The sequence below is a fragment of the Pseudomonas sp. LjRoot277 genome (genome assembly GCF_964253845.1).
In the GTDB taxonomy this organism is placed as follows: Bacteria; Pseudomonadota; Gammaproteobacteria; order Pseudomonadales; family Pseudomonadaceae; genus Aquipseudomonas.
Genome location: NZ_CAXURI020000001.1, coordinates 1,171,728 through 1,229,398, shown reverse-complemented (window position 1 = coordinate 1,229,398; position 57,671 = coordinate 1,171,728). Strand labels below are relative to the sequence as shown.

The following is a 57,671-nucleotide window of genomic DNA, read 5'->3' as shown; positions in this document are numbered from 1 at the left end:
CATCTTCGCGACACGGTTGACCTATAGTTTCGTCAATCCTGGCCAGTCGTACTTCGCCATCAAGTACAGCGCCGAAAATGAGTACCTGAATAGTTTCGCCCTGACCTCAGCCCAACAAAACGCCGTGACCAGCGCACTGGGCGCGTGGAGCGCCGTGGCCAATATCAAGTTCACCCAGGTCGGTGACAATGACAGCAGCGCGGGCGACTTGCGTTTCGGCGGCTATTGGGACATGGATGCCGGAGCCGCTGCCTGGGCGTACTCCCCAGACACAACGCCGCTGGGCGGAGATGTCTGGATCTCGCCGACGACGAATAACCCGACGCCCGTAAAAGGCACCTACGACTTCATGACGTTTGTACATGAAATCGGTCATGCCCTGGGTCTCAAGCATCCTTTCGAGGCAAGCAACTCCAACACCCAGGTGATCGCTCCCGAGTTCGACGATTCGCATTACACGATCATGAGTTACCACAACGCGTATTCCTACCAGCCGACGACGCCGATGCTGCTGGATATTCTCGCCATGCAACAGCTCTACGGAGCCAACAATCTCTGGCAAACCGGCAACAACATCTATAGCTGGGCACCTGACAAATCAATATTCGAGACAATCTGGGATGCTGGCGGCAACGATACAATTAATGCCAGCAACCAGCTGGACTCGGTCCTGCTGGACCTCAACGAGGGCGCGTTCAGCAATATCGGCAAGGCATTCATCGATGGAGCCAATCAGACGCTCATCAATAACGGACTGGCGATTGCCTATGGCGCAAAAATCGAGAACGCAACAGGCTCGGCCTTTGACGATGTGCTGATCGGCAACGCGCTGAACAACGTGCTGAACGGCATGGGCGGCGCTGACACAATGGCTGCTGGCGCAGGCAACGATGTCTATGTGGTGGACAACGTCGGCGATGACGTCATCGAACTCGGTACGTCGCTGAGCGAGATCGACACCGTCGTGTCGTCCATCGACTACACCCTGGGCGACAAAGTCGAGTACCTGACCCTCACCGGTACGGCCAACCTAAACGGCACCGGCAATGCCCTGAACAACCGCCTCGTCGGCAACACCGGCAACAACGTCCTCGACGGCGGCCTTGGCGCCGACGTGATGATCGGTGGCACCGGAAACGACACCTACATCGTCGAGAACTTCAGCGACGTCGTCACCGAGACCAGCACCCTGATCACCGAGATCGATACCGTGATGTCCTCACGCAGCTATATCCTCGGCGCCAACCTGGAAAACCTGACGCTCACCGGTACCGACAGCCTCAGCGGCACCGGTAATGCGCTGCGCAACGTACTGACCGGTAACGACGCCGGCAACACCCTCAACGGGGGGGCGGGTGTCGACACCCTGATCGGAGGGGGTGGCAATGACACTTATATCCTTGATCAGGCCGGGGAACTGGCCCTGCTGCAAGAAGACGCCGACAAGGGCACCGACCTGATCAACATCACCTACGCCGCCACTGCGCTGACCGGCGTGGTCGATCTGAGGCTGACCAATCTGGCCAACGTGGAGAACGTCACCCTTACCGGGGCCGGCACCTTCAGCGTGATCGGCAACGATCTGGACAACAGCGTGATCGGCAACGCCGTCGCCAACACCCTGCAAGGCGGCGCCGGCAATGACGTGCTGAACGGCGGCGGCGGCGCCGACACCCTGAACGGGGGCTTGGGCGACGACGTTTACATCGTCGACAACGTCGGCGACAACGTTGTCGAAGCGGCCGATGAAGGCCACGACCTGATCAAGACCTCGGTCAGCTATACCCTGTCGGACAACGTCGAAGATGCGCTGTTGCTGGGTGTGGCGGCACTGAATCTGACTGGCAATAGCCTGGGCAACACCTTGACCGGTAACGCTGCCGCCAACGTGCTGAACGGCATGGCCGGCGCTGACACAATGGCTGCTGGCGCAGGCAACGATGTCTATGTGGTGGACAACGTCGGCGATGACGTCATCGAACTCGGTACGTCGCTGAGCGAGATCGACACCGTCATGTCGTCCATCGACTACACCCTGGGCAACAACGTCGAGTACCTGACCCTCACCGGCACCGCCAACCTCAACGGTACCGGCAACGCCCTGAACAACCGCCTCATCGGCAACGCCGGCAACAACGTCCTCGACGGCGGTCTCGGCGCCGACACCCTGATCGGCGGCACCGGCAACGACACCTACCTCGTCGATAACATCAAAGACATCGTCAGCGAAACCAGCACGGTGGCCGGCGAAATTGACACCGTGGTGTCCTCGATCAACTACGCCCTGAGTGCCAACGTCGAAAAACTGACCCTCGCCGGCACTGCCAACCTCAACGGGACCGGCAATACCCTGAACAACGTGCTGACCGGCAACGACGGCAACAACCTGCTGGACGGCGGCATCGGCGCAGATACCTTGAGCGGTGGCTTGGGTGACGACGTTTACATCGTCGACAACATCGGCGACAACGTTATCGAAGCGGTGGACGAAGGCCGCGACCTGATCAAGACCTCGGTCAGCTACACCCTGTCGGACAACGTCGAAGATGCGCTGTTGCTGGGTGTGGCGGCACTGAACCTGACCGGCAATAGCCTAGGCAACACCTTGACCGGTAACGCTGCCGCCAACGTACTGAACGGCATGGCCGGCGCGGACACCCTGAACGGTGGTGCCGGTAACGACACTTATATCGTCGACAATATCGGCGATAGCGTCATCGAAAGCGGCACATCGCTGAGCGAGATCGACACCGTCTTGTCGTCCATCGATTACACCCTGGGCAACAATGTCGAGTACCTGACTCTCACCGGCACCGCTAATCTCAACGGCACCGGTAATGCCCTGAACAACCGCCTCGTCGGCAATGCCGGCGACAACATCCTCAACGGTGGCGTCGGCGCCGACACCCTGATCGGTGGCAGCGGTAACGACACCTACATCGTCGACAACGTGAAAGACGTCGTCACCGAGACCAGCACCGTGGCCAGCGAAATCGACACCGTGGTGTCCTCGCTCAATTACACCCTCGGTGCGAATCTGGAAAACCTGACCCTCACCGGCGCAGCCCACCTCAGTGCCACCGGTAACGCCCTGAACAACGTGCTGACCGGTAACGACGGCAACAACCTGCTCAACGGTGGTGCCGGGGTCGACACGCTGATCGGTGGTGCCGGCAATGACACTTATATCCTTGATCAGGCCGGGGAACTGGCCCTGTTGCAAGAAGACGCCGACAAGGGCACCGACCTGCTCAACATCACCTACGCCGCCACAGTGCTGACCAACGTGGTCGATCTGAGCCAGGCCAATCTGGCCAACGTGGAAAACGTCACCCTCATCGGGGCCGGCACCTTCAGCGTGATCGGCAACGATCTGGACAACAGCCTGATCGGCAACGCCGTCGCCAACACCCTGCAAGGCGGCGCCGGCAATGACGTGCTGAACGGCGGCGCCGGGGCCGACACCCTGATCGGTGGAGAGGGCAATGACGCCTATATCCTTGATCAATTTGCTGAGTTGGCCCTGGTGCAAGAAGACACCGACAAGGGCACTGACCTGCTCAACATCACCTACGCCGCCACTGCGCTGACCGGCGTGGTCGATCTGAGGCTGACCAATCTGGCCAACGTGGAAAACGTCACCCTCACCGGGGCCGGTGCCTTCAGCGTGATCGGCAACGATCTGGACAACAGCCTGATCGGCAATGCCTTCGCCAACACCCTGCAAGGCGGGGCCGGCAACGACGTGCTGGACGGCGGCGTCGGCGCAGACACCCTCACCGGTAACACCGGCGACGACACCTACACCGTCGACAACATCGGCGACAAAGTCATCGAACAAGCCGGCGAAGGCCACGACCGGGTCAATACGTCCATCAGCTACACCCTTGGCGCCAACGTCGAGGATGCTCGACTGACTGGTATCGCAGCGCTCAATCTCACCGGCAACGAGCTGGACAATGTGCTTACCGGCAATGCCGGCGCTAACGTACTCAATGGTGGCACCGGGGCGGACACACTGGACGGCGGCGCCGGCAACGACACCTATGTCGTCGACAATATCGGCGATACGGTGACCGAAAGCGGCACATCGCTGACCGAGATCGACACCGTCATGGCCTCGATCAACTACACCCTGGGCAACAACGTCGAGTACCTGACCCTCACGGGTACGGCCGGTATTAACGGCACCGGTAACGCCCTCAACAACCGCCTCGTCGGCAACGCTGGCAACAACATCCTCGACGGCGGCCTCGGCGCCGACGTAATGATCGGCGGCACCGGCAACGACACCTACATCGTCGATAACATCAAAGACGTCGTCACCGAGACCAGCATTCTGGCCAGCGAAATTGACACCGTGGTCGCCTCGTTCAATTACACCCTCGGTGCGAATCTGGAAAACCTGACCCTCACCGGCAGCGGCAATCTGATTGGCACCGGCAATGCCCTGCGCAACGTGCTGATCGGCAACGATGGCAACAACCTGCTGGATGGCGGCGTCGGCGCAGACACCCTGAGCGGTGGTCTCGGCGATGATATTTATATCGTCGATAACGTTGCCGACACCATCATCGAACGGGCCGATGAAGGCCTCGATTTGATCAAGACGTCGGTCAGCTACACCTTGTCGAGCCATGTCGAAGACGCGCAGTTGTTGGGTGTGGCGGCATTGAACCTGACCGGTAACGAGCTGAACAACACCCTGACCGGTAACGCAGCGGCCAACACCCTGAATGGCGGCACGGGCGCGGACGTCATGATTGGCGGTGCAGGCAATGATGTTTACATCGTCGATAACGTCAATGACCTGGTCACAGAAACCAGCGCCCTGGCCACCGAGATCGACACCGTGATGTCGTCCATCGACTACATCCTGCGCACCAACCTTGAGTACCTGAGCCTGACCGGGACGGCTGGCATCAACGGCACCGGTAACGCCCTGAACAACCGCCTCGTCGGTAACGCCGGCGACAACATTCTCGACGGTGGTATCGGGGCGGACACCCTGATCGGTGGCAGCGGTAACGACACTTACATCGTCGACAACGTGAAAGACGTCGTCACCGAGACCAGCACCCTGTCCAGCGAAATCGACACCGTGGTGTCCTCGCTCAGCTACACCTTGGGTGCGAATCTGGAAAACCTGACCCTCACCGGCAGCGGCAATCTCATTGGCACCGGTAATGCCCTGAACAACACGCTGACCGGTAACGACGGCAATAACCTGCTCAACGGTGGTGCCGGGGACGATTTACTGGACGGCGGTGCTGGTAATGACACGCTGATCGGCGGGCTGGGGACCGACACCCTGACGGGTGGTGCGGGCGCCGATCTGTTCGTGTTCAACGCTCTGAACGAACTGGGTAAAGGCGGTTTGCGCGACATCATCACCGACTTCAGCACCCTGGACGGCGATAAAATCGACTTCTCGAAATTCGATGCCAATCTCTTGAATGCCGGGATAAACAAGTTCAGCTTCATTGACTCGAACGACTTCACGGCGGCAGGACAATTGCGCTTCGTCGACCATGTGCTCTATGGCAACGTCAATGGCGACTTGGGCGCGGACTTCGAAATCCAGTTGGTGGGCGTCAACAGCTTCAGCACCCACGATTTGGTCGCGTGACAACGACAACACAATGAAAAACGCCCCGACTGGTTCGGGGCGTTTTGCTGTGGTGAGCGCAGTCGGGTTTCAGCTACCCCAACACCCCCAACTCCTTCGCCCGCGCCACCGCCTGCGTGCGCCGTTCAACCCCAAGCTTGCTGTTGATATGGCTGGCATGGGTTTTCACCGTGTGCAACGAGATAAACAGCTGATCACTGATTTCCTGATTCGAGCAGCCTTGGGCGATCAGGCGCAGGACTGCCATTTCCCGAGTACTCAGTTGTTCCGCCACGGCAGTTGACTCCACTGCAGGACGGGCTGCCACTGTCGGAAGTTTTTCTGCAAGGCTCTGAGACACGGGCGTCGGCGCACCGAGTTGAAGTTGGTTACGCAGCCAGTCCGAATGTTCAGCCAACAACCTGTCAAACGGTTGCAGCACTCCACCGGCCGCCGCTTCCAGCGCCTGACTCAGTGCCTTGCTGGCCTCGGGTTCGCGTCCGCACCCCAGCAATAACGTCACTTTTTGAGTCAGTGCCATCACGCTGAGCAGCTGCCTGCCGGTTTGCTGCCCATGCTCAAGCAACGCGTTCAATCGTCCTTCGGCCAGCATCGGCTGCCCCTGAATGACCTCCAGCAAGGCTTGCTGCAACTCGATATGCAGCGGCAGTTGCGGATGGAACTCCGGAGGGGCTGCCGCGTGTTCGCCGTTGTAGGTCTGGCCCAAGCGAGCGAGCCAGGCTTCGGCCAGATCGGTACGCCCCTGAGCCAGCCAAAGTTCACATTTGACCAGGGTGATCATCGCCAGGTAGTAGATCGGTGGCACGTCCCAGATGTGCATCAGGCGCTCGGCTTCGGCGAGTTCGGCGAAGGCTTTGGCGAATTCGCCGCTGATGCCCTCAAGCCTGGCGATCACGCAGTGGCCGATCAATACGCTGATATCGCGACAGGCGCGTGCTTCATTCAAGCCGGTTTGCAAGCGTGCCCGCGCGGCTTGGGGCTGCAAGCGCAGGGCTAACAAAAAGCCTTCGTACAAAGTCAGTCGGGCGCGCACGGCATACAGCCGTTGCGGGGATAACCGTTGCAGGCGTTGCAGCCCCTGGCGCACCTCATCCAGCGCACGAAGAATTTCCCCTCGCGCTTGCAGCACGCGAGCGCGGTCGTAATGGGCCAGCGCTTCGAACAGCGGGTTGCCAACCCGTTGCGCCAACTCCAGAGATTCACGGTTCAACCCGCGGGCACGCCACAAGTCGCCGTCGGCAATGGCCAGGTTGGACAGGGTCGAGAGGCACATCAGGCGTTGCCCGTAGCGTTTGGCGGGCAGGCTCTGCTGCGCTTCAGTGCAATAGAGCAGCGTCAGCTCGCGATTGCCGCGCCCGCGAGCGATGATCCCGCTCAGGGCCAGCCATTGCGCCAGCATGGATTTCTGCGCAGTGGCCGATGGGGCCGGCAGGAAGCGACTCAAATGACTGGCCAGCTCCTCGGCGGCATCCAGCTGACAGGCCAGCCCCAACGCCCAGCTGTACAGCACGATCAGCCGTGGCGTGCTGATCAGCAGGCTGTCGGGCAAGTCCATTTTCCAGCGCAGCAACATGCCGACGTTCTGTTCGGCCAGCAGTTGTTCTTCGGACAGGTTCTGCACCAGGTTCGCCGCGACGTCCAGGTGCCCGGCACGCAATGCCTGCTCAACCGCCTCGTCGAGCAGCCCCTGGGCATTGAACCAGCGACAGGCGCGCAGGTGCAGGCTGGCCGCCGGTACCATCGCTTGCGCGGTGGGCCGGGTGCGCAACAGGTCGGAAAACAAATGGTGGTAGCGATACCAGTGACCGTTTTCATCCAGTGGTACCAGGAACACCTGATGGGCCAGCAGAAAACGCAGGATCTCGGCACTGTCATGGGCTTCGCGAACGGCGTCGCACAGTTCGCTGCAAAAGCGTTCCTGAGGTGCTGTGTCGTAAAGGAATGACTGCACCTCGGCGGGCAGACAATCGATGACTTCTTCGAGCAGATAATCGCGGATCAGCCCTTCCCCGCCATGCAAGGCCTGCGGCAAAGCACCCTGGGAGCCCGCTTCAGACGCCGCCAGCAGCCAGAAACGCAGCCCGGCAACCCAACCTTCGCTGCGCTGGATGAGGCTCTCCAGCGCTTCGCCACGCAAGGAGCTGCTGTGCCGATCAAGCAGGGTCAGGGCTTCGTCGTGAGTCAGGCGCAAGTCCTGTTCATTCAACTCGAGCAGTTGCCGCGACAGCCGCAGGCGCGCCAGATGCCAGTCCGGCCGCTGCCGACTGGTGACCATGACCAGCAAGCCGTCAGGCAGGTGATTGAGGAAAAATTGCAGGCAGCGATCGAGAACCGGACCCTGCGCCAGATGGTAGTCATCCAGCACCAACAGCAGGGGCGTACTCGCGGACAGGTGCACGGCCAACTCATCGAGCAAACCGTCCAGCCATTCTTCAAAGGCAAACGGCTGGTGCCGCTGGCGCATTTTCAGCAGGCCCAGGGACTTGCTGCCCAATTGCGGAAAAAAGTCCTGCAGGCCTTCGAGCAACCGCTCGAGAAAACGTCCGGGATCGCTGTCTCTCGGACTCAACCCCAGCCACAGACTTTGCCAGTGAGCCGGCAAGCCCTGACAGAACTCCACCGCCAACGAACTCTTGCCAAACCCCGCCGGTGCGCTGACCAGCAACAGCCTGCCACCGAGGCCCGCACTCAGACGCTCGCACAGACGAGGCCGCAGCACATGGCCGTCGGGCAACGGAGGCCGAAAAAAACGCCCGTCCAGTGCCGCGACGGCAACGCTTGCAGGGCCCGGGGGTGGGGACAGATCAGTCATGGCCGGCTCTTGTTTGAATGGCGGTTGGCGGCGTTGCAGATGTCCGCAGCCTAGCGGTAAACGAAGAGGGAATGAAGGTTATTGCTACAAATGGCTACAAAAAGAATACAAGCAAAGGTGTCCGCCTGATCTGAGCTCACCTTGTAGCAGCTGTCGAGCTTGCGAGGCTGCGTCCGGCTGCGAAGCAGTCGTAAAACCTGAATGCAAGGTTGTCCTGAAACACCACAGCGTTTGACTTCACGACTGCTGCGCAGCCGGACGCAGCCTCGCAGGCTCGACAGCTGCTACAACGGATTGTTATGGCCAAAAAAAAAACGCCCCGAACCAGTCGGGGCGTTTCTCGAGGATGCGGCCTCTGTTCAGGGCAGCTTAGCGAACACCATCCTGGCGCAGAGCGGCCGGAGTGAAGTCGCTGGTGGTGGCGGTGAAGCCGAAGTCATACGCCGATTTCTCTTCGTTCTTCATGCCCAGCGCCAGGTAGCGGCCCGATTGCAGGTCGTACAAGGTTTCCAGGGTGTACCACGGCACTTGAACGTTGTAGTAGTTCTGGGCGTGAGCTTCCGCCACACGCCACAGTTGATTACGACCGTCGTAGTGGTCGATCACGGCCGCTTGCCAGGTATCTTCGTCGATGTAGAAGTCACGCTTGGCGTAGATGTGACGCTGACCTTCCTTCAAGGTAGCCACCACATGCCAGACCCGGCGCAGCTCGTAACGCGCCAGGTCCTGGTTGATGTGACCGGCCTTGATGATGTCGTCGTACTTGAGTTGCGGCGAGTCGAGTTTGTAGGCGTCGGAGGCGATGTACATCTCTTTCTTGCCTTCGAGCTTCCAGTCGTAACGATCCGGTGCACCGTTGTACATGTCCAGGTTGTCGGAGGTACGCAGGCCATCGGCCGCGGTACCCGGCCCGTCATAGGACACTTGTGGTGCGCGACGCACACGACGCTGACCGGCGTTGTAGACCCACGCCGAACGCGGCTCTTTCACCTGGTCGAGGGTTTCGTGCACCAGCAGCACACCACCGGCCAGACGTGCCGGCGCGGTCACTTTCTGCTTGAAGTAGAACAGGATGTTGCCCGGATTCGCCGGATCGTAATCCTTCATCTTGTCGCGGAACACGAACTGGTCCTGGAAGTACACCAGGCTGTACGAGCCGTTCGGCTGCGGCGTGGCCTGGGTCACCAGACGGGTCACGCTGCCACCGCGATAGCGGGTGATATGGTTCCAGATGACTTCGACGCCGGTCTTCGGAATCGGGAATGGGATTGCGGTTTCGAAGTTCTCCAGACCGTTGCCGCCGGACACCAGGTTAGTGGCGGTGGCATTTTTCTTGATGGAGGCAAACACGGCATCCGGCACGGTCGCGCCGCGATGGGACGGGTAGACCGACATCTTGAAGGTTTCCGGGTAGCGCTTGAACATCGCGTACTGGCCCGGTGCGAGTTTGTCCTTGTACTGGTCGACGTTCTGCGCCGTGATGGTGAACAGTGGTTTTTCACTGGCGAACGGGTCGGACAGGAAACCTTTGCTGTCGACGGTGCCGGCGTTTTTCGCCATCGGCTTCCAGGCCGGGATCGATCCGTCAGCGTTGCCCGCCATCTCGGCGCCCATCGGGGTCAGGCTCTTGCCCAGTTTGTCCGCTTCGGCCGCAGGGACCGCCGCCATGACGCCGGTCGCCAGCAGCGAAAGCCCCAGAACACCGACGTGGAACAGACTCTTTGTTATTTTCATAGGTGTGTTCGTCCTGATAATGCAGTGCTTAGAAGTTCACGCCGAAGCTGAGCGCAACGAAATCGCGGTCATCGACGGTGGTGTACTTGCCATCAAAGAAGTTGGTGTAAGCCAGGCTCGCGGTGTAGGTGTTCTGGTACTCGGCATCGACGCCCAGGCTCACCGCTTTGCGACCTTCCTCGAAGTTGCCGCCAGGGCCAGGCGAGTAGCCTTCCACGTCATGAGACCAGGCCACGTTCGGCTTGAGGTTCACACCGGCGAATACGTCGTTGTATTCCCAGATGGCACGACCGCGGTAACCCCAGGAGTTTGCAGTGGTGAACCCGTCGTTTTCGCAGTAGCGACTGACGTTGTTTTGCGGTCCGCCTGCCAGGGTAGAGGTGTTCAATGCCACGCACTGACCACTTGGCAATGGACCAGGGCCGTAGCTCGGGTCACGGCCGTAACGTGCTTTGTTAGAGCTTTCCAGACCACCAACGTGAGTAAAGCCGACCTCGCCCACCAGGGTCAGTCGCTCGGCGCCCATCACCTGGTCGAAGAAGTGAGTAAGGGTCGTCTGGAGCTGGGTCACTTCCTTGCGGCGATAGCCTTGTTGATCCTGCCCTGGCGTCCCCTGGAGCACGGAAACGTTACGGTTCAGAGGCGTCAGACCGGAAAACAGGATGTCGGTGGTGTTGAGCTGAACCGGAGCATTCGGCCGGTAGCTGACTTCACCACTCCACGCAGTACCCGTAGGTAACGTGGTGGAGAAGCTCAAGCCATACAGGCGAATATCTTCAGGGTACTCGACGTAGTAGCTGGAGTTACCCGCCACCACCAACGGCAGCAAGGTCGGGGCCAGGCCTGCCGCGACACCGGCCGGAACACCCGCAGCCCTCAGTGAACCCACCAGGCCCGCCGCGCTGTAAGCGCTCGCCGGAGCACCTTGGCCGCTGAAAATCGGCGCACGGCTGTGGTAGTTCATGAAGTAGGCGCCGAACTCGGTGTCCAGCGGATCGAACATGTATTTGAAGGACACGCCGAATTGACCGCTGTCACGGGCATCGCGATCCGGACCGCGACGAACGATTACACCTTCATCCGGGTTGCCCCAGGTCACGCCTTTGGCAGCCAGGGTGTTGATGCTGGCGTTACGCAACGAAGCCGGCAGCCCCGCAGCCGTCAATGCGCTGTTGAGTCCGTTACGGGTGCGCAGTACGGCCAGGTTGTTGTCGCAACCATCGGCAATCACGTCCGGTTGCGAGAAGAAGGTGCCGCAGTTGTCGACAACGGTCTGGTCCCATTCGAGCTGGTAGAAGGCTTCGGTCGAGAGGTTCTCGGTGAGGCTCTGGGACACGTAGAACATGTTGACCGGGATCAGGCCTTCCTTGATCTCGGCACCGGGACGACGGAACGCGGACACGTCGATCGGGTTGATCGAGTTGATGCCGCCGCCGATGAAGGTACTTTCGCCCCAACTCACTACTTGCTTGCCCAGACGCACGGAGCCCGGCTGATCGGCAACGGAATAGTTGTGGTAGACGAAGGCGTCGAGGATCTGGCCGCCGGAGGACTTGGCGCCTTCCTTGCGGTTGCTGTCGCTGATGTCCTTGAACGGACGACTTTCGTCCTTGAGTTCGAAGTCGTACCAGTATTTGCCTCGGACGAAAACACCGGTGTCGCCATATTTCAATTCAAGGTCATGGATGCCCTTGAAGATCTTGGAGAACGTTTCGCCGCTCTTGAAGTTCAGATGACCGTCGTCGGAAGTCTGGGACAGTCCGCGGCCGCCGTTGTTGACGCCGATGAGGTTCTTGTTGGCATTTTCAGTAGACCAACTGGCACCGATCGACAGGGACGAGTCGAACTGACCTTCGATTTCACCAACGTTGAAACTGACGCCGAATGCTGGCCCGGCGAGCGTAGAGGCAAGACTGACCGCCAGGGGCAGTTTTGCCCGGCGCCAGAACTGGTTTACTGATGTCATCGACGCTACTCCATGTGCATTATTGTTATGGCAGTGAGTACTTCTAAAAACGCTGTGGATGACTGGGAGCCAAGGTGTCCCTAAGTCATGCCAAAGTTGCATCGCCCCGGTGTGTGCGTTTGCTCCGTTCTTAAAAATCCTTGAGCGGACTATAGCCAGCAGGTAGTACTGCTTGATCCCTCTAAAGTGTGATTTGTAGCTGCCAGCCACTCTGGAACAGTCCTTTGCCAAGCCGACACCCGTCGGCCCGTCTAGGATGGCTGAAAATTCGGATTTGACAAGCCAAGCGCTTGCTTGGTGGGGCTGGCGTGCCCTTTTGGGCACGCCAGGTGACGCTTAAAGCGTCGAGAGGAAGGTGCTGTTGTTGGCTTGCCATTCGGTGATGTCGACGCGAATGCGCTTCTTGTCGAGTTTGCCGACACTGGTCTTGGGAATTTCAGTAACAAGGGCGATCTGGCTCGGGATGGCCCACTTGCTCAGGTGCCCCAATTCCACGAATGGCTTGAGGTGCTCCTTCAGTTCTTTGGCCCCGATCACATGGCCTTCGCGGACCACCAGCAGTGCGAACGGACGTTCGCCCCACTGCGGATCGGCGATGCCCACAACTGCTACTTCGCGTACCGCAGGGTGGCGGCTGATCAAGTCTTCAAGGTCCAGGGAGGAGATCCACTCGCCGCCGGTCTTGATCACATCCTTGATCCGGTCGCGAATGTCGATCACACCCATGCTGTCCAGGGTCGCTACGTCACCGGTGTGCAGCCAGCCCCCGGCCCAGAGCTCGGCGCCCTTTTGCGGTTCGTTGAAATAGCCCTCGGTGAGCCACGGCGCACGCAGCACCAGTTCGCCCTGGGTCTCGCCATCGGCGGGCAGGAAGTTGCCGTCGGTGTCGACGATCGCCGCCTCCACCAATGGCCCCGGCACACCGGCCTTGATCCGGTACGTGGTGCGTTCGTCTTCGGTGCCGGCCATCAGCTCATCGTTGAGGTGGGCACACGATACCAACGGCCCGGTTTCCGACATGCCGTAAGCGGCGGTCAGTTGAATGCCCTTGGCCTTGGCCGCGTCGTAAAGCGCACGGTTCAGCGCACTGCCGCCGATGACGATTTTCCAGCCACCGAAATCCGTGCCTTGCGCAGCTTTGGAGTTGAGGACCATTTGCAGGATGGTTGGCACGCAATGGGAAAAGGTGACCTTCTCCTTGCGCCACAGCTCCACCAGGTATTCAGGGTCATAGCGACCGGGATAGACCTGCTTGAGCCCGAGCATGGTCGCCACATACGGCAAGCCCCAGGCATGCACATGGAACATCGGGGTGATCGGCATGTAAACGTCGTTGGTGCCCAGCAACCGCACGCTGTCGATGGCGCCCATGATGGTCGACACACCCATGGTGTGCAGCACCAGTTGCCGATGGGTGAAGTACACACCTTTGGGATTACCGGTGGTGCCGGTGGTGTAGAACGTGGTCGCGACCGAGTTTTCGTCGAAGTCCTGGAAGTCGTACTGCGTGCTCGCCGCCGCCAGCAACTGCTCGTACTCGCCGATGAGGTTCGGCAGGTCGGCAGTTTTCTCCGGCAGGTCAGTCAGCAGCAGGGTTTTCTCCACCGTGGTCAAGTGCCCGGCAATGGCCTGGTACAACCCGACGAACTCGCTGTTGACCAGCACAAAGCGGTCCTCGGCGTGGTTCATGGTGTAGAGGATCTGTTCCGGCGACAGGCGCACGTTGATGGTGTGGATCACCGCGCCGATCATCGGGATGGCGAACATGCATTCCAGATAACGATGGCTGTCCCAGTCCATCACCGCCACGGTATCCCCGGCCTTGACGCCGGCCGCCGTCAGCACGTTGGCTAGCCTGGCGACCCGTTCGATCAGGGTCGGGTAGCTGTAGCGCAACTGGTCGCGGTAAATGATCTCGCGGGTTTTTTCATAACGAGCGCCGGACATCAGCAGCCGTTTAATCAGCAGCGGATACTGGTAAGCGCCTTCGGCTGGGGGGATAACGCGAGTCTGCAACATAAGAGTCCCTTTTCTGACTGCACGGTCGTGGCTGAAAGTAAGCACTTTAGTGCCCTTGGACGCCAGCCAAATCAGCCAAAGGAATGATTTGCAGAACCGGACAAATGCTGGCTTTGCGCCACTACCCGGCGTGTTTCGTCGGGAATTCGGGATCTGCGCTGTAAAACTTTGAAACGCATGCACGCAACACTTGTCTGTGACCCTACATACGATACGGACACGATGAGCCGATCGGTTGGCAGCCAAACAGTTGCCCAGGTCGCCCAACCCTCCACCTCATCTTCAAGAGAAGGATCTTGTCACTGGACCTGTCTGGTCACACGCCATCGGTATCGCATACAACTATGAGTATTGAACTGACCGCCCCCGAGAACTCCCCATCGACACAAGCGCCCCTGGTTTCCATCGTGGCGCCCTGCTTCAACATGCAAAGATTTCTGGAAGACGCCATCAAGAGCATCTTCGCCCAGGACTACCCGAACTTCGAAGTCATCATCGTGGATGACGGGTCCAGCGACGACAGCCGCGCCATACTCAAGCGATTACAACAAACCTATGACTTCCAGCTGTATTCGCAACCGAACCGGGGCGTGAGCGCGGCGCTCAACCACGGCTTGCGATACGCCAAAGGCGTCTATGTGTCGACGCCGGACCTGGATGACATCATGCTGCCGGAGTCAGTGCGTATTCGCGCCGAATACCTGGGCAAGCACCCGAATGTCGGCTGCGTGGGTGCGCTGATCAGCTACATGGACAGCGATGGCAACACCATCAAGCAGCAACAACGCGACAAGATCCACACCTACAACTTCGATCAGGTCCTCAGAGGTGCCGTCGTGATCGGCGCCCCTGTTGCGCTCTATCGCATGAAAGCGATGCGAAGTGCCGACTTCTACGCGCCGAAGCTGCGGGTTCAGGACTTTCAGATGACGTTGCGGATTGCCCGGCTGGGTTATGAGATCCATGAATTGCCGATCTGCATGACCCGCTATCGCCGCCATGCCAACAACCTGTCGAGAAAATACCGGATGTTGCTCCAGGCGGACCTTGCGGCCATCGAACCGTACGTGAACCATCCCGGCTATCAGAGCGCCCGCACCAAACTGGTAAACAAGGCCCTCAAATATGCCGTGGTCGAAGACAAGAAAGAAGCCTGGCAGCTGTTGCGCTCGATTCCCTGGCGGCACCTCAATAGAACCAGCTTCAAACGCTTCAAGCGGCTGGTACTACATCGCTAGCCGCCTCACAGGGCCTCAGTGCATCTCGGTAAACGCGAGTTTCACACCGATGGCGATCAGTACCGCGCCCATCGTCCGATCGAACCAGTGGCCCATCCGGGCAAAACCTGCGCGCACGCGCTGCTGGCTGAACAGCATCGCCACCAGGCAGAACCACACAGCGGTGGCCACCGCGAGGTAGATGCCGTAGCCCGCCTGTACCGCCAGCGGCGTGTGCGGATTGATCACCACGGTGAACAGAGAAAGGAAGAACAGCGTCGCTTTCGGGTTCAGGCCGTTGGTCACGAAACCCGAAGTGAAAGCGCCGCGAGCAGTGCGCTCGCCCGCTTCCTTGTGCAGATCGTCAGCCGCAGGTTGGGCCGGCTGTGCTCGCAAGGCCTTGAAGCCGATGTATAGCAGGTACGCGGCGGCCGCCCATTTCAGGGCATTAAACAACACGATCGACTGGGACACGATCAGGCCAATGCCGAGCAACGAATAGCCCACGTGCAGGAAAATCGCCGTGCCGACACCCAGCGCCGTCCAGGTGCCAGCGCGACGACCATGGGTCACGCTCTCACGCACTACCACCGCAAAGTCCGGGCCGGGGCTGGCCACGGCCAGCAAGTGAATCAGGGCAACGGTCAAAAACTCTGTCCAGTACATGGGGGATCCTCTGGGGCAGGCCGATTAATTTATATTTTCGGTATTAACTCAAACCTGTGGCGAGGGGGCTTGCCCCCGTTCGGCTGCGGAGCAGTCGTAAACCCGTCCACGCGGTACACCTGATGAAACGCAGTTGCCGGGATAGGGGCCGCTACGCGACCCAACGGGGGCAAGCCCCCTCGCCACAGGTGTTTCATCTGGTAGGCTCGGCAGATTACGCCTTCAGTTCATTGCACAAAAGGTACAGTTGATGACGAACACTCACCGCGCCGTTTTCCTCGACCACCCGTCCCTGGACCTGGGCGACCTCGACCTCAGCCCGCTGCAAGAGTGTTTCAGCAACTTACAGCTTTTCGCCCAGACCACGCCGGACCAGGTGATCGAACGCCTCAAGGGCGCCACCGTTGCCATCAGCAACAAAATCCTGATCGACGCCGCCGCCATCGCAGCCAGCCCCGAGCTGAAGCTGATCCTGATCACCGCCACCGGCACCAACAACGTTGACCTCGCCGCCGCCCGCGCCCACGGGATTGCCGTCTGCAACTGCCAGGGTTACGGTACGCCGTCGGTGGCGCAGCACACGATCATGTTGCTGCTCAATCTGGCAACGCGCCTGGCCGATTATCAAAAGGCTGTCGGCGAAGGTCGCTGGCAGCAGGCGAAACAGTTCTGCCTGCTGGATTACCCGATTGTCGAACTGGAAGGCAAAACCCTCGGCCTGCTCGGTCACGGCGAACTGGGCGGCGCGGTCGCACGACTCGCCGAAGCCTTTGGCATGCGTGTACTGCTCGGTCAGATTCCCGGGCGCCCTGCCCGGCCGGATCGTTTGCCACTGGATGAGCTGCTGCCGCAGATCGACGCGCTGACCCTGCACTGTCCGCTCAACGAACACACCCGCCACTTCATCGGAGCCCGTGAACTGGCCTCGATGAAACCCGGTGCGTTCGTGGTCAACACCGCACGCGGTGGCTTGATCGACGAACAGGCGCTGGCCGATGCCTTGCGCAACGGTCACTTGGGTGGTGCGGCCACCGACGTGCTGAGCGTCGAGCCACCGACCGCCGGCAATCCGCTGCTGGCCCACGACATTCCACGGTTGATTGTCACCCCGCACAACGCCTGGGGCAGTCGCGAGGCACGCCAGCGGATCGTGGGCCAGTTGACCGAAAACGCGCAGGGATACTTCAGCGGTAAAGCACTGCGGGTCGTCAGTTGATAGACTGCGGCACTTTTTTTACAGGAGCAGAGTATGGATCCGCGCAGTGAAGTACTGCTTCGTCAGGCCGAGTTGTTCCAGGGTTCGGTGCTGCTGGCCGGTTTGCCCGCCGATGACCTGCTGGGCCGTCTGCCCGACGCTCATGGCTGGTGCTGGCATGCCGGCGATCAAGCAGCGCTGGATGCCCGCTTCGCCGAGCGCAGCCATTTCGGTGTGAATGCACCGGAGCGCGCGTTCGACACCGCCGTGGTGTTTCTGCCCAAGTCCAAGGACCTGACCGACTACATCCTCAACGCCCTCGCCTCCAGACTGGCCGGTCGTGAACTGTATCTGGTGGGTGAAAAACGCAGCGGCATTGAAGGCGCAGCCAAGCAACTGAACCCCTTCGGCAAACCGCGCAAGCTCGACAGTGCGCGGCATTGCCAGCTGTGGCAGGTCACCGTGGCCACTGCGCCGCAAGCCAAGTCGCTGGAAAGCCTGGCCCAGACTTATGAGTTGCCGCTGGCCGAAGGTCCGCTAAAAGTCATCAGTCTGCCGGGCGTGTTCAGCCACGGTCGGCTGGATCGCGGCAGCGCGCTGTTGCTGGAGCATCTGGACAAATTGCCGAGTGGCCATTTGCTGGACTTCGGTTGCGGCGCCGGTGTGTTGGGAGCAGCGGTGAAACGTCGTTATCCACACAACCAGGTCACCTTGCTTGATGTGGATGCGTTTGCCGCTGCCAGTAGTCGCCTGACATTGGCTGCCAACGGTCTGGAAGCTGATGTGATTACCGGTGACGGCATCGACGCAGCACCGATGGGTTTGAGTGCGATTTTGAGCAACCCACCGTTCCATGTCGGCGTACACACCGATTACTTCGCCACCGAAAACTTGCTGCGAAAAGCAGCCAAACATCTGAAAAACGGCGGCGAACTGCGCTTGGTAGCCAACAGCTTCCTGAAGTATCAACCGCTGATCGAAGAGCACCTCGGCGTGTGTGCAATCAAGGCCGAGGGACAGGGTTTCAGAATCTATCGGGCCAAACGCGGCTGATAAATAAGTGCTTGCCTAACGGATTTTGCCTAGGCAGAATCCGCTCCGTCCTAGGGGAGTAGTCTCCCACGAGCGCCATGCTCGTCCGGCATACGTCAACATACTTGGTCAACAGACCATGGCGTATGCGACCCAAGCGTCCGCATCAGACGGATCGCAGGGTTTGACAAGACCTATGACACGAACACCTTACCCGGGGCGGGAAGGCTGTACGTGTCATAGCCGTGTCGACCCGCCCCTTAGGAAAACCCTGATGCTGGATTCACTTCTCGTTCCCACCGCAATCGTTGCCTTGGCCGAAATCGGCGACAAGACGCAACTGCTCGCGCTCATTCTCGCCGCTCGCTTTCGCAAACCCTGGCCGATCATCGCCGGTATCGTCGCTGCAACCCTGGCCAACCACGCTGCAGCCGGCGCGGTAGGCGCCTGGGTCGGTAGTTTCTTCTCGAATGCGACGCTGCACTGGATCCTCGCCGCGAGCTTCACCGCGACCGCATTGTGGACCCTGGTGCCAGACAAGATGGATGACGACGAAGCCAGCACCGCCCGCAAGTTCGGACCGTTCCTGACCACGCTGATTGCGTTTTTCCTTGCAGAGATGGGCGACAAGACTCAAGTCGCCACGGTGATGCTCGCTGCGCAGTACCCGGAGTTGTGGCTGGTGATCATCGGCACTACCGCCGGCATGTTGATTGCCAACGTGCCAGTGGTTTTGGCGGGTAACTTTGCCGCGGATAAATTGCCGTTGACGTTAATTCGTCGCCTGGCGGCATCGGCATTCTTCATCCTCGCCATTGTCGCGGTGTACAAGGCGATGCAGAGCAGCGGTTGGGTGTAACTCGGGACAATGATCGTTCCCACGCGGACGGTTCGACGCCTCGACGTGGGAACGATCATTGGCTCAGGATTTCCTGGCTTTCTCGTACAGCGGCATGACTTTCGGAATCGCCGCCTGCAACGAAGCAATACGACTCGACGACGCCGGGTGAGTGCTCATGAACTCCGGTGGCGAACCTTCCGAGGCCTTGGTCATCTTGTTCCACAGGGTGATCGCGGCGTTCGGGTTGTAACCGGCGCGAGCGGCCAGTTCCAGACCGATCAGGTCCGCCTCGTTTTCATTGGCGCGACTGTTGGGCAAGGTCATGCCGTAGTTGGCCACGGTATCCGCCAGCGCCAGACTGTCCTGACCCAGACCGAACAAGGCACCGGCGCCCTGCTTGGCCATTTCGATGCCGTAAGCCTTGGACATCGCTTCACGACCATGCTCGCGCAGGGCGTGGGCGATTTCGTGACCCATGATCGCGGCGATTTCGTCATCGGTCAGTTGCAGGCTGTCGATCAGCCCCGTGTAGAAAATGATCTTGCCGCCAGGCCCGCAGTTGGCGTTGAGTTCATCGCTCTTGATCAGGTTGACTTCCCACTTCCATTGGGCCGAATCCGGACGGAAAATCGGCGCCTGGGCAATCAGCCGGTCGGCAATGACCTGGACACGTTTGGCCTCGTTACTGGTCTTGTCCAGCACGCCTTTGGTGTTCGCCTCGCCGACAGTCTTTTGATAGGACTGGGCGTACATCTGGTTGACCTCGTCGGTCGACAACATACTGAACATGTACTGCTTGCGCTCAACGCCCACCGCGCCGCCGCTGGTGGTATTGACCGACTGACAACCGGCGAGCAGCAGACCTGCGCTCAGTGCACACACAACCAATGTCTTGTTCATCAAAAAAACCCCTGAAAACATGCCGCGTATCCTAGGCGTGGAATTGTATCGACGCCAGATACCACAGAGGTGTAGACGCTCATTTCAGATAAAGCTCTCATGGACGTAGGAAAAAATTCACATAACGGTGCCCACTGTGGTCGATAACGGCCCGCAGTGATTTGTTTGCGACATCAATCCCTCCAAAACAGCCAATTCGCCAACCTCCGCTCATGGCCATCGCCCCCCCTGCCGATACAGCACCGCAGACGTCCTCTTGCGTGCGGAGCACCCATGAAATTCAAGTCGATCCAGTTTTCCGTGGCGGCCCTCGCCGGCGCCATCGTTCTTAGTGTCGTGGCAGCCCTGGTGCTGTACGCACTGTTTTCCGGCGCACGGACACAAGACATGGTCCAGCAGCGGACCCAGGCACAATTCGAGCAAGTCATCGAACAACGCCTGACATCACTGGCGCAAACCCAGGTCAGCCAGATCCAGCGCGAGCTCGAAGCGCCACTGCTGATTGCCGGCGGACTGGTGCGAGTCAACGCATTGATCGGCACACCGGGTGCCGATGGCCAGCCACAGTTGAACCTGAGCCGTGAGCAATTGATCAGCCTGATCAAGGAAAACGTCGTCAAGAACCCGAAAATTCTCGGCACCTATATTGGCTGGGAAAAAAACGCCCTCGATCACAACGACGCGGCCTACGTCGACACCCAGGTTGCCGGCATCGACGCGAGCAACGGCCGCTTCCTGCCGTGGTGGTTCCGCAACGAAGACGGCAGCCTGGGCCTCGACAAACTGGTGGACGTCGACGACCAGAAAACCCTGTCCACCGGCGTTCGCGCCAGCGAATACTACCTGTGCTCGAAAGAAACCAAAAAATCCTGCGTGATCGATCCGGCGCCCTACAAGGTCGGCGACAAGATCGTCATGCTCGCCTCCTTTATAGAACCGATCATGCTCAACGGGGCCTTCCAGGGCATCGTCGGCGCCGACCTCTCGGTGAACTTCATCCAGGAGATGCTCCTCGGCGCGAATCAGAAGTTGTACCGCGGCGCTGGTGAAATGGCCTTGATCGGCGGTAATGGCCGGATCGTTGCCTACACCAAGGACCCGAGCAAATTCGGCGAGAAGGTCAGCGACATCCTCGACAGCCAGCAGATCGCCAACATGGCCAATCTCAAGCGCGGCGAAGTCACCTACACCGTCGACAAGGCCCAGGGCCGGATCGAGTTGTACCTGCCGTTCGGTATCGGCCAGACCGACGCTCGCTGGACCCTCATGCTGCAATTGCCGCTGAACGCAGTGATGGCCGACCTGCAAAAACTTCAGGGCGATCTGGACGCCCAGCGCAAGTCCGACACCTTCGGCATGGCCATGGTCGGCTTGTTGATTGCCGGTATCGGCTTGCTGGTGATCTGGCTGGTGGGCCACGGCATTGCCCGGCCGCTGAAGCAGATGGTCGCGATGCTCGACGACATCGCTCAGGGCGAAGGTGACCTGACTCGACGCCTGACCAGCGACCGCGCCGACGAATTGGGCTCGATCGCCAAAGGCTTCAACACCTTCCTGGCCAAGTTGCAGGTGATGATCACCCAGGTGGTGACTTCGGTGCAGAGCGTCAGTGATTCGTCGGAACACACCGCCGACATCGCCATCCGCACCAACATCGGCGTGCACAAGCAAATGGCCGAGATTGATCAAGTCGCCACGGCGGTGCATGAAATGACCGCCACCGCCCAGGACGTGGCGCGCAACGCGACCCAGGCTGCGCAAGCCGCCAGCCATGCCGATCAGGCAGCGGCGCAAGGCATGCAAATCGTCCGCGATACGTCGAACTCGATTGGCGTGCTGGCGATAGAAATCGGCAAGGCTGTCGGCGTGGTGCAGACCTTGGCCAAGGACAGCGAGAACATCAATGCGATCCTGACGGCGATTCGCGGGATTGCCGAACAGACCAACCTGCTGGCCTTGAACGCGGCCATCGAAGCGGCCCGCGCCGGCGAACAGGGGCGCGGTTTTGCGGTGGTCGCCGATGAAGTGCGCAACCTGGCGCAGAAGACTCAGAAAGCCACTGAAGAAATTCAGACCATGATTCAGCAACTGCAACAAGGCACGCGCGATGTGGTGCGTGTGATGGAGGACAGTCAAAACCGTACCGATGAAAGCGTGCAGCATGCGGCGAAAGCGGCCGAGGCACTGGAGACGATTACGCAGGCGGTGTCGGTGATCAACGACATGAACACCCAGATTGCCAGTGCGGCTGAGGAACAGAGTGCGGTGGCTGACGACATCAACCGTAACGTGATCAACATCGGGCAAGTGGCCAATGAAGTGGCGGGCGGAGCGGATGAGTCGAGTGCGGCGAGTGCGGATCTGACCAAGCTGGCTGAGCAGCAGCGGCGGTTGATCAATCAGTTCAAGGTCTGAAGAGACCCCTCACCCTAACCCTCCCGAAACGTCGGACCGCCCGTAGGGAGAGGGGACTGATCGAGGTGCTCTTAGAGCTACATCGACCTGAATTACCGAGTCGAACTCAGGTTCTGAAAGCAACCGAGATCGGCTCCCTTTCCCCTCTCCCCTGTGGGGAGAGGGCTGGGGTGAGGGGTGGCTTTTAAACAACACCAAGGTCTCAACCCGGAGTAATACACTCGGGCCCATTCAGCTTCGGATCATTCACCAGATTCGCCAACACCCGCTCGCGCAACGCCGCGGGTTCACTGGCGAGCAATGCCTGCAAGGCATGCAACGGTGTCTCGGGATTGAGCCACGCTTCCTGTCCCGCCGCATCGAGAATCAACGGCCGGCGCTGACTCGCCGCCGGCTGCGTGATCACCGCCGTGCTCAGCCACACCTGCTCCTGCACCGGATACGCTTCCCAGATTGCTGCGAAGAACAGCGTCGAGCCCTCCCCCGGCGTCAGCCAATACGGTCGCTTGCGGGTCGTGCCGCGCCATTCGTAAAAACCGTTGGCCGGCAGCAGGCAACGGCGTTCGCGCAGAGCCTGGCGAAACATCGGTTGTTCCGCGACGGTTTCGGCCCGGGCATGGGCTGGCGTACGGGACAAGTCGGTCAGCCACGGCGGCGTCAATCCCCAACGCGCGCGGGCCAACTCACGCTGGCCATCGACACCTGCACGCAGCATCAACACCGAATCATTGGGAGAAATATTCCACTGGGCCTGCTGATCGGCGGGGAAGCCAGGCAGGGCCGCGAAGGCGGGGTTCCAGCGAAACAGGGCATAACGTCCACACATGGGGCAACACGACTCTAGATAAAACGAACGTCAGCCTAACAGACCAGCGTGCCGGGAAAACTCTCCGGTTCATCACCGGGCATCGGCAGCGCGGCATTGTACGCGGTGATCAACTCGCGGGCGTAATCGGCCTCGTCGTTATCGACCGACAGGCCCAACAGGCCAAAGATCGGCAATTCGCCGCTGCCACCGAGCAAATCGCGCCCCACCAGATGCGCTTCGATGCCCTCACTGGCCAACATGCTTTGCAGCAACTCACCTTCCATGAGGTTTTCCGGCTCGTAGATTCGCTGCATGGGGTGCCCCTTTCATTCGTTTTCGCTGTGAACTTCGAGCAACCATTCCTGACCGTCAGTCTGCAGAACAAACGTGATGGGGCGACAACACACCGGACAGTCTTCGATATAGGTCTGATCGCCACCGGACAAGTCCAGAACGGCCTCAGCCTCTTCACCACAATACGGACATTCGTAGCGCTCGGTTTCCAGCATCGCGGTCTCCCAGGTGACTTGTGCGTATAATCGCCGGTCTATTTGCAGGGCTATTTTTGTCTGGCTAACTCTTCAGACCGTGCCCCGTTGGTTTTCGATCAAAACCTTTACTTACCCTAGCCGTTTCTAACAAGAGAGCATGATGGGCGAATTCGATGCCATCCGACCTTACGACGACAGCGAAGTCCCAGCGGTACTGGACAGGCTGCTCGGCGACAAGGCGTTTCTAGATATCCTCACCCACTTCCGCTTCCCGCGCTTTGCCGGTGCTTTCGGCTGGATGCTTAAACCTCTTATAGCTCATCGGCTGCGCCGTGAGTTCGCCGGCGTTCACTCGGTGGCCACGTTGCAGGACAAGGTCGAGATGTACGTCGACCACACCATCGAACGCGCAACCGACGGCGTCACGTACACCGGCGTCGAGCAGTTCAAGTCCGGCAGCGCCTACCTTTTCATCGCCAACCACCGCGACATCGTGATGGACCCGGCCTTCGTCAACTACGCCGTGTACCACGCGGGCCTGCCGACACCGCGCATCGCGATCGGCGACAACCTGCTGCAAAAGCCCTTCGTCAGCGATCTGATGCGCCTGAACAAGAGCTTCATCGTGCACCGTTCGATCACCGGTCGCCGCGAGAAGATGGCCGCGTATCAACTGCTGTCGGCCTACATCAACCACTCTATCCGCAACGATTGCGCCTCGATCTGGATCGCCCAGGCCGAGGGCCGGGCGAAAGACGGCGACGACCGCACCGAGTCGGCCATCCTCAAAATGTTCCACATGAGCCGCAAGGACGAGCCGTTCGGCGAAGTCATTCAGTCGTTGAACCTCACCCCTGTGTCGATCAGCTACGAATATGACCCGTGCGATCAAGCCAAGGCTCGCGAGCTGTTCATCCGCGCCACCACCGGCAGCTACACCAAAGTACCGGGCGAGGACGATGCGAGCATCGCCAAGGGCATCACCGGCTACAAAGGCCGAGTGCATGTGAACTTCGCCTCGCCGATCACCGAGCTGTTCGATGACACCAAACAATTGGCGATCGAGATGGACCGGCAGATCCTCGGCGGCTACCGCCTGTTCCCGGTGCACTACCTGGCCTACGCCCAGTGGAAAGACGCCGACCCGCAATTGCAGGTGCCGAAAGCCGCTGAGGTGTTTGCGGCCGACGAACTGGCCAAGGCTCAGGAGCAATGGCAACAGCGTCTGGACGCGTGCCCTGAGGAGCATCGTCCGTTCATGGTTCTGCAATACGCGACGCCGGTGCGCAATCAGTACCGTGTGAAAGCAGGTTTGCCGTTGTAAGGTTTTTTTGAAGCAAGATCAAAAGATCGCAGCCTCGTTTCACTCGACAGCTCCTACAGGGCGAACGCTATCCCCTGTAGGAGCTGTCGAGTGAAACGAGGCTGCGATCTTTTGCTTTTTAGCGATTCAAACCCGAGTGCTGATCCACGACACCAGCAGCGCCAACCCCAGGCAGGCAAAACCGAATCCATAGAAAAACCGGTTCATGCGCAAGGTCGCCCCATCCAGCATCAACGTCGGTTCATCGATACGACGGCTCTGGCTTTGCGCTTCGAGAGTGGCCAACGCGCGCTGTTCGCGGCGACGAGTGGCATGCAGCAACCAGCCGCCCGGAAAGGCAAACAACAAGGCCAACAGGTTGATCAACTTGGCGGGATGGTTGGTAAACAGCGAAATCAAATGCAACGACATCACGGACCTCAGCAAAACAGGTGTGGCAGACGCCGAACCGGCGACCGCGGCGCGGATTCTACCGAAAGCCTCGCCACCTGCCCTTGCTTTCCGACAAATAACGATTCGCAAGCGGCATGAAAAAGCCCGGGGCCATTGCTGGCACCGGGCTTTTTGTATCCAGCGAAGGCTTATTCGCCGAGAATCTGACCAATCGTCGGATCCTTGAACAGACGCGTCAACGCATCGCTCAGCACATCACTGACCAGCTTGGTATTGGTTTCCTGATTCGGCGCCATACCAAAACGCTGATCCAGGGACGCACCATAACGACCGCTGTAACGACGATTGGCATTCTGCACATCGGAGCGGAATGTCGCGCCAATGGTGGCCTCAGTCACATACATGCCTTCTTTAGGCGACTGATACTTCAGCTCGGCCAGGGTCACGGTTATTTGCGGTGCATTCGGTGCATTGTTGGTTGGCGTAAAACCCAGCAACCGCACGGCCGCTTCGGCCTGAGCCTGCAACTTCGGCAGAATCTGCGCGCCCTGCACGGTGATCGCGCTGGTCTCAGGGTACAGGCCACCACGGGTGCCCAGCGTTGGCGATGGACGACCGTCCACCACACGCACCACCACCGGTTGACCATGACCGACCGGTGCCAGCTGAGCCGTCAGCTTGGGTTCCGGGTTCAGTTGTTGCGGGCTGTGGGCGCAGCCAACCAGGGTCAAACTGGTCACAGTGATCAAACCGAACAACAGGCGTTGCAACATGCTCTTCTCTCCAGAATCAGGCACAAACAGGCCCGCAGTATAGCGGTGGGCCACTGTGGGTAACTAGCACCTCACAGTGATTACTGAAATCTCTGACAAACCCTTCAGACCGCGGTTCCTGTCACAGAGATGTCACCACCCATACACTTGCTCGTCACGGCTCGCTGGCAACCTTCACAGCAGTCACCCCACAAGGTACTTCGCCATGCGCTATCTCATCTCGCTGTTCAACCCACGCCCTCTGCATCGCTGCTTCGCCCTGCTCGACCGCAACGGCCATTGCCAGGCATTCAAACAGTGCAGCCTCCAGCCGATGGGTGATGACTGGGTCGAAATCGAAGAAATCCGTCTCAACTGGTTACACCATCCCCTGCCCCCTAGCGCCCGTGTGAGCCAGCGCCAGCCACGTGCGCGGGCTCAACACCTGTTGACCACCTGACCGAACACCTAATAAAAGTCATTAAACACGACCATTTCCCTGCGTTTCTTCGCTACAATCTCCCCCCGATTATAAGGACGTCTCCTGATCGGGCCTCGCAGCATCGTCAATGCGCTTGTATTGACACCCCGCACCGCCCACAGAGAGCCGCCCACACAGATCGAGTGAAGCTGGCGCGCTTGCTGTTCCTTGAGCAAAAAACCCACTTTTCGCGAATCTGCAGAGCTGTCATTACGCTCGGTCACTGAGCTGTTTGCCCGTTTTGCCTGTCATGTATCCCATGGCGGCAATCCATCCGGGCACAGTGCCAGGCTGGGGCAGCCCTTTTTTGAGGTTCACGTCTTCAAAAGAGCGTGAAAAAAACGGGTTTTCACAACTTCACAAGAGTGTGGCGAGCAAATGAATAGTTTTGCGTCTGAATATGCACCATTAGCGTCTGAAACAGCCCAACGACACAGGCCCGAGTACGCCTCGAACACCGGAGCCTGAAGCCTGTCCTCTACGGATTTGGTTGCACAAACGGATGTATCGACCATAAGTCGAATTGCCAGCCGCGCGTTGAAGTGAGTTCATGTAACTCTTTTAGACCCGGCCGGTAGCGTCCGTCGAAGTTGCGAAAAATTGCGAAGATTCGGACATGGCGATTACTGCCATGGGTACTTGGGGCATCACTGACACGCCCCTGAACGCCTGGCAGCCATGCCGACAATTTGGTGCTGCAGATTTTGGAGACGCGTTAAATGGCGCATAACGAAGCAGTCGACGTAGTACTGGTTGGGGCCGGCATCATGAGTGCCACCCTCGCTGTACTGCTCAAAGAGCTCGACCCCGCGATCAAGCTGGAAGTCGTCGAGCTGATGGATTCCGGTGCCGCGGAGAGTTCGAACCCGTGGAACAACGCCGGTACCGGTCACGCCGGGCTGTGTGAGCTCAACTACACGCCGCAGGCCGCCGACGGCACCGTCGACATCAAGAAAGCCGTGCACATCAACACCCAGTTCGAGGTGTCGAAGCAGTTCTGGTCCTACCTGACCAGGAAAAGCACCTTCGGCTCGTGCAAGACGTTCATCAGCCCGGTGCCGCACCTGAGCTTCGTCCAGAGTGACGATGGCGTTTCCTTCCTCAAGGAACGCTTCAAGACGCTGAGCAAGCACCACGCCTTCTCGGACATGGAATACACCGAAGACAAGGCCACCATGGCCGAGTGGATGCCGCTGATGATGCCTGGCCGGCCGGCCGACGAAGTCGTCGCCGCCACCCGCGTCATGAACGGCACCGACGTCAACTTCGGCGCCCTGACCAATCAACTGCTCAAGCACCTGACCAGCGCACCCGATGCACAGGTCAAGTACTGCAAGCGCGTGACCGGCCTCAAGCGTAACGGCAGCGGCTGGACCGTCAGCATCAAGGACGTCAACAGCGGCAATTCCCGTGACGTCGACGCGAAATTCGTGTTCCTCGGCGCTGGCGGCGCGGCACTGCCGCTGCTGCAAGCTTCGGGCATCGAAGAAAGCAAAGGCTTCGGCGGCTTCCCGATCAGTGGCCAGTGGCTGCGTTGCGACAACCCGGAAGTGGTCAAGCACCACCAGGCCAAGGTTTACAGCCAGGCGGCGGTGGGTTCGCCACCGATGTCGGTGCCGCACCTGGACACCCGCGTAGTCGATGGCAAGAAGTCCCTGCTGTTCGGACCTTACGCCGGTTTCACCACCAAGTTCCTCAAGCACGGCTCCTTCATGGACCTGCCGATGTCGGTTCGCGCCGGCAACATCGGCCCGATGCTGGCCGTGGCGAAAAACAACATGGACCTGACCAAATACCTGGTCAGCGAAGTGATGCAGTCGATGGAGCAGCGCCTGGATTCCCTGCGTCGCTTCTACCCTGAAGCGAAAGCCGAAGACTGGCGCCTGGAAGTGGCCGGCCAACGGGTGCAGATCATCAAGAAAGACCCGAAAAAGGGCGGCGTCCTGCAGTTCGGTACCGAACTGGTCGCGGCCAAGGACGGTACCCTTGCTGCTCTGCTCGGCGCTTCGCCAGGTGCGTCGGTGACTGTTTCGATCATGCTTGAGCTGATCGAGAAATGCTTCCCGAACAAAACTTCTGGTGAATGGGCTGCCAAGCTCGCGGAAATTTTCCCGGCCCGCGAAAAGGTTCTGGAAACCGACGCTGCGCTGTATCGCAAGATCAATGTGCAGAACAACGTCGCGCTGGAACTGGTTGAAGCCAGCAACGAGACCGAAAGCTACGCTTGATTCGGCCGCATAAAAAACGCCCCGTTCTCATTGAGAGCGGGGCGTTTTTTTGTGTGCGGTGAAACAATCTTTGTGGCGAGGGAGCTTGCTCCCGCTGGGCTGCGCAGCGGCCCCAAAATTCTGCGAACGGCGGAGATTTTTGTGAGCGCTGCGCACTCAAGCGGGAGCAAGCTCCCTCGCCACAAATGCCTACGTTAGCCGCGAGCCTTTTCGATCAGTTCGATGTACTCGGCCGCGTTGCGCTGATCCTTGATCAGGGCGACGAAGTCATTGCCGTGCTCATCCTTGCCGTCCAGATCCAGACCGGCTTCGACGAAGAACGTCAGAAAGCGCCCGAAGTCATCGATGCGCAGGCCGCGATAGGCCTTGATCAGTTTGTGCAGCGACGGCGACGTGGCGTCGACCGGTTCGAAATCGAGGAACAGCTTGATCTGCTCATCGCCGATCTCGTCACCAATCACTTGCTTCTTATCTTTACGCATTGCCGACTCCAGCTCGCAGACATTTCACGGGGCGGGCAGTTTACCCCTCCCTTGCCACCGGGCTCAACGCGGACGAACAGCGCCCGTGTGCAGATCGGCCCAGACATGGCCGTTGGCGTAGCTGAGGAACTGGCAATACACCGTGTCATTGCGCAACAAGTCGATAACCACCCGGTACTGGGCCATCGGGTAAAACAGCGTCAGGGTTTTGTTCTTGTCGTCGTAGATCGGCTTTTTCAGGCTTTTGCTTTCGCCATCGAAATTGACCAGCACCTGGCTGATGGTCGCGCCCTTGTTCAAGGATTTGCCCTTGAGACGGATCAGCAACGGTGAGGTCACCGGAATCGGCTGCTGGTTGGACTGGCGCTGGCTGCCGACCACCACCGAGTACTCGGTAACCTGCAACAGCTGTTGCTGCTCGGGTTCCGCGTCACGCAGGGTCAGGTCATCCGGGGGCAGGAACTGCGCGTGCATCGGCGCCGGGGCGGCAGCCAGAGGCAGGCTGACGGTCAGCAACAGGGCGGCGCAGCTGCGGATCAAAAAGCTCATGACAGGCTCCCAAGGCGAGGCCGAGCACTGTAGCAGCTGCCGAAGGCTGCGTCCGGCTGCGAAGCAGTCGTAAAACAGGCGATGCGGCTTTTCAGTTAAACCGCGGGGCAGGGTTTACGACTGCTGCGCAGCCGGACGCAGGCTGCGCCAGCTGCTACAGATTGTGTCCGGCTTACATGCCTTTAACAGCAAAAATCCCGTTGGCGTTACGCCAGTAGCCTTTGTAGTCCATGCCGTAACCGAAGATGTAACGGTCGATGCATGGCAGGCCGACGAAATCGGCTTTCAGGTCCGGGCGAGCCTTGCGGTCGTGGTCCTTGTCGATCAGCACGGCGGTGTGCACAGCACGGGCGCCGGCGTGTTTGCAGAAGTCGATGATCGCGCCCAGGGTGTGACCTTCGTCGAGGATGTCGTCGATGATCAGCACGTCACGGTCGATGAACGACACTTCCGGCTTGGCTTTCCAGAACAGGTCGCCGCCGCTGGTTTCGTTGCGATAACGGGTGGCGTGCAGGTAGGACGCTTCCAGCGGGAAGTTCAGATAGGTCAGCAGCTTGCCGGAGAAAATCAGCCCGCCGTTCATCACGCAGAACACCACCGGATTGCTTTCAGCCAGCTGGTCGTTGATTTGTGCACCGACGCGGGCGATGGCCGCCTCGACTTCAGCTTCGGTGTACAGGCAGTCAGCCTCTCGCATGATTTGACGGATATGCTCGAGATCAGCGGACATAGCGCTCTCCAGGGGGTGGCGGATTCAGGAAAAGCGGGCAAAGGTACGCATCAAGCGAGGCCAGATCAAGCGTTTGTGGACTAACGTACTTCATGTCTATAGGACAACACCCTCGGATAGATTAATCTAGGCCGGTTTTTTTGCCCGCCGCCGGAGCCTTTCCCATGCCCATCCTCGAGATCCGCCATCCGCTGATCCGCCATAAACTCGGCCTTATGCGCCGCGCCGACATCAGCACGAAGAATTTCCGTGAGCTCGCTCAGGAAGTCGGTGCCCTGCTGACCTATGAAGCCACCAAAGACCTGCCGCTGGAAAGCTACGACATCGAAGGCTGGTGCGGCACGGTGTCGGTCGAGAAAATCGCCGGCAAGAAAATTACTGTAGTACCGATCCTGCGCGCCGGTATCGGCATGCTCGAAGGCGTGCTGAGCCTGATCCCGGGCGCCAAAGTCAGCGCCGTCGGTGTAGCCCGCAACGAACAGACCCTGCAGGCCCACACCTACCTGGAAAAACTGGTTCCGGAAATCAACGAGCGCCTGGCGATGATCATCGACCCGATGCTCGCTACCGGCAGCTCCATGGTCGCTACCATCGACCTGCTGAAAAAGGCCGGTTGCCGGGATATCCGCGCGATGGTGCTGGTGGCGGCCCCTGAAGGCATTGCCGCCGTAGAGAAGGCTCACCCGGACGTGACCATCTACACCGCTTCCATTGACGAGAAACTCAACGAACACGGTTACATCATCCCAGGCCTGGGCGATGCCGGTGACAAGATCTTCGGCACCAAGCAGAAGGACGCTTGAGCATGCAGCAAGAGTTCAACGATCCGCTCTGGCGCACGGTGCTGTCGGGTGCGCAGATGCTGTTCGTGGCCTTCGGCGCCCTGGTGTTGATGCCGCTGATTACCGGCCTCGACCCGAACGTGGCGCTGTTCACCGCTGGCCTGGGGACGATTCTGTTCCAGATTGTCACCGGGCGTCAGGTGCCGGTGTTCCTGGCGTCGAGCTTTGCCTTCATCACCCCGATCATTCTCGCCAAAGGCCAGTTCGGCCTCGCGGCGACCATGGGCGGCGTGATGGCGGCGGGTTTCGTCTACACCTTCCTCGGCCTTGCCGTGAAGATCAAAGGCACCGGTTTCATTGACCGCCTGCTGCCACCGGTGGTGATTGGCCCGGTGATCATCTCCATCGGCCTGGCCATGGCGCCAATCGCCGCCAACATGGCGATGGGCAAGGCTGGCGACGGCACCGAGCTGATTCATTATCAGACGGCGATGCTGATCTCGATGCCAGCGCTGCTGACCACCCTGATTGTCGCGGTGTTCGGTAAAGGTATCTTCCGCCTGGTGCCAATCATCTCCGGTGTGCTGGTGGGTTTTGCGATGGCGTTCTACTTTGGCGTCGTTGATACCGCGAAAATCGCCGCCGCACCGTGGTTTGCGATCCCGCACTTCACCGCGCCGGAATTCAACTGGCAGGCGATTCTGTTCATCGTTCCGGTGGCCCTGGCCCCGGCCATCGAGCACATCGGCGGCGTGATCGCTGTCGGTAGCGTGACCGGTCGCGACTATCTGAAGAAACCCGGCCTGCACCGCACCCTGCTCGGCGATGGCATTGCCACTACCGCCGCCGGCCTGTTTGGCGGCCCACCCAACACCACCTATGCCGAAGTGACGGGCGCGGTGATGCTGACCAAGAACTACAACCCGAAGATCATGACCTGGGCGGCGATTTTCGCCATCACCCTGGCGTTCATCGGCAAGTTCGGCGCGCTGCTGCAAAGCATTCCGGTACCGGTGATGGGCGGGATTCTGTGCCTGTTGTTCGGTTCGATTGCGGCGGTGGGCATGAACACGCTGATTCGCCACAAGATCGACCTGGGCGAAGCGCGCAATCTGGTGATCGTCTCGGTGACCCTGGTGTTCGGGATTGGCGGCGTACTGGTCGGCACCGGCACTGGGCCGGACGACTTCGGCCTCAAAGGCATCGCGCTGTGCGCGGTGACGGCGATTGCGCTGAACCTATTGCTGCCGGGTAATGACAGCTGGAAGCACAAGAAGGCGAATGAGCCGGTGCTGTAACAGACGACTCAACCCCCTGTGGCGAGGGAGCTTGCTCCCGCTTGAGTGCGCAGCACTCACAAAATATTCATCGACTGCAAAGATTTTGGGGCCGCTTCGCGACCCAGCGGGAGCAAGCTCCCTCGCCACAACAAGCCCACCTTCACTTCAAGGTGTATTCCTACAGCGCCAACGGCGCTCTTTCGCACAAGGTGCTCAACGCCCGCGCCCACTGCGGATCGTCGTTGAGGCACGGCACCAGCACCAACTCCTCCCCTCCCGCCTCGCGGAACAGCTCTTTGCCGCGATCCCCGATCTCTTCCAGTGTCTCGATGCAATCGGCAACGAACGCCGGGCACATCACCAGCACTTTCTTCACGCCCATTCCAGCCAACTCATCAAGGCGCGCTTCGGTGTAGGGTTCGATCCATTTGGCCCGCCCCAGACGCGACTGAAACGACACCGACCACTTGCCATCCGGCAAGCCCATGCGTTTGGCAAACTCCGCCGCAGTTCGCAGACACTGACCGCGATAACAGGTCGCGACCACTTCCGGTGGTGCACCCGCACAGCAATCGCCGCCGCCCTCAAAACTGTGACCCGGATTGAGCTTCTTCAAGTGCCGTTCCGGCAAACCGTGGAAGCTCAACAGCAAGTGATCGTAATCCTGCTGCAAATGCGGCTTGGCGCTGGCCACCAGCGCATCGAGGTATTCCGGTTCATCGTAGAACGGCTGGAGAATCGAAAACTGCACATCCAGCTGCTTATCGCGAACCACCCGCTTGGCCTCCTCGATCACTGTGGTCACAGTGCTGTCAGCGAACTGTGGATAGAGCGGCGCGATCGTGATCCTCTTGTGACCCTGAGCCGCCAGGCGCACCAGCGCCGATTCAATAGACGGCTCACCGTAACGCATCGCCAACTCCACCGGACCGTGGGTCCACTGGGCCGTCATGGCCTGTTGCAAGCGACGGCTGAGCACCACCAACGGCGAGCCCTCCTCCCACCAGATCGAGGCGTAGGCATGGGCAGACTGCTCCGGGCGCCTGAACAGGATCAGCGACACCAGCAAACGTCGCACCGGCCATGGCAGGTCGATCACATACGGGTCCATCAGAAATTGATTGAGGTAACTGCGCACATCCGCCACCGAGGTGGAGGCCGGAGAGCCCAGATTGACCAGAAGCAATGCGTGATCGGTCATGCAACGTCCTATTTCAAAGGCGGCTGGAAAGGTCGTCCAGAGCCGCGCGCAAATCAGTGAACTGGAAAGTGAAACCCGCTTCCAGCAAGCGAACCGGTACGGCCTTCTGGCCGCCCAGCAACAGCAATGACAATTCGCCCAGACACACCTTCAACGCAAGGGCCGGCATGGGCATGAACGTCGGGCGGTGCAGCACGCTGCCCAATGTCTTGGCAAACTCGCGGTTGCGCACAGGCTTGGGTGCGCAGGCATTATAAGGACCACTGGCGTCTTCCTGACGCAGAAGAAAATCAATCAGGGCGATTTGATCGTTGATATGGATCCACGGCATCCACTGCCGGCCACTGCCAATAGGCCCGCCCAGCCCCACTTTGAACGGCAACAACAGCCGCGACAAAAAGCCGCCCTCGGCCGACAACACCAGCCCGGTACGAATGAAGATCACGCGAATGCCAAAGCCTTCGGCACGTTGGGCGGTTTCTTCCCAGGCGATGCACAACTGGCTGGCGAAATCATCGATAACCGGTGGAGACTTCTCGGTCAATTCCCGTTCGCCCCCGTCACCGTACCAACCGACCGCAGACCCGGAAATCAACACCTGCGGTTTTTGTTCACGGGCTTCGAGCCAGGCCAGCAGGGTTTCGGTCAGGGTGATGCGGCTGCTCCACAACAGCGCTTTGCGTCTGGTTGTCCAGGGACGATCGGCAATCGGTGCACCTGCGAGGTTGATAATCGCATCCACTGGCTCCTGGCCGATGTCCTCGAGGCGGGCCACTCCGCGCACTTGGGCACCACAGATTTTCGCGACTTTTTCAGGCTTGCGACTCCAGACCGTCAGGCGATGACCCTGACTCAGCCAGAGGCGGCAGAGTTGACGTCCTATCAAACCAGTACCGCCGGTCAGCAATATGTGCATGACTACTTCCTCGCGTAGCGTTTTACCCTGATCACTAGTCTATTTTTATAAGCAGGGATCTTTGGTATCGGGCAGGCTCTGTGATTAACAATAGGCCAAGCTGTCAGAACGAGAACGCTAAAAGTTATACCAAAAAACAATATTGTACAGGTTTCAACCACGGCGTAGTCTGTACAGAAAGGTAAACGAGGCCCCTATGACTGTACCTATCGCAATCATCGGCACCGGCATCGCCGGGCTCTCCGCCGCCCAGGCCCTGACAGAGGTCGGGCATGTCGTTCAACTTTTCGATAAAAGCCGCGGCAGTGGCGGACGCATGTCGAGCAAGCGCAGCGATGCGGGTGCTCTGGACTTGGGCGCGCAATATTTCACCGCCCGCGATCGCCGCTTCGTCACTGAAGTCCAGCGCTGGCAAGGCAACGGCTGGGTTGCCGAATGGATGCCGCAGCTCTACACCTACCATGGCGGCCAGCTCAGTCTGTCGCCGGACGAACAGACGCGCTGGGTCGGCACGCCGCGCATGAGCGCCATCACCCGTGGCCTGCTCGGCGACCTGGAAGTGCATTTCGCCTGCCGCATTACCGAGGTCTATCGCGGCGAGGAGCACTGGCATCTGCAGGACGCCGAAGGCTTCACCCACGGCCCGTTCAGTCATGTGATTATCGCCACGCCGGCGCCTCAGGCGACTGCTCTGCTGGCCTCCGCACCGAAACTCGCCGGTGCCGCCGCCGGGGTAAAAATGGACCCGACCTGGGCTGTCGCGCTGGCGTTCGAGACACCGCTGGATACGCCCATGGAAGGCTGCTTCGTACAGGACAGCCCGCTCGACTGGCTGGCTCGCAACCGCAGCAAACCGGGACGTGACAACACGCTGGACACTTGGGTCCTGCATGCCACCAGCGCCTGGAGTCGGCAACATATCGACCTGTCCAAGGAAGCGGTGATCGAGCAATTGCACGGCGCATTTGCCGAACTGCTGCACGACGCCATGCCCGCCCCGACCTTCAGTCTCGCGCACCGCTGGCTCTACGCCCGGCCCGCCAGCAGCCATGAATGGGGAGCCCTGGCCGATGCCGATCTGGGCCTCTATGTATGTGGCGACTGGTGCTTGTCCGGTCGTGTCGAAGGCGCCTGGCTCAGCGGCCAGGAAGCCGCCCGCCGCTTGCATGCGCATCTGCAGTGAACCGCATCGATCCGGTAGGAGGCCGACGATAAAACCTATACAAACAATTTGACTTGTACACCTTTGAATCTATGATGAAGTTATGTTGTACAGACCGAGCAGTCTGTACAGGTTTAGATTCGAGGTGCTCCGATGCCCCACGTCACCGTGAAACCGAAGATCGCCATCAGCGCCTGCCTGATGGGCGCAGAAGTGCGTTTTAACGGCGGGCACAAGGCGTCGCGGCTGTGCAGTCGCACCCTCACGGACTATTTCGATTTCATCCCGGTCTGTCCGGAAGTCGCCATCGGTCTCGGCATTCCCCGTGAACCGATCCGTCTGGTGGGCGATCCACAACATCCAGAAGCCATCGGTACCGTTAACCCAACACTCAATGTCACCCGGCCGCTGACCGAGTACGGTCAGAAAATGGCCGCGGAACTGGGCGATCTCTGCGGCTACATCTTCATGCAGAAATCCCCGTCATGCGGCCTGGATCGGGTCAAGGTCTACCACGCCAACGGGGCGCCGGTGGACGGTGGTGGCCGTGGCATCTACGCGCAGGCGTTCTGCGCGCTGCATCCGGATTTACCGGTGGAAGAAGACGGCCGACTCAACGACCCGGTGCTGCGAGAAAACTTCCTCACCCGCGTGTTCGCCTATAGCGCCTGGCAGCAGTTGCTGCGCGACGGCCTGACTCGCCGTGGCCTCACGGATTTTCACTCGCGCTACAAATACCTGCTGATGGCCCACAACCCGGTGCAATACAAAACCCTGGGCAACCTGTTGGGCAACATGGGCCAGACCGATCCGAACGAACTCGGTCCACGCTATTTCAGCGAGCTGATGGCGGCCTTGAAAAAATGCGCCACTCGCCGCACCCACACCAACGTCCTGCAACACATCAGTGGCTATCTCAAACAGACGATCAGCCCTGAAGACAAACAGGAAGTGCAACACGTCATCGGTCAGTACCGCCACGGCATCGTGCCGTTGGTGGTGCCGTTGACGCTGCTCAAACACTACTTCCGTCAACACCCGGATCCATACATTGCGCAACAGGTTTACCTGCAACCGCATCCGGAAAATCTCAGTCTGCGAAACGCGATCTAATGAAAACCCTACTCGACACCAGCGCCAGCGAAGACCTTGGCGCCGACTTCAAGAAAGCCCTCGACGAAGGCTGGCTGCCGATCCGCGAGGTCGCGCGGCAGACCGGCGTCAACGCCGTCACCTTGCGGGCCTGGGAACGGCGTTATGGCCTGATCGTGCCGCAACGCACGCCCAAGGGGCATCGGCTGTTCTCTGACGAACACGTTCAACGCATCCTGACGATCCTCACCTGGCTCAACCGCGGCGTGGCCGTCAGCCAGGTCAAGCCACTGCTCGACACCCCGCAGGCCTTCACCGAATCCGTCGAAAACGATTGGCAAGTGCTGCGTTCTACGCTGCTGCAAGCGGTCACTCAACTGAACGAACGCACCCTCGATGACACCGTCAATCAGGCCATGGCGTTGTATCCACCACGGACCTTGTGCGCAAAACTACTGATGCCATTGCTGGCTGAACTGGAGCAACGCTGGCAAGGCCAGTTCGGTGCGCAGATGGAGCGGGTGTTTTTTTACTCCTGGTTACGCAGCAAATTTGGCGCACGCATCTACCATAACAACCGTCAGTTACGCACCGCGCCACTGTTGTTGATCAATCAATCGGACCTGCCACTGGAACCTCACCTGTGGCTGACCGCCTGGCTGATCAGCAGCGCCGATTGCCCGGTGGAAGTGTTCGACTGGCCACTCCCCGCCGGCGAACTCGCGCTGGCGGTCGATCATCTGCAAGCCCGCGTCGTACTGCTGTATTCCAGCAAAGCCATGAACCTTTCGCAGCTGCCGAAACTTTTGAATGGTGTCAGTTGCCCAAAAATGATTGCCGGCCCCACGGTATGCATCCACCACGCCGAGTTGTCCGCACGAACGTTCAAGATTACTGATTTGTTCCTGGCTGAAGATCCGTTAGCGGCGCATCAGGGCCTGGTTCAACGTGGGCTCATTTAATGGCGAATTTTTAATGAATCGTGCGGACTCCTCTCTGCAATTGATCTGGTTGCGCAGCGACTTGCGCCTCCATGACAACACCGCCCTCTCGGCCGCCGCAGCCCGCGGCCCGACTGTGGCGGTGTATCTGCTAAGCCCGGAGCAATGGCTGGAGCACGATGACGCGCCGTGCAAAGTGGATTTCTGGCTGCGCAACCTGAGCGAGTTACGCAGCGCGTTGGATGAGCTGAACATTCCCTTGTTGATCCGCAAGGCATCTCGCTGGGAGGACGCACCCAAGGTGCTGCTCGATCTTTGCCAACAGTTGAAGATCGACGCGGTGCACGTCAACGAGGAGTACGGCATTCATGAAAGCCGTCGTGATACCGCGGTGGCTCAAGCCCTGAAAGCCCAAGGCATAGACTTTTACCGCTACCTCGATCAACTGCTGTTCAAGCCTGGCACCGTGCTGACCAGAACCGGCACCTATTTCCAGGTTTTCAGCCAGTTCCGCAAGGTCTGCTACGAACGCTTGCATGCATCATTGCCGAGATTGGTTACCGCCCCCGCCATCCAGGCTCCGCTGGGTATCGCCAGTGACGAACCGCCCTCTCGCGCCGAGGGTTTCGACACGCCCAGCGATAGTTTGCGTGCTCTCTGGCCGGCCGGCGAAGCCGAAGCCCGACGCCGCCTTGAGACCTTTACCGACGCACAGATCGACTATTACCACAGCGAGCGCGATTTCCCGGCAAAACCCGGCACCAGCCGGCTCTCGGCCTATCTCACCGCCGGGGTCATCTCCCCTCGTCAGTGTCTGCACGCCGCGCTGCAAAGCAATCAGGGCGAGTTTGAAAGTGGCAAGGTCGGCGCCGTCACCTGGATCAACGAATTGCTGTGGCGCGAATTCTACAAACACATTCTGGTGGGCTACCCACGGGTCTCGCGTCATCGCGCCTTCCGCCCGGAAACCGAAGCCCTCGCCTGGCGCGATGCACCCGAAGATCTCCTGGCCTGGCAAGAAGCCCGTACCGGCCTGCCGATCATCGACGCGGCCATGCGCCAATTGCTCGAAACCGGCTGGATGCATAATCGCCTGCGCATGGTGGTGGCGATGTTCCTGACCAAGAACCTTTTGATCGACTGGCGTGAAGGTGAGCGTTTTTTCATGCGTCATCTGATCGATGGCGACCTGGCGGCGAACAACGGTGGCTGGCAGTGGAGTTCCTCCACTGGCACCGATTCGGCGCCCTACTTCCGGATTTTCAACCCACTGAGCCAGTCGGAAAAGTTCGACGCCGAAGGGGTTTTCATCAGGCATTGGTTGCCGCAGATCAATGGAATGAACAAAAAAGACCTGCACAATCGCGCGAGACTCGACGGATTATTCGGTGTGATGGATTATCCATCGCCGATCGTCAACCTGAGCACTTCCCGCGAACGGGCCTTGGCCGCGTTCAAGAACCTGCCATCCCGACAGGGTTTATCCCCCCCGGAATTAAATTGATGCCGCCGCATGCGTTATAAATACGGTATTGAGCCGGGAAATTATCTGGTTAAAAAGGGAATTTGGATGAGTCGTACACCCCCAAGGCGATACTGGTTGACCGGCGCCAGCAACGGCATTGGTGCCGCTTTGGCCGAAGAAATACTGAAAAACGGTGCCCACCTGGCTGTCAGCTCCCGCTCATTGGCGCCATTGAAAGCCTTATCTCAGCGCTATCCCGGACAAGTGCTGGTGGTCGCGGGTGATTTGACCAACGGCCAGCGGGTGCGCGAAATCGGCGAGCAGATTGCCAAGGAGTGGGGTTCTCTGGACACCATGATCCTCAACGCGGGTACCTGCGAATACGTCGACCCCAATCAGTTCGACTCGTCAATCATCGAGCACATCGTGCGTACCAACCTGCTTGCCAGCAGCTATTGCATCGAAGCCGCCCGGCCCCTGCTGCAGGCGGGCACTGCGCCGCATCTGGTGGGCATGGCCAGCTCGGTGACCTACCTGCCCCTGCCACGGGCCGAATCCTATGGCGACTCAAAGGCCGGGTTGCGTCACCTTTTCGAGTCCTTGCGCATCGACGTGGCGCCGGAAAACATCGAAATGACCATAGTCAGCCCAGGACTTATCGATATACCCCTGAGCAATGACGTTGCAGAACACCTCGACTGGTCGGCGGACAAAGCTGCGCGATACCTCTTCGACATGCTCAAGCATCGTCCCCTGGAGCTCCCTTTACCGGAACTGCTCATGCCTGTCCTTTGGCCTCTGCCACAAAAGCCCGGCCAGACGGGACTGGAAATTGGCAAGCGCATGGAGCGAAACAATCCGCCGACCGAGGATCTGCCGTGAAGCCTGAGCGTCCGTCAGGCCTTTCACACAGCGTGGGCCTACTGCCTTACACTGAGCGCCATGAAAACCATTCCCCATACGCAAATCGCCGAGCCTGCGGTCACATGCTCGACCTGCGCAGCTTGCTGCTGTCAGCTCGAAGTCATGCTGATCACGGACACGGGCGTGCCCGAACGTTTTATCGATACCGATGACTGGGGCGGGGAAGTCATGCTGCGTCTGGATGACGGCTGGTGCGCCGCACTGGATCGCAACACGATGATGTGCACCATCTACGAAAAACGCCCGTTGATCTGCCGGGAGTTCGAGATGGGCGCACCGGAGTGCATCGACGAACGCCAAGGGATTACCACGGCGTATCGCTGATCGAGAAAACACCGAAGATCTAATGTGGGATCGCCGCACCGCCGCTCCCACATTTACCAAGTGCAGGCTTACAACGGCATCGTGTAGTGCAGCGCGTAACTTTCTACACCATCGTTCGAGCTGCTGATTCCGGCATTGGAATAGTGCGTCGCACGAATCCCGACTTCATGCCCGCCCGTAAAGCGCAGCCCAAAACCGAACCGGTCTTCAAACTGAAAGGCATTGCCGAGATTGTTGTTTTCGACTTCGGTATTGGCGAACACCGCGACGCCAACCCCCAACTCCAGGTAGGGTTTGACGGTCTGCCCGGCAAACTCGTAAACCAGCACCGGCGCGAACGACAGGCTGTGGTTGCTAGAGGTCTTGTCGCCGTCCCAATAGGTGTAGGCACCGCTCCAGTAACCAGTCAAACGACCGATATCACTCTGCAGCCAGCTCTTGTCCCAATCGAATTGCATGCCCAGTCGATAGGTCATGGTCGACTCGCTAGTCTGACCGACCGCGAACTCCACGCCTGCCGCCTGTGCGGTAAAACTGTGCCCCATTAGTGCGGCCGCAATCGCGGCCAAGCAGAATAGTCGCTTCACTAGAAACATCCTTTTCCGAACGATTTCGTATGGTTTTTTTGTCGCTTGATGCTATAGAAGTCGACACTTAATCAGAAGTTCACCCCAATTACTCGCTTGCCCCGAGTTTTGTTTACTCCTTGAAGCTTCGCACAACGCCAGCGGTATTCCACAGTATCGGCAAGATATTTTTGAAATGCTCCGGATCGGCACTCGTCCAGAACTGTGCAGCACGAGCAGGCTCCTCGGCGAGCAATTCACGCTCGGCCAATAAACGCTGAAGTTGCCGCGCTACAGCGGCGCCGGTGTCGATCAAGCTGATGTCATCGGGGATCATCTGCTTTAGCAACGGCTTTAGGAAGGGGTAATGCGTGCAGCCAAGAATTATCGTGTCGCACCCGGCACCGAGCAGCGGTTCGACATACCTGGCCAGCAACTCGCGCAGAGCCGGACTGTGCAGATCACCGTTTTCAATCAGCTCCACCAGACCGGGACACGGCTGGGTGATGACTCGCACATCGGTGGCGAAACGGTCGAGCAACGCGGCGAACTTGGCACTCTGCAAGGTGCCGGTGGTGGCGAGAACGCCGACCACACCGCTGCGGGTGGCGGCAGCGGCCGGTTTGACCGCAGGCTCCATGCCGACGATGGGCCACTCGGGATAATCGCGCCGCAAATCTGCAACCCCAGCGACCGTCGCCGTGTTACAGGCCAGCACCAAGGCCTTGGCGCCCTGCTGCTGAAAAAAATCGGCCATCACGCTACAGCGATAACGGATGAATTCCGGGGTTTTCTCGCCGTAGGGAATATTCCCGCAATCGGCGACATACAACAGTGACTCGTTGGGCAGCAAACGCTGGATCTCGGCCAGCACCGAAAGCCCACCGACACCGGAGTCGAACACGCCAATCGGCGCTTCACGCATGCTTCGAACCACAGACGCTGCAGCCCGGATCACGCTTGACCCGCAATTCGCGAAAGCGCGAGCCCAAGGCATCGATCAACAACAGGCGTCCCACCAGCGGCTCGCCGAAACCCACCAGCAACTTCATGGCTTCCAGCGCCTGAAGGCTGCCCACCAGGCCAACCAAAGGCCCTACGACGCCGGCTTCGCTGCACGTCAGTTCGGCTTCACTGCCGTGACCATATAAACAGTGGTAGCACGGGCTTTCTGGACGGCGCGGGTCAAACACCGACAACTGCCCTTCCAGCCGAATCGCTGCGCCACTGACCAGCGGTTTGCCGGCGGCGACACACGCAGCGTTGACCGCTTCGCGGGTGGAGAAATTGTCGGAACAGTCCAGCACCAGATCCACCGCGGCCACGGCGGCGGCCAGGGAATCTTCGTCCAGCGCGGTGCGATGGGCGATCAACTGAATCTCGGGATTGATCGCGCTCAGTCGGCGTATAGCCGAATCGACCTTGCTCAGGCCAACGCTGTCGGTGTCGTGAACGATCTGGCGTTGCAGGTTGGTCAGATCGACAGTGTCGAAATCCGCCAAATGCAACTCGCCGACGCCGGCAGCTGCCAGATACAGCGCAACCGGCGAGCCGAGGCCGCCGAGACCGACAATCAATACGCGGCTTTCTTTCAGTCGCAACTGGCCGTCGATATCGACGTGTTGCAACAGAATCTGCCGACTGTAGCGCAACAATTCCTGATCATTCAGCACGGCAGGCGCCCCAGGCTGATACGTTCGTGACCGCCCAGATCGGTGCGGCTGTGGACTTCTTCAAAGCCGCGGGTCAGCAGCAAATCGCGTACCGCAGTGGCTTGATCATAACCGTGTTCAAGCATCAGCCAACCGCCCGCCTCCAGATAATCCGGCGACTGGGCGACGATCAGACGCAGATCGTCGAGCCCGTCGATGCCGGCTACCAAGGCACTGGCCGGTTCGAAGCGCACGTCGCCTTCCACCAGATGCGGGTCGGCGGAGGCGATGTAAGGCGGGTTGCTGATGATCAGCTGAAAACGCTGACCTTCCAGCGCACTGAACCAATGACTGCTCAGCACGGTGGCGTTGTTCAGGTGCAAGCGCTGGCGATTGCGCTCGGCCAGGGCCACGGCTTCGAGCACACGATCCACGGCGGTCACCTTCCAGGCCGGACGCTCGCTGGCCAGGGCCAACGCAATGGCGCCGCTGCCGGTGCCGAGATCGAGGACCTTGGCAGGTGTGGCTGACAGCAGTTCAAGTGCGGTTTCCACCAACAACTCGGTGTCCGGGCGCGGGATTAGCGTATGCGGCGCCACTTCCAGATCAAGCTTCCAGAAACCTTGCTGACCGAGGATGTAGGCCACTGGCTCACCGCCACGGCGGCGCTGCAAATACTCGACAAATTTAAGCGCCGCTTCGCTCGGAACGATGCGCTCGGGCCAGGTGTGCAGAAAACTGCGGGACTTGCCCAACGCAGCGGCCAGCAACAATTCGGCATCCAGGCGCGCGGAGGGCGAATCTGGCAGGTCGGCGGCGCGTAACAAACTGGCAATGATCGTCATTTACTCACCTATCGCTGCCAATTGGTCGGCCTGATATTCGGCCAGCAACGGCTCGATCACCGCATCGACGCCACCCGCGAGGATTTCGTCGAGGGAATACAGCGTCAGGTTGACCCGATGGTCGGTGACCCGCCCCTGGGCAAAGTTATACGTGCGGATCCGCTCCGAGCGATCACCCGAACCGACCAATAATTTACGCTCGCTTGCGATAGCGTTCGCGGCGGCGCTGGTCTGCTGATCGTTGAGCTTGGCCGACAGCCAGGACATCGCCCGGGCGCGGTTCTTGTGCTGGGAACGTTCTTCCTGGCACTCGACGACAATACCGGACGGCAAGTGCGTGATGCGGATCGCCGAGTCCGTCTTGTTGACGTGCTGACCACCGGCACCGGAGGATTTGTAGGTGTCGATGCGCAAATCCGAGGGGTTGATCTCGATCGCTTCCTGCTCGTCCGGCTCGGGCAATACGGCTACGGTGCAGGCCGAGGTGTGGATGCGCCCCTGGGATTCGGTGGCCGGAACCCGTTGTACGCGGTGGGCGCCGGATTCGAATTTCAGCTTGCCGTAGACGTTGTCGCCTTCGACGCGGGCGATGACTTCTTTAAAGCCGCCGTGTTCACCGATGTTCTCCGAGAGGATTTCCACCCGCCAGCCGCGACGCTCGGCGTAACGCGAATACATGCGGAACAGGTCGCCGGAGAAAATCGCCGCCTCGTCACCGCCGGTGCCGGCGCGGATTTCGAGGAACACGTTACGCCCATCGTTCGGATCCTTGGGCAGCAGCATGCGTTGCAGGCTGGCTTCGATGTCGATCAGTTGCTCTTTGGCTTCGCGGACTTCTTCCACGGCCATTTCGCGCATGTCCGGGTCGCTGTCCTTGAGCAGCGCCTGGGCGCCCTCGAGATCGCTTTGTACCTTGAGCAACTGTTTATAGGTTTCGACAATCGGTTCGACTTCCGCGTATTCCTTGGAATAGGTGCGGAATTTGGTCTGATCGGAAATGACTTCGCCGTCGCCAAGCAAGGCGGTCAATTCCTCGAAACGGTCCTGGAGGATGTCCAGCTTATTGAGCAGTGACGCTTTCATTGCGGTTTTTTATCCGAAAAGCTATCCGATGAGCCCTCATTCAGGGCAAAGAGTTCCTGGGCCATGGCCAGCGCATCGAGGCGGCCTTCGGCAGAGAGCTTTTTCAATTGCACGCTCGGTGCGTGCAAGAGTTTGTTGGTCAGGCCCCGCGCCAGTTGCACCAGCACGTCTTCGGCGCTGCTGCCGTTGGCCAGCATGCGCTGGGCCTTCTGCAATTCTTCGTCGCGCATGCGTTCGCTTTGTTGGCGATAAGCCTTGAGCACATCCACCGCAGCCAGTTCACGCAGGCGGACCATGAAATCTTCGGCACCGACCGAGACCATCTCTTCCGCCGCCTGGGCTGCGCCCTGCCGACTCTTGAGGTTCTCGGCGACCACTTCGTGGAGATCGTCGACGCTATAGAGGTAAACGTCGTCCAGTTCGCCGACTTCCGGCTCGATATCCCGGGGGACGGCGATGTCTACCATGAAGATCGGCTTGTGCTTGCGCAGTTTCAAGGCGCTTTCCACCGCGCCCTTGCCCAGGATCGGCAACTGGCTGGCGGTGGAGCTGATGACGATGTCGCTGCGCACCAGTTCCGCCGGGATGTCCGAGAGCAACACCGCGTGGGCGCCGAACTGCTCGGCCAGAATGCTCGCGCGCTCCAGGGTGCGGTTGGCAACGACGATGCGCTTTACACCCAGTTCGTGCAGATGGCGGGCGACCAGGGTGATGGTCTCGCCAGCGCCGATCAGCAAGGCCTGGCTGCGTTGCAGGTCGCTGAAAATCTGTTTCGCCAGACTGACCGCGGCAAACGCCACGGACACCGGGTTCTCGCCAATGGCAGTGTCGGTGCGCACCTGTTTGGCCGCATTGAAGGTGGCCTGGAACAGCCGCCCGAGCAACGGACCGATGGTGCCGGCCTCGCGGGCCACGGCGTAGGCCGATTTCATCTGACCGAGAATCTGCGGTTCGCCCAACACCAGCGAATCGAGCCCGGAGGCCACCCGCATCATGTGACGAACTGCCGCATCATCTTCGTGCACATAAGCACACGCGCGCAGCTCTTCGAGGCTCAAATGGTGATAATCGGCCAGCCAGCGCAATATGATGTCAGCCGAAAGGTGATCCTGTTCTATATAGAGTTCACTGCGATTGCAGGTGGAGAGGATCGCAGCTTCGCGGCTGTCGGTGAGTCGGCAGAGCTGCTGCAAGGCCTCCACCAGCTGCTCAGGGGTAAAGGCCACGCGCTCGCGGACGTCTACTGAAGCAGTCTTGTGGTTAATACCGAGTGCAAGGAAGGCCATTCAAAGTCGCTGATGGTGACGTGAAGCCGGCAATTGTCCTACTTCGACAGAGCCAGAACAACTACCGCTGACTATTGTCCCAATGACCTGCCTCTATAAAGGCGCCAATTGAGACTCGGTTATGTTTGGCCGAAGGCTTGTGTCATGATGATCCGACCGCAGGTTAGTCGTCCTCTTCCTATATGAATAGATCTTCCGCGTTGCTTCTCGCTTTTGTCTTCCTCAGCGGCTGCCAGGCCTTGGCACCCGTTTCGTCGGACGGTACGCCGCCGGTCGAAGACAGCACTCAGGCCCCTGAAAAGCCCAAGGTTTACAGCTCATTCAGTGAAGAAACCATCTTCAGTCTGTTGAGCGCCGAACTGGCTGGCCAGCGCAATCGCTTCGACATTGCCCTGGACAACTACGTGACCCAGGCGATCAATACTCAGGATCCGGGTATCTCCGAGCGGGCATTCCGTATCGCCGAATACCTGGGCGCCGATCAGGCGGCCCTGGACACCTCGTTGATCTGGGCGAAAAATGCCCCGCAAGACCTTGAGGCGCAACGGGCCGCTGCCGTGCAACTGGCTCGTGCCGGGCGTTATGACGACTCCATGGTCTATATGGAGAAAGTCCTGCAAGGCAAGGGCGATACGCATTTCGACTTCCTCGCCCTGTCTGCGGCCGATACCGACCAGGACACGCGCAACGGCTTGATGAAAAGTTTTGACCGCTTGTTGCAGCGCCATCCGAACAACGGCCAGCTGATTTTCGGCAAAGCCTTACTTCTGCAACAGGACGGTGACGCCAAGGGTGCGCTGGGCCTGCTGGAAGACAATCCGCCGGACGAAGGCGAAATAGCGCCCATCCTGCTGCGCGCACGCCTGCTGCAGACGCTCAGTCGTGGCGATGAAGCCTTGCCGCTGCTGCAAAAAAGCATCAAGAAATACCCGGACGACAAACGCCTGCGCCTGACTTACGCGCGCATGCTGGTTGAACAGGACCGCATGGACGACGCCAAAGCCGAGTTCTCGAGCCTGGTTCAGCAGTACCCGGAAGACGACGAACTGCGTTACTCCCTGGCGTTGGTCTGCCTGGAAGCCAAGGCCTGGAATGAGGCCAAGGGCTATCTGGAAGACCTGATTGCCCGAGAAAGCCACGTCGATTCGGCGCACTTGAACCTCGGTCGTATCGCTGAAGAGCGCAACGACCCTCAAGGCGCGCTGATCGAGTACGCCCAGGTCGGCCCGGGCAACGATTACCTGCCGGCGCAATTGCGTCAGGCCGATATCCTGATGAGCAATGGCAAGACCGCCGAAGCCCAAAGTCGTCTGGCTGCGGAGCGCGATGAGCAGCCTGATTACGCGATTCAGTTGTATTTGATCGAAGCCGAAACCTTGTCGGCAAATAAACAGCCCGACAAGGCCTGGAATGTATTGAAGCAAGCCTTGCAGCAATACCCGGACGATCTGAATCTGCTGTACACCCGCGCCATGCAAGCGGAAAAACGCAATGACCTGGCGCAGATGGAAAAAGACCTGCGCCTGATCATCAAGCGCGACCCGGACAATGCGATGGCGCTGAACGCCCTCGGTTACACTCTGTCCGACCGTACGACGCGCTACGCCGAAGCCAAGGCCTTGATCGAACAGGCGCACCGAATCAATCCGGAAGACCCGGCGGTACTCGACAGTCTCGGCTGGGTGAACTTCCGCATGGGCAATCTCGACGAAGCCGAACGCCTGCTGCGCCAGGCGCTGGAGCGCTTCCCCGATCAGGAAGTCGCCGCGCACCTGGGCGAAGTCCTGTGGGCCAATGGCAAGCAACGGGAAGCCAAGCAAATCTGGAACAAGTTCCTCAAGGAGCAGCCCGACAGCCCCATCCTGCGCAGCACCATCAAGCGCCTGACCGGATCAGAGACTCTTTAAGATTATGTTTTTGCGCCACCTCATTGTTTTCAGTTTCATCGCCCTGCTCGCCGGTTGCGCGGGCTTCGGTGCCCGCGAATCGGTCCAGGGTCAAGGCAACCCGGCCCAATGGCGCGTGTATAAACAGCAACTGACCAGCCTCGACGGCTGGCAGATCAACGGCAAGATCGGCATTCGCGCCCCGAAAGACTCGGGCAGCGGCACACTGTTCTGGCTGCAGCGACAGGATTACTACGACATTCGCCTCTCCGGCCCCCTGGGCCGCGGTGCAGCACGCCTGACCGGTCGCCCCGGCAAGGTCTCGCTGGAAGTCGCCAACCAGGGCCGCTATGAAGCGCCGACGCCTGAAGTGTTGGTCGAAGAACAGCTGGGCTGGAAGTTACCGGTGTCCAATCTGGCCTGGTGGGTTCGCGGGCTCCCGGCCCCGGACAGCAAAAGCCGTCTGACGCTGGATGCCGACAGCCGCCTGGCCAATCTTGAGCAGGATGGCTGGCAAGTCGAATACCTCAGCTATGCCGAGCAAAACGGCTTTTGGCTACCCGAGCGGATCAAACTGCACGGCACCGACCTTGATGTCACGCTGGTGATCAAGGAATGGCAACCTCGCAAATTGGGGCAGTGAACATGACCGCTCCGCGCTTGACCCTGCCCTCCCCGGCCAAACTCAATCTGATGCTGCACATCCTCGGTCGCCGTGAAGACGGTTATCACGAGTTGCAGACTATTTTTCAGTTTCTCGATTACGGCGATGAAATCACGTTCGCCGTTCGCGATGACGGTGTGATTCGACTGCATACCGAATTCGATGGCGTTCCTCACGACAGCAATCTGATTGTTCGAGCTGCAAAAAAACTTCAGGAGCAATCCGGTTGTTCGCTCGGTATCGACATCTGGATCGAAAAAATTCTGCCCATGGGCGGTGGAATCGGTGGCGGCAGTTCAAATGCCGCGACGACTTTGCTCGGCCTCAATCATCTTTGGCAACTGGGTTGGGATGAGGATCGACTGGCCGTGTTGGGCCTGACGCTTGGCGCCGACGTCCCGGTTTTCGTGCGTGGGCACGCGGCTTTTGCCGAAGGCGTGGGGGAGAAACTGACCCCTGTAGACCCCGAAGAACCGTGGTATCTCGTACTTGTGCCGCAAGTCTCTGTAAGTACAGCAGAAATTTTTTCAGATCCGTTGTTGACACGTAACTCTTCTCCCATTAAAGTGCGCCCCGTTCCCAAGGGAAACAGTCGAAATGACTGCTTACCGGTGGTAGCAAGGCGTTACCCAGATGTACGTAACGCATTGAATTTGTTAGGTAAATTTACCGAAGCAAAACTCACCGGAACTGGAAGTTGTGTGTTTGGGGGCTTCCCAAACAAAGCTGAAGCTGATAAAGTCTCGGCCCTTCTTACAGAGACCCTTACAGGGTTTGTAGCAAAGGGAAGCAACATTTCGATGTTGCATCGCAAGCTGCAAAGTCTGCTCTAAAAGGAACCGAGTACTGGGTACTCGTTGCAACAGATACAGGGGCGTCGCCAAGCGGTAAGGCAGCAGGTTTTGATCCTGCCATGCGTTGGTTCGAATCCAGCCGCCCCTGCCATTTTCTATACTCATCCAGGTTACCCTCAGCCTCTAGGTACTGCGCGTGTCCAAGATGATGGTCTTTACGGGGAACGCTAACCCCGATCTGGCTCGGCGTGTTGTACGTCAGCTGCATATCCCTCTCGGTGACATCTCTGTCGGTAAGTTCTCCGACGGCGAAATTACTGCCGAGATCAATGAAAACGTCCGCGGTAAAGATGTCTTCATTATTCAGCCGACTTGCGCTCCGACTAACGATAACCTGATGGAACTGGTAGTGATGGCTGATGCCTTCCGCCGCTCCTCGGCTACTCGTATCACTGCTGTTATTCCTTACTTTGGTTATGCCCGTCAGGATCGCCGTCCGCGTTCCGCACGTGTGGCTATCAGCGCGAAAGTCGTTGCTGACATGCTTACCGTAGTCGGCATCGACCGTGTTCTCACGGTTGATCTGCATGCTGACCAAATCCAGGGTTTCTTCGATATTCCGGTAGATAACATCTACGGCTCCCCAGTATTGGTGGATGACATTGAAGATCAGCGCTTCGAAAACCTGATGATCGTGTCCCCGGACATTGGTGGCGTCGTGCGTGCACGTGCTGTTGCCAAATCCCTGGGCGTGGATCTCGGGATCATCGACAAACGCCGTGAGAAAGCCAATCACTCTGAAGTGATGCATATCATCGGTGATGTCGAAGGGCGTACCTGTATTCTGGTCGATGACATGGTCGATACCGCCGGCACTCTGTGCCACGCGGCCAAGGCCCTGAAAGAGCATGGCGCTGCCAAGGTTTTCGCCTACTGCACACACCCTGTGCTGTCCGGTCGGGCGATCGAAAACATCGAAAATTCCATGCTGGACGAACTGGTGGTGACTAACACCATCCCGTTGTCCGCTGCTGCTCAAGCCTGCTCGCGTATCCGTCAACTGGATATCGCGCCGGTAGTTGCCGAAGCGGTTCGCCGCATCAGCAACGAAGAATCGATCAGCGCGATGTTCCGTTAAGGGCCCTGCCCTTCTCGAATATCTCGTTGACGAAAAGCGCCCCGCCCCGGCATTCCTGTCGGGGCGGGGCTTTTTTGCCCATATCGCCTTTAGCGCTGGTCGCAAACGCTGGGGCGAATGTGGTTATTTTGGAGATACAACATGAACGAATTTACTCTGAATGCTGAAGTGCGTTCCGACCTGGGGAAAGGTGCGAGCCGCCGCCTGCGTCGTCTCGCAAGCCTGGTACCAGCTGTAGTTTACGGTGGCGAAAAAGCCCCTGAATCCATCAGCATGCTGGCTAAAGAAGTTGCCAAACTGCTCGAAAACGAAGCGGCTTACAGCCACATCATCGAGCTGAACGTTGGCGGCACCAAGCAAAACGTAATCATCAAAGCTCTGCAGCGTCACCCGGCCAAAGGCCACGTGTTGCACGCTGACTTCGTACGCGTTGTAGCTGGCCAGAAACTGACCGCTATCGTGCCTGTACACTTCGTTGGCGAAGAAGCTCCGATCAAGAAAGGCGGCGAAGTTTCGCACGTTGTTGCTGAAATCGAAGTGACCTGCCTGCCAAAAGACCTGCCTGAGTTCATCGAAGTCGACCTGGCTAACGCCGAAATCGGTTCGATCATTCACCTGTCCGACATCACCGCCCCTAAAGGCGTTGAATTTGTTGCTCTGGCTCACGGTAACGACCTGGCTGTTGCCAACGTTCACGCTCCACGTGTTGCTCCAGAAGCTGCAGAAGGCGCTGCAGAGTAATTCACTCTGTACGCCGGAGTGACCGGTAACATCGCGGACTAGAGCGTAGCGAGAAAGCGGGCGAGAACGCGGAGTTTACATAATGGTAAATGAGCACTTGTCGTCCACTTTCGCCGCACTTTCTGAATGCGGCGATGTTATCCACCACTCCAAGGAAGGGCCCCTATCGTGACTGCCATCAAACTGATCGTTGGCCTGGGAAATCCAGGCGCTGAATACGAACAGACCCGGCATAACGCAGGGGCCCTTTTTGTTGAGCGCATCGCGAACGCGCAAGGCGTAAACCTTGTGGCGGATCGCAAATATTTCGGCCTGACCGGGCGCTATTCGCATCAGGGTCAGGATGTTCGTCTGCTGATTCCCACCACCTACATGAACCGCAGCGGCCAAGCCGTCGCGGCACTTGCCGGCTTCTTCCGCATTACGCCTGAAGAAATTTTGGTGGTGCATGACGAACTCGACCTGCCACCGGGCGTTGCCAAGCTCAAACAGGGCGGCGGCCATGGCGGTCACAACGGGTTGCGCGACATCATCGCGCAACTGGGCAATCAGAATACCTTTCACCGCTTGCGGCTTGGCATTGGCCACCCGGGCGTTGCCAGTATGGTTTCAAATTTCGTCCTGGGTCGTGCGCCACGCGCCGAACAGGAAAAACTCGATGCCAGCATCGACTTTGCCCTCGGCGTGCTGCCGGATATCCTCGCCGGTGAATGGAACCGCGCGATGAAAAACCTGCACAGCCAGAAGGCCTGACTCTACTCCTCGGGGAAAACACCATGGGATTCAATTGCGGCATCGTCGGCCTGCCTAACGTCGGCAAGTCCACCCTGTTCAACGCCCTGACCAAATCCGGGATCGCGGCCGAGAACTTCCCCTTCTGCACCATCGAACCGAACACCGGTATCGTGCCGATGCCGGATCCGCGTCTGGATGCCCTGGCGGCCATCGTCAACCCAAAGCGCATCTTGCCGACCACCATGGAATTCGTCGACATCGCAGGCCTGGTTGCCGGCGCGTCGAAAGGTGAAGGCCTGGGCAATAAGTTCCTCGCCAACATCCGTGAAACCGATGCCATCGCCCACGTAGTCCGCTGCTTCGAAGACGAGAACGTGATTCACGTCTCCAACAGCGTCGACCCGAAACGCGACATCGAAATCATCGACCTGGAACTGATCTTTGCCGACCTCGACAGCTGCGAGAAGCAACTGCAGAAAGTCGCCCGCAACGCCAAGGGTGGTGACAAGGACGCCGTGGTCCAGAAAGGCCTGTTGGAGCAACTGATCGCTCACTTCACCCTCGGCAAGCCTGCGCGCACTCTGATGAAGAACATGGGTGCCGACGACAAGGCGGTGATTCGTGGCTTCCATCTGCTGACCACCAAGCCGGTTATGTACATCGCCAACGTCGCTGAAGACGGTTTCGAGAACAACCCGCTGCTGGACATCGTCAAGGCCATCGCCGAAGAAGAAGGCGCCATGGTGGTTCCGGTCTGCAACAAGATCGAAGCCGAAATCGCCGAACTGGAAGACGGCGAAGAGAAAGACATGTTCCTCGAAGCCCTGGGCCTCGAAGAGCCTGGCCTGAACCGCGTAATCCGCGCCGGCTACGAAATGCTGCACCTGCAGACCTACTTCACCGCCGGTGTCGAAGAAGTCCGCGCCTGGACCGTCCGCGTCGGTGCCACCGCACCACAAGCCGCTGGCGTGATCCATACCGACTTCGAAAAAGGCTTCATCCGCGCTGAAGTCATCGCCTATGACGACTTCATCCAGTACAAGGGCGAAGCCGGCACCAAAGAAGCCGGTAAATGGCGCCTGGAAGGCAAGGACTACATCGTTAAAGACGGCGACGTGATGCACTTCCGCTTCAACGTGTAACGGTGACCGTGGATTTACACGGACCTCGATAAATACAAAATCCCCGTAATCACTCGCTGATACGGGGATTTTGCTTTTTGGGATCGCCATCCTCAGGGACGCTGGGAATAACTGGATATCACGACTGTTTCCGCTAGCGGCAGAGCGGCAAACGCTTCTCCAATGAGCCGCAAGGCGCTTCACTCAAGCGGTGCTTGTCGCGCAACTCTCTCACAGGCGCTCTGCTAGACTAAAAGCGGCTCATCCGTGATCTGGAGAACCGTCATGCTGGAGAAATTTGAACGCTATCCACTCATGTTCGGCCCAACGCCGATCGAGAAACTGAATCGCCTATCGGCATGTCTCGGTGGAAATATCGAGCTCTATGCCAAACGAGAGGATTGCAACTCCGGACTTGCGTTTGGCGGCAACAAGATCAGAAAGCTGGAATACATCATTCCCGATGCCATTGCCTCGCAGGCAGATACGCTGGTTTCCATCGGTGGCGTTCAGTCAAACCACACGCGCCAGGTCGCGGCTGTCGCTGCCAAACTCGGCATGAAGTGCCGTCTCGTTCAAGAAAGCTGGGTTCCATTCCCGGATGCGGTCTACGACCGGGTCGGGAATATCCTGATGAGTCGTGTGCTGGGAGCGGAGATTGAATTCGTCGACGAAGGTTTCGATATCGGTATCCGCGAGAGCTGGGAGCGGGCGCTAGAAGACGTTAAGGCGAAAGGAGGCAAACCGTATGCAATTCCCGCCGGCGCTTCCATGCACAAATATGGAGGTCTCGGCTATGTCGGCTTCGCCGAAGAAGTACGCGAGCAAGAGGCCAGGATGGGGATCAGATTTGATTACATCATCGTCTGCACTGTGACCGGCTCCACGCATGCGGGCATGTTGGTGGGATTCGCCAAGGATGGTCGTGCGCGCAATGTGATTGGTATCGACGCCTCCGCCACACCTGAACAAACCAGGGCACAAGTGTTGGCAATCGCTCAGCATACAGCCAGGCTTATCGGGCTTGGCCAGGAAGTCACTGATGACGATGTTGTCCTTAAAGAAGAATATGCCTATCCGGCCTATGGTATTCCATCAGAAGAGACCAATGCAGCCATTCGGTTGTGCGCTCGCATGGAAGGCATGATGACGGACCCGGTCTATGAGGGAAAATCCATGCAAGGCCTCATTGATCTCGTCCGCCAGGGTTTTTTCCCGGATGGGTCGAAGGTGCTCTATGCACATCTCGGTGGCGTACCAGCGATTAACGCGTATAGCTATATCTATCGAAACGGCTGATTTTTGTAGAAGGTCGCAAGCTGCGATCGAGGAGTTAACGCACGCAGTAAGGCCGTACTAACTCCTCTTCGTCATCCGCGCCAGTGTGCCACTACCGCTATTGTCACACCCGGTACTTTGTCCGATTGAAGAACATCGAAGCCCCCGCCCCCACTACCGCGATTGCAAAGATCCCGACATCGATACTGCCAATGTAGGGCGGCAGTACAAACATCACGCCAAAGGCCATACCGACCAGAGCAGTACCCAGCCATTTCCTGAGTACATAGCTCCTTACGCAAGTGTACAGCAGCATCATCCCCACGCAGGCCAACGCATACTGACTGTAGAGATTCATGGGATGATCGCCAACGTGATAGGTCAGTAGCTTGCTCTTCGCCAACTCTCGGCCAAAATAGCCTGCCGCCGGTCCGGCTCAGACTTTTTTGGTCCGTGGCAGAAAGATCGCCAACACCCCAAGCAGCGGCAGGAACGAACACAGGAAGTACACGTATTCGATGCCGTGTATGTCCGCCAAATGCCCGAGCAACGCCGCACCAATCCCGCCAAAGCCGAACATCAGTCCGAAGAACACCCCGGCAATCATCCCGACATTGCCCGGCACCAGTTCCTGCGCATACACCACGATCGCCGAGAATGCTGACGCCAGGATGAAGCCGATCACGACGCTGAGGATGCTGGTCCAGAACAGGTCCACATGAGGCAGGATCAGGGTGAACGGCGCGACGCCGAGGATCGAGAACCAGATCACCGCCTTACGCCCGATCTTGTCGCCGATCGGCCCACCGAAGAAGGTCCCCGCCGCTACCGCGCCGAGAAACAGGAACAGGTGCAACTGTGAACTGGCCACCGACAGGTCGAACTTCTCGATCAGGTAGAACGTGAAGTAGCTGGTGAGGCTGGACATGTAGAAATACTTGGAGAACACCAGCAGCCCGAGTACCACCAACGCACTGATGACGCGGTTCTTCGACAAGCCATGCGTCGCCGCCTGGCCTTGCTTGAGTTTGAACAGACTCAGGTGGTTGGCGTACCAGCGGCTGATCCGATAGAGCACGAACAGCGCAAACACCGCGAACAATCCGAACCAGGCCACATGGCCCTGACCGAAAGGAATGATGATCGCCGCAGCCAGCAACGGACCGAAGGCTGAGCCTGCATTGCCGCCGACCTGAAAGGTCGATTGCGCCAGGCCAAAGCGCCCACCCGAGGCCAGCCGCGCCACGCGAGAAGCTTCCGGGTGAAAGGTCGAGGAGCCGATACCGATCAACCCTGCCGCCAGCAGAATCATCGGGAAGCTGCCGACCACCGACATCATCAAAATGCCGATCAACGTGCAGACAGTTCCGGCCGGTAGCAGCCAGGGTTTGGGGTGCCGATCGGTGTAGTAACCGACCCACGGCTGCAACAGCGAAGCCGTCAGCTGGAACGTCAAAGTGATCAAGCCAACCTGGGTGAAGGTCAGGCCATAGTTGGCCTTGAGCATCGGATAGATCGACGGCAGCACCGACTGGATCAAGTCGTTGATCAAATGCGCCAGCGCCACGGCGCCGATGATGCGCATGACCAAAGGGCTGCTTTGTGAAGTCGCGGATGCCGGCTGCGCGCCGGTCTGGACATTGCTGATAGCCATAAGAGTTTCCGTACAACAGATGGGTGCACACGGGCAGGTGCGTCAATGTGCCATTTTTCGGGGCAGCAGCGCCATCCCCTTAGCCTGCTAACGACTTCGATTTTCATCACTGAAAAGGTGATAGCGCAACGCCATGGTCTGAATCTTGCCTTGGTAATCCGCTTCAACGCGGCCCCTTACAAAGGGGACCGAGAATGGGAAGTTTCGCTACAGAGTCGGCCTACAGAGCTGGCGAGGGTGAACTTTCGAGGCCTTTTAAAAGGGCACAGGTCGTGACCGCAACGGTTGCGACGCACGCCAATGGCGCGTGGTGTCCAGAGGAGTTTTGGGGCATGCAGGCTTTTTTATCACCGGGGATCGGGTTGCTGGGGCGTTTTGGCTTCGCACGCAAATTTCAGTTGTTGTTTCTGCTGTTTATCCTGCCGTTGACGGGCAGTCTGTGGATGATCGGTCAGGACTATCGCGACAAATTGAACCTGATCTCCGGCGAACGTGCCGGGGTTCGGCAACTCCTCGCCCTCGATGCTCTGGATAACCTGCTCGCCGCCCAGCGTGACCGCGCGGCTCGCTGGCGCGCCACGGAAACGAATCGCCAGCCGACACCCGCGACGATCGCAGCGATGGCTGCTTTCGATACGGTTCAGCCAGCCGTCGCCCAAGCCACCTCGGACCTCGGCAACGCACTGCAAACCGAAGGCGCCGAGGGCGAAACCCTGGCCCGTTATCAAGCCCTGCAAACCGCCCTCAACGGCCTCGACTCTAAAAGCCTGAGCAGCGTCGGTTGGTGGCCGGACGGTTACGATCGTTTCACCAATGCCTTGAGTGCCCTGCAAGCCTTGCGCGAACAGATCGCCATGGACAATCGCCTGACGTTGGCGCCGTGGCTGGAAACCTACCTGCTGACCCAGATCTCCACGCAGCACGCGCCAGACCTGATTGAGCGAGTTGGCCGTCTCGCCAGCGTCGGCCAGGCATCAGTGGTGTCCGGGCAGTTCACCCTGCAAAGCCGCCTGCAATTGCGCGACTTGCGCAGCCGGATCGGCGATGCCCGGGAGCAGCTGGTCAAAACCGCAAGCCTGCTGGAAGCACGACTGCCCAGCGCGTTGCAAGCCTGGGCCGGGCAATACCATGACAGCCTCAAGCACCTGGACGCCGAGTTGAAAGTCCTCGATGACGGCGTGTTCGGTGGCAGCATCAAGCTCAAGCCGGAAGAGTTTGAACGCAGCCTCGACACCCTGCTCTCCGACCTCGCTTCGCTGCGTCAGCAGTCGTTGGTGTCGCTGGATCAGCGTCTGGACTATTACCACGGCTCTGCCATCCGCCAGTTCATCCTGGTAGCGACCATTTTTGGCTGCCTGCTGCTGGCCGCGCTGTACCTGTTCATCTGCTTGCAGGCCTCGATCCGTCGCAGCGCCAGCGGCATTACCCTGCTGGCTGAAGCCCTGCGCGACGGCAATCTGAGCCTGCAAGTACCGGT

At 59.2% G+C, this 57,671-nt stretch carries 50 protein-coding genes, 1 tRNA gene and 1 riboswitch (2 of these 52 cut by a window edge); of the genes, 27 read left to right on the top strand and 24 right to left on the bottom strand.

Annotated elements, in window-relative coordinates:
- Positions 1-5,629 carry the 3' portion of a M10 family metallopeptidase C-terminal domain-containing protein gene (locus tag ACSQ87_RS05825; RefSeq protein WP_436273522.1) on the top strand. Its footprint begins 113 nt before the window's first position, so only the last 5,629 of its 5,742 coding nucleotides appear in the window; the start codon falls outside the window, past its left edge; the stop codon is at positions 5,627-5,629.
- Between the two features lie 73 nt (positions 5,630-5,702).
- On the opposite strand, the gene ACSQ87_RS05820 is transcribed toward ACSQ87_RS05825, so the two are convergent.
- The 4 genes from ACSQ87_RS05820 to ACSQ87_RS05805 all read right to left on the bottom strand — a co-directional run bounded on the left by ACSQ87_RS05820 (position 5,703) and on the right by ACSQ87_RS05805 (position 14,160).
- The gene (locus tag ACSQ87_RS05820) at positions 5,703-8,441 is read right to left on the bottom strand and encodes a LuxR C-terminal-related transcriptional regulator (protein ID WP_436273521.1); all 2,739 of its coding nucleotides are present in this window, start codon (positions 8,439-8,441) and stop codon (positions 5,703-5,705) included.
- Between the two features lie 369 nt (positions 8,442-8,810).
- Positions 8,811-10,175, bottom strand: coding sequence for a DUF1329 domain-containing protein (locus ACSQ87_RS05815; protein WP_436273520.1), 1,365 nt, complete (start codon positions 10,173-10,175; stop codon positions 8,811-8,813).
- A 28-nt stretch (positions 10,176-10,203) separates the two neighbouring features.
- Positions 10,204-12,141 (bottom strand): DUF1302 domain-containing protein, encoded by a 1,938-nt coding sequence (locus ACSQ87_RS05810; RefSeq protein ID WP_223429656.1) that lies wholly within the window; start codon positions 12,139-12,141, stop codon positions 10,204-10,206.
- Between the two features lie 336 nt (positions 12,142-12,477).
- Complete coding sequence (locus ACSQ87_RS05805; RefSeq protein ID WP_033061300.1) at positions 12,478-14,160, bottom strand: fatty acid--CoA ligase; 1,683 nt, start codon at positions 14,158-14,160, stop codon at positions 12,478-12,480.
- A 344-nt stretch (positions 14,161-14,504) separates the two neighbouring features.
- On the opposite strand from ACSQ87_RS05805, the gene ACSQ87_RS05800 reads away from it, so the two are divergent.
- Positions 14,505-15,398 carry a glycosyltransferase family 2 protein gene (locus tag ACSQ87_RS05800; protein WP_436273519.1) on the top strand — a complete coding sequence of 298 codons (894 nt, stop codon included), beginning with the start codon at positions 14,505-14,507 and terminating at the stop codon, positions 15,396-15,398.
- Between the two features lie 15 nt (positions 15,399-15,413).
- Here ACSQ87_RS05800 and ACSQ87_RS05795 read toward each other — a convergent pair whose 3' ends face one another.
- Complete coding sequence (locus ACSQ87_RS05795; RefSeq protein ID WP_046048281.1) at positions 15,414-16,043, bottom strand: LysE family translocator; 630 nt, start codon at positions 16,041-16,043, stop codon at positions 15,414-15,416.
- A 250-nt stretch (positions 16,044-16,293) separates the two neighbouring features.
- On the opposite strand from ACSQ87_RS05795, the gene ACSQ87_RS05790 reads away from it, so the two are divergent.
- From ACSQ87_RS05790 to ACSQ87_RS05780, 3 genes are all read left to right on the top strand, one after another.
- On the top strand, positions 16,294-17,259 hold the full coding sequence (locus ACSQ87_RS05790) for a 2-hydroxyacid dehydrogenase (RefSeq protein ID WP_436273518.1): 966 nt from the start codon (positions 16,294-16,296) through the stop codon (positions 17,257-17,259).
- Between the two features lie 33 nt (positions 17,260-17,292).
- Positions 17,293-18,291 carry a class I SAM-dependent methyltransferase gene (locus ACSQ87_RS05785; protein ID WP_046048283.1) on the top strand — a complete coding sequence of 333 codons (999 nt, stop codon included), beginning with the start codon at positions 17,293-17,295 and terminating at the stop codon, positions 18,289-18,291.
- Between the two features lie 40 nt (positions 18,292-18,331).
- Positions 18,332-18,456, top strand: a riboswitch (yybP-ykoY riboswitch).
- Positions 18,457-18,544: 88 nt separating this feature from the next.
- Entirely contained in the window at positions 18,545-19,129 is a 585-nt protein-coding gene (locus ACSQ87_RS05780; protein ID WP_008155932.1) for a TMEM165/GDT1 family protein, read from the top strand.
- A 63-nt stretch (positions 19,130-19,192) separates the two neighbouring features.
- Here the strand turns inward: ACSQ87_RS05780 and ACSQ87_RS05775 are convergent, their stop codons facing one another.
- Positions 19,193-20,011, bottom strand: a complete 819-nt coding sequence (locus ACSQ87_RS05775; RefSeq protein ID WP_223429652.1) for a M48 family metallopeptidase — start codon at positions 20,009-20,011, stop codon at positions 19,193-19,195.
- A 273-nt stretch (positions 20,012-20,284) separates the two neighbouring features.
- On the opposite strand from ACSQ87_RS05775, the gene ACSQ87_RS05770 reads away from it, so the two are divergent.
- On the top strand, positions 20,285-22,426 hold the full coding sequence (locus ACSQ87_RS05770) for a methyl-accepting chemotaxis protein (protein ID WP_436273517.1): 2,142 nt from the start codon (positions 20,285-20,287) through the stop codon (positions 22,424-22,426).
- A 202-nt stretch (positions 22,427-22,628) separates the two neighbouring features.
- Here the strand turns inward: ACSQ87_RS05770 and ACSQ87_RS05765 are convergent, their stop codons facing one another.
- From ACSQ87_RS05765 to ACSQ87_RS05755, 3 genes are read right to left on the bottom strand one after another with little or no spacing between them, the layout of a single operon-like run.
- Positions 22,629-23,252: an SOS response-associated peptidase gene (locus ACSQ87_RS05765; RefSeq protein ID WP_095130423.1), complete on the bottom strand. Its 624-nt coding sequence runs from the start codon at positions 23,250-23,252 to the stop codon at positions 22,629-22,631.
- A gap of 35 nt (positions 23,253-23,287) precedes the next feature.
- Complete coding sequence (locus ACSQ87_RS05760) at positions 23,288-23,548, bottom strand: putative signal transducing protein (protein WP_150658972.1); 261 nt, start codon at positions 23,546-23,548, stop codon at positions 23,288-23,290.
- Positions 23,549-23,560: 12 nt separating this feature from the next.
- Complete coding sequence (locus ACSQ87_RS05755; RefSeq protein ID WP_008153387.1) at positions 23,561-23,743, bottom strand: CPXCG motif-containing cysteine-rich protein; 183 nt, start codon at positions 23,741-23,743, stop codon at positions 23,561-23,563.
- A gap of 142 nt (positions 23,744-23,885) precedes the next feature.
- On the opposite strand from ACSQ87_RS05755, the gene ACSQ87_RS05750 reads away from it, so the two are divergent.
- Positions 23,886-25,049, top strand: coding sequence for a 1-acyl-sn-glycerol-3-phosphate acyltransferase (locus tag ACSQ87_RS05750; RefSeq protein ID WP_191623625.1), 1,164 nt, complete (start codon positions 23,886-23,888; stop codon positions 25,047-25,049).
- 126 nt (positions 25,050-25,175) lie between these two features.
- Here the strand turns inward: ACSQ87_RS05750 and ACSQ87_RS05745 are convergent, their stop codons facing one another.
- Positions 25,176-25,460, bottom strand: coding sequence for a hypothetical protein (locus ACSQ87_RS05745; RefSeq protein ID WP_150658974.1), 285 nt, complete (start codon positions 25,458-25,460; stop codon positions 25,176-25,178).
- Positions 25,461-25,630: 170 nt separating this feature from the next.
- A complete protein-coding gene (locus ACSQ87_RS05740; protein ID WP_008153392.1) occupies positions 25,631-26,215 on the bottom strand; it encodes a YajG family lipoprotein in 585 nt (194 codons plus the stop codon).
- Positions 26,216-26,420: 205 nt separating this feature from the next.
- Between ACSQ87_RS05740 and ACSQ87_RS05735 the strand changes: the two genes are divergently transcribed.
- Both ACSQ87_RS05735 and mqo read left to right on the top strand, forming a co-directional pair.
- Positions 26,421-26,654 carry a hypothetical protein gene (locus ACSQ87_RS05735; RefSeq protein ID WP_150658978.1) on the top strand — a complete coding sequence of 78 codons (234 nt, stop codon included), beginning with the start codon at positions 26,421-26,423 and terminating at the stop codon, positions 26,652-26,654.
- Positions 26,655-27,394: 740 nt separating this feature from the next.
- Positions 27,395-28,903 carry a malate dehydrogenase (quinone) gene (mqo, locus tag ACSQ87_RS05730; RefSeq protein WP_223429649.1) on the top strand — a complete coding sequence of 503 codons (1,509 nt, stop codon included), beginning with the start codon at positions 27,395-27,397 and terminating at the stop codon, positions 28,901-28,903.
- Between the two features lie 194 nt (positions 28,904-29,097).
- On the opposite strand, the gene ACSQ87_RS05725 is transcribed toward mqo, so the two are convergent.
- The 3 genes from ACSQ87_RS05725 to ACSQ87_RS05715 all read right to left on the bottom strand — a co-directional run bounded on the left by ACSQ87_RS05725 (position 29,098) and on the right by ACSQ87_RS05715 (position 30,664).
- Positions 29,098-29,385, bottom strand: a complete 288-nt coding sequence (locus tag ACSQ87_RS05725; RefSeq protein WP_008153397.1) for a PA4642 family protein — start codon at positions 29,383-29,385, stop codon at positions 29,098-29,100.
- 63 nt (positions 29,386-29,448) lie between these two features.
- A complete protein-coding gene (locus ACSQ87_RS05720; protein WP_436273516.1) occupies positions 29,449-29,934 on the bottom strand; it encodes a hypothetical protein in 486 nt (161 codons plus the stop codon).
- Positions 29,935-30,106: 172 nt separating this feature from the next.
- Complete coding sequence (locus tag ACSQ87_RS05715) at positions 30,107-30,664, bottom strand: hypoxanthine-guanine phosphoribosyltransferase (RefSeq protein WP_033061274.1); 558 nt, start codon at positions 30,662-30,664, stop codon at positions 30,107-30,109.
- A gap of 164 nt (positions 30,665-30,828) precedes the next feature.
- Between ACSQ87_RS05715 and upp the strand changes: the two genes are divergently transcribed.
- Together upp and ACSQ87_RS05705 are read left to right on the top strand one after the other, a co-directional pair.
- Complete coding sequence (gene upp, locus ACSQ87_RS05710) at positions 30,829-31,467, top strand: uracil phosphoribosyltransferase (protein ID WP_008025893.1); 639 nt, start codon at positions 30,829-30,831, stop codon at positions 31,465-31,467.
- Between the two features lie 2 nt (positions 31,468-31,469).
- Positions 31,470-32,744: a uracil-xanthine permease family protein gene (locus ACSQ87_RS05705; protein ID WP_223429647.1), complete on the top strand. Its 1,275-nt coding sequence runs from the start codon at positions 31,470-31,472 to the stop codon at positions 32,742-32,744.
- Positions 32,745-32,904: 160 nt separating this feature from the next.
- Here the strand turns inward: ACSQ87_RS05705 and hemH are convergent, their stop codons facing one another.
- Together hemH and ACSQ87_RS05695 are read right to left on the bottom strand one after the other, a co-directional pair.
- Complete coding sequence (gene hemH, locus ACSQ87_RS05700; RefSeq protein ID WP_436273515.1) at positions 32,905-33,927, bottom strand: ferrochelatase; 1,023 nt, start codon at positions 33,925-33,927, stop codon at positions 32,905-32,907.
- Between the two features lie 13 nt (positions 33,928-33,940).
- A complete protein-coding gene (locus tag ACSQ87_RS05695; protein WP_436273514.1) occupies positions 33,941-34,843 on the bottom strand; it encodes a TIGR01777 family oxidoreductase in 903 nt (300 codons plus the stop codon).
- A gap of 196 nt (positions 34,844-35,039) precedes the next feature.
- Here ACSQ87_RS05695 and ACSQ87_RS05690 point away from each other — a divergent pair, with 196 nt between their 5' ends.
- The 6 genes from ACSQ87_RS05690 (at position 35,040) to ACSQ87_RS05665 (ending at position 40,751) form a co-directional block, all read left to right on the top strand.
- Entirely contained in the window at positions 35,040-36,026 is a 987-nt protein-coding gene (locus tag ACSQ87_RS05690) for an NAD(P)/FAD-dependent oxidoreductase (protein ID WP_095130402.1), read from the top strand.
- A gap of 132 nt (positions 36,027-36,158) precedes the next feature.
- Positions 36,159-37,118 carry a YbgA family protein gene (locus ACSQ87_RS05685; protein ID WP_436273513.1) on the top strand — a complete coding sequence of 320 codons (960 nt, stop codon included), beginning with the start codon at positions 36,159-36,161 and terminating at the stop codon, positions 37,116-37,118.
- Positions 37,118-38,059, top strand: coding sequence for a MerR family transcriptional regulator (locus ACSQ87_RS05680; RefSeq protein WP_436273512.1), 942 nt, complete (start codon positions 37,118-37,120; stop codon positions 38,057-38,059). The genes ACSQ87_RS05685 and ACSQ87_RS05680 overlap by 1 nt, the downstream gene beginning before the upstream one ends.
- 34 nt (positions 38,060-38,093) lie before the next feature.
- Complete coding sequence (phrB, locus tag ACSQ87_RS05675; RefSeq protein WP_436275083.1) at positions 38,094-39,542, top strand: deoxyribodipyrimidine photo-lyase; 1,449 nt, start codon at positions 38,094-38,096, stop codon at positions 39,540-39,542.
- A gap of 66 nt (positions 39,543-39,608) precedes the next feature.
- Positions 39,609-40,385 (top strand): SDR family NAD(P)-dependent oxidoreductase, encoded by a 777-nt coding sequence (locus ACSQ87_RS05670; RefSeq protein ID WP_223429643.1) that lies wholly within the window; start codon positions 39,609-39,611, stop codon positions 40,383-40,385.
- A gap of 60 nt (positions 40,386-40,445) precedes the next feature.
- Complete coding sequence (locus ACSQ87_RS05665) at positions 40,446-40,751, top strand: YkgJ family cysteine cluster protein (RefSeq protein WP_008153413.1); 306 nt, start codon at positions 40,446-40,448, stop codon at positions 40,749-40,751.
- Positions 40,752-40,819: 68 nt separating this feature from the next.
- Here ACSQ87_RS05665 and ACSQ87_RS05660 read toward each other — a convergent pair whose 3' ends face one another.
- The 6 genes from ACSQ87_RS05660 to hemA all read right to left on the bottom strand — a co-directional run bounded on the left by ACSQ87_RS05660 (position 40,820) and on the right by hemA (position 46,183).
- A complete protein-coding gene (locus tag ACSQ87_RS05660) occupies positions 40,820-41,338 on the bottom strand; it encodes an acyloxyacyl hydrolase (protein WP_150658989.1) in 519 nt (172 codons plus the stop codon).
- Between the two features lie 112 nt (positions 41,339-41,450).
- Positions 41,451-42,242, bottom strand: coding sequence for a glutamate racemase (gene murI / locus ACSQ87_RS05655; protein WP_223429642.1), 792 nt, complete (start codon positions 42,240-42,242; stop codon positions 41,451-41,453).
- On the bottom strand, positions 42,235-42,990 hold the full coding sequence (locus ACSQ87_RS05650) for a molybdopterin-synthase adenylyltransferase MoeB (RefSeq protein ID WP_074880238.1): 756 nt from the start codon (positions 42,988-42,990) through the stop codon (positions 42,235-42,237). The genes murI and ACSQ87_RS05650 overlap by 8 nt, the downstream gene beginning before the upstream one ends.
- Positions 42,984-43,814 (bottom strand): peptide chain release factor N(5)-glutamine methyltransferase, encoded by an 831-nt coding sequence (gene prmC / locus ACSQ87_RS05645; RefSeq protein ID WP_436273511.1) that lies wholly within the window; start codon positions 43,812-43,814, stop codon positions 42,984-42,986. Before prmC ends, ACSQ87_RS05650 begins: the two co-directional genes overlap by 7 nt.
- Positions 43,815-44,897 carry a peptide chain release factor 1 gene (gene prfA, locus ACSQ87_RS05640; protein ID WP_095130385.1) on the bottom strand — a complete coding sequence of 361 codons (1,083 nt, stop codon included), beginning with the start codon at positions 44,895-44,897 and terminating at the stop codon, positions 43,815-43,817.
- Entirely contained in the window at positions 44,894-46,183 is a 1,290-nt protein-coding gene (hemA, locus tag ACSQ87_RS05635) for a glutamyl-tRNA reductase (protein WP_046048307.1), read from the bottom strand. The genes prfA and hemA overlap by 4 nt, the downstream gene beginning before the upstream one ends.
- Before the next feature lie 182 nt (positions 46,184-46,365).
- On the opposite strand from hemA, the gene ACSQ87_RS05630 reads away from it, so the two are divergent.
- The 9 genes from ACSQ87_RS05630 (at position 46,366) to ACSQ87_RS05590 (ending at position 54,561) form a co-directional block, all read left to right on the top strand.
- Positions 46,366-48,090, top strand: coding sequence for a tetratricopeptide repeat protein (locus tag ACSQ87_RS05630; RefSeq protein WP_436273510.1), 1,725 nt, complete (start codon positions 46,366-46,368; stop codon positions 48,088-48,090).
- 4 nt (positions 48,091-48,094) lie between these two features.
- Complete coding sequence (gene lolB / locus ACSQ87_RS05625; RefSeq protein ID WP_223429638.1) at positions 48,095-48,712, top strand: lipoprotein insertase outer membrane protein LolB; 618 nt, start codon at positions 48,095-48,097, stop codon at positions 48,710-48,712.
- 2 nt (positions 48,713-48,714) lie between these two features.
- On the top strand, positions 48,715-49,566 hold the full coding sequence (gene ispE, locus ACSQ87_RS05620) for a 4-(cytidine 5'-diphospho)-2-C-methyl-D-erythritol kinase (protein ID WP_150659020.1): 852 nt from the start codon (positions 48,715-48,717) through the stop codon (positions 49,564-49,566).
- 37 nt (positions 49,567-49,603) lie between these two features.
- Positions 49,604-49,678, top strand: a tRNA-Gln gene (locus ACSQ87_RS05615).
- 45 nt (positions 49,679-49,723) lie between these two features.
- Complete coding sequence (locus ACSQ87_RS05610; RefSeq protein WP_003208392.1) at positions 49,724-50,665, top strand: ribose-phosphate pyrophosphokinase; 942 nt, start codon at positions 49,724-49,726, stop codon at positions 50,663-50,665.
- A gap of 141 nt (positions 50,666-50,806) precedes the next feature.
- A complete protein-coding gene (locus ACSQ87_RS05605) occupies positions 50,807-51,406 on the top strand; it encodes a 50S ribosomal protein L25/general stress protein Ctc (RefSeq protein ID WP_436273509.1) in 600 nt (199 codons plus the stop codon).
- A 168-nt stretch (positions 51,407-51,574) separates the two neighbouring features.
- Positions 51,575-52,159 carry an aminoacyl-tRNA hydrolase gene (pth, locus tag ACSQ87_RS05600; RefSeq protein WP_436273508.1) on the top strand — a complete coding sequence of 195 codons (585 nt, stop codon included), beginning with the start codon at positions 51,575-51,577 and terminating at the stop codon, positions 52,157-52,159.
- Positions 52,160-52,182: 23 nt separating this feature from the next.
- A complete protein-coding gene (gene ychF, locus ACSQ87_RS05595; RefSeq protein WP_007942650.1) occupies positions 52,183-53,283 on the top strand; it encodes a redox-regulated ATPase YchF in 1,101 nt (366 codons plus the stop codon).
- Positions 53,284-53,547: 264 nt separating this feature from the next.
- Positions 53,548-54,561 (top strand): 1-aminocyclopropane-1-carboxylate deaminase, encoded by a 1,014-nt coding sequence (locus ACSQ87_RS05590; protein ID WP_223429635.1) that lies wholly within the window; start codon positions 53,548-53,550, stop codon positions 54,559-54,561.
- Positions 54,562-54,664: 103 nt separating this feature from the next.
- On the opposite strand, the gene ACSQ87_RS05585 is transcribed toward ACSQ87_RS05590, so the two are convergent.
- Positions 54,665-54,898 (bottom strand): hypothetical protein, encoded by a 234-nt coding sequence (locus ACSQ87_RS05585; protein ID WP_223429634.1) that lies wholly within the window; start codon positions 54,896-54,898, stop codon positions 54,665-54,667.
- Between the two features lie 78 nt (positions 54,899-54,976).
- Positions 54,977-56,194, bottom strand: coding sequence for an MFS transporter (locus tag ACSQ87_RS05580; protein ID WP_436273507.1), 1,218 nt, complete (start codon positions 56,192-56,194; stop codon positions 54,977-54,979).
- Positions 56,195-56,526: 332 nt separating this feature from the next.
- On the opposite strand from ACSQ87_RS05580, the gene ACSQ87_RS05575 reads away from it, so the two are divergent.
- Positions 56,527-57,671 carry the 5' portion of a methyl-accepting chemotaxis protein gene (locus ACSQ87_RS05575; protein WP_223429632.1) on the top strand. The gene runs 913 nt beyond the window's last position, so only the first 1,145 of its 2,058 coding nucleotides appear in the window; its start codon is at positions 56,527-56,529; the stop codon falls past the right edge of the window.

Excerpts from the sequence above, each read along its gene's own strand:
- ACSQ87_RS05785 (WP_046048283.1), top strand. The coding sequence starts at position 17,293 with ATGGATCCGCGCAGTGAAGTACTGCTTCGTCAGGCCGAGTTGTTCCAG.
- ACSQ87_RS05795 (WP_046048281.1), bottom strand. The coding sequence starts at position 16,043 with ATGTACTGGACAGAGTTTTTGACCGTTGCCCTGATTCACTTGCTGGCC.
- ACSQ87_RS05810 (WP_223429656.1), bottom strand. The coding sequence starts at position 12,141 with ATGACATCAGTAAACCAGTTCTGGCGCCGGGCAAAACTGCCCCTGGCG.
- ispE (WP_150659020.1), top strand. The coding sequence starts at position 48,715 with ATGACCGCTCCGCGCTTGACCCTGCCCTCCCCGGCCAAACTCAATCTG.
- hemA (WP_046048307.1), bottom strand. The coding sequence starts at position 46,183 with ATGGCCTTCCTTGCACTCGGTATTAACCACAAGACTGCTTCAGTAGAC.
- ACSQ87_RS05775 (WP_223429652.1), bottom strand. The coding sequence starts at position 20,011 with ATGAACAAGACATTGGTTGTGTGTGCACTGAGCGCAGGTCTGCTGCTC.
- ychF (WP_007942650.1), top strand. The coding sequence starts at position 52,183 with ATGGGATTCAATTGCGGCATCGTCGGCCTGCCTAACGTCGGCAAGTCC.
- ACSQ87_RS05735 (WP_150658978.1), top strand. The coding sequence starts at position 26,421 with ATGCGCTATCTCATCTCGCTGTTCAACCCACGCCCTCTGCATCGCTGC.
- prmC (WP_436273511.1), bottom strand. The coding sequence starts at position 43,814 with ATGACGATCATTGCCAGTTTGTTACGCGCCGCCGACCTGCCAGATTCG.
- lolB (WP_223429638.1), top strand. The coding sequence starts at position 48,095 with ATGTTTTTGCGCCACCTCATTGTTTTCAGTTTCATCGCCCTGCTCGCC.
- ACSQ87_RS05745 (WP_150658974.1), bottom strand. The coding sequence starts at position 25,460 with ATGTCGTTGCATTTGATTTCGCTGTTTACCAACCATCCCGCCAAGTTG.
- ACSQ87_RS05630 (WP_436273510.1), top strand. The coding sequence starts at position 46,366 with ATGAATAGATCTTCCGCGTTGCTTCTCGCTTTTGTCTTCCTCAGCGGC.
- murI (WP_223429642.1), bottom strand. The coding sequence starts at position 42,242 with ATGCGTGAAGCGCCGATTGGCGTGTTCGACTCCGGTGTCGGTGGGCTT.
- ACSQ87_RS05725 (WP_008153397.1), bottom strand. The coding sequence starts at position 29,385 with ATGCGTAAAGATAAGAAGCAAGTGATTGGTGACGAGATCGGCGATGAG.
- mqo (WP_223429649.1), top strand. The coding sequence starts at position 27,395 with ATGGCGCATAACGAAGCAGTCGACGTAGTACTGGTTGGGGCCGGCATC.
- ACSQ87_RS05790 (WP_436273518.1), top strand. The coding sequence starts at position 16,294 with ATGACGAACACTCACCGCGCCGTTTTCCTCGACCACCCGTCCCTGGAC.
- ACSQ87_RS05770 (WP_436273517.1), top strand. The coding sequence starts at position 20,285 with ATGAAATTCAAGTCGATCCAGTTTTCCGTGGCGGCCCTCGCCGGCGCC.
- ACSQ87_RS05670 (WP_223429643.1), top strand. The coding sequence starts at position 39,609 with ATGAGTCGTACACCCCCAAGGCGATACTGGTTGACCGGCGCCAGCAAC.
- ACSQ87_RS05750 (WP_191623625.1), top strand. The coding sequence starts at position 23,886 with ATGGGCGAATTCGATGCCATCCGACCTTACGACGACAGCGAAGTCCCA.
- upp (WP_008025893.1), top strand. The coding sequence starts at position 30,829 with ATGCCCATCCTCGAGATCCGCCATCCGCTGATCCGCCATAAACTCGGC.
- ACSQ87_RS05755 (WP_008153387.1), bottom strand. The coding sequence starts at position 23,743 with ATGCTGGAAACCGAGCGCTACGAATGTCCGTATTGTGGTGAAGAGGCT.
- prfA (WP_095130385.1), bottom strand. The coding sequence starts at position 44,897 with ATGAAAGCGTCACTGCTCAATAAGCTGGACATCCTCCAGGACCGTTTC.
- ACSQ87_RS05690 (WP_095130402.1), top strand. The coding sequence starts at position 35,040 with ATGACTGTACCTATCGCAATCATCGGCACCGGCATCGCCGGGCTCTCC.
- ACSQ87_RS05715 (WP_033061274.1), bottom strand. The coding sequence starts at position 30,664 with ATGTCCGCTGATCTCGAGCATATCCGTCAAATCATGCGAGAGGCTGAC.
- ACSQ87_RS05665 (WP_008153413.1), top strand. The coding sequence starts at position 40,446 with ATGAAAACCATTCCCCATACGCAAATCGCCGAGCCTGCGGTCACATGC.
- ACSQ87_RS05760 (WP_150658972.1), bottom strand. The coding sequence starts at position 23,548 with ATGCAGCGAATCTACGAGCCGGAAAACCTCATGGAAGGTGAGTTGCTG.
- ACSQ87_RS05720 (WP_436273516.1), bottom strand. The coding sequence starts at position 29,934 with ATGAGCTTTTTGATCCGCAGCTGCGCCGCCCTGTTGCTGACCGTCAGC.
- ACSQ87_RS05590 (WP_223429635.1), top strand. The coding sequence starts at position 53,548 with ATGCTGGAGAAATTTGAACGCTATCCACTCATGTTCGGCCCAACGCCG.
- ACSQ87_RS05740 (WP_008153392.1), bottom strand. The coding sequence starts at position 26,215 with ATGTTGCAACGCCTGTTGTTCGGTTTGATCACTGTGACCAGTTTGACC.
- ACSQ87_RS05765 (WP_095130423.1), bottom strand. The coding sequence starts at position 23,252 with ATGTGTGGACGTTATGCCCTGTTTCGCTGGAACCCCGCCTTCGCGGCC.
- ACSQ87_RS05815 (WP_436273520.1), bottom strand. The coding sequence starts at position 10,175 with ATGAAAATAACAAAGAGTCTGTTCCACGTCGGTGTTCTGGGGCTTTCG.
- ACSQ87_RS05605 (WP_436273509.1), top strand. The coding sequence starts at position 50,807 with ATGAACGAATTTACTCTGAATGCTGAAGTGCGTTCCGACCTGGGGAAA.
- ACSQ87_RS05580 (WP_436273507.1), bottom strand. The coding sequence starts at position 56,194 with ATGGCTATCAGCAATGTCCAGACCGGCGCGCAGCCGGCATCCGCGACT.
- ACSQ87_RS05685 (WP_436273513.1), top strand. The coding sequence starts at position 36,159 with ATGCCCCACGTCACCGTGAAACCGAAGATCGCCATCAGCGCCTGCCTG.
- ACSQ87_RS05800 (WP_436273519.1), top strand. The coding sequence starts at position 14,505 with ATGAGTATTGAACTGACCGCCCCCGAGAACTCCCCATCGACACAAGCG.
- hemH (WP_436273515.1), bottom strand. The coding sequence starts at position 33,927 with ATGACCGATCACGCATTGCTTCTGGTCAATCTGGGCTCTCCGGCCTCC.
- ACSQ87_RS05695 (WP_436273514.1), bottom strand. The coding sequence starts at position 34,843 with ATGCACATATTGCTGACCGGCGGTACTGGTTTGATAGGACGTCAACTC.
- ACSQ87_RS05705 (WP_223429647.1), top strand. The coding sequence starts at position 31,470 with ATGCAGCAAGAGTTCAACGATCCGCTCTGGCGCACGGTGCTGTCGGGT.
- ACSQ87_RS05820 (WP_436273521.1), bottom strand. The coding sequence starts at position 8,441 with ATGACTGATCTGTCCCCACCCCCGGGCCCTGCAAGCGTTGCCGTCGCG.
- ACSQ87_RS05805 (WP_033061300.1), bottom strand. The coding sequence starts at position 14,160 with ATGTTGCAGACTCGCGTTATCCCCCCAGCCGAAGGCGCTTACCAGTAT.
- ACSQ87_RS05680 (WP_436273512.1), top strand. The coding sequence starts at position 37,118 with ATGAAAACCCTACTCGACACCAGCGCCAGCGAAGACCTTGGCGCCGAC.
- ACSQ87_RS05780 (WP_008155932.1), top strand. The coding sequence starts at position 18,545 with ATGCTGGATTCACTTCTCGTTCCCACCGCAATCGTTGCCTTGGCCGAA.
- ACSQ87_RS05585 (WP_223429634.1), bottom strand. The coding sequence starts at position 54,898 with ATGAATCTCTACAGTCAGTATGCGTTGGCCTGCGTGGGGATGATGCTG.